At 68.8% G+C, this 53338-nt stretch carries 56 protein-coding genes (2 of these 56 running past the window's edge); 40 read left to right on the plus strand and 16 right to left on the minus strand.

All coding sequences use genetic code 11. The features are described from left to right. Positions 1 to 212 carry the end of a PilT/PilU family type 4a pilus ATPase gene (locus AC07PA_RS12255; RefSeq protein ID WP_007853153.1) on the plus strand. The gene continues 946 nt to the left of window position 1, outside the view, so the window shows 212 of its 1158 coding nt (coding positions 947-1158); its start codon lies off the left edge, out of view; its stop codon occupies positions 210 to 212. A gap of 30 nt (positions 213 to 242) precedes the next feature. Here AC07PA_RS12255 and AC07PA_RS12260 read toward each other — a convergent pair whose 3' ends face one another. Continuing rightward, positions 243 to 1706, minus strand: coding sequence for a cryptochrome/photolyase family protein (locus tag AC07PA_RS12260; protein ID WP_007853152.1), 1464 nt, complete (start codon positions 1704 to 1706; stop codon positions 243 to 245). Between the two features lie 23 nt (positions 1707 to 1729). Here AC07PA_RS12260 and AC07PA_RS12265 point away from each other — a divergent pair, with 23 nt between their 5' ends. The 12 genes from AC07PA_RS12265 to AC07PA_RS12320 all read left to right on the plus strand — a co-directional run bounded on the left by AC07PA_RS12265 (position 1730) and on the right by AC07PA_RS12320 (position 10795). After that, positions 1730 to 2329, plus strand: a complete 600-nt coding sequence (locus AC07PA_RS12265; RefSeq protein ID WP_007853150.1) for a YqgE/AlgH family protein — start codon at positions 1730 to 1732, stop codon at positions 2327 to 2329. Beyond that, positions 2326 to 2748 carry a Holliday junction resolvase RuvX gene (gene ruvX / locus AC07PA_RS12270; protein ID WP_494605668.1) on the plus strand — a complete coding sequence of 141 codons (423 nt, stop codon included), beginning with the start codon at positions 2326 to 2328 and terminating at the stop codon, positions 2746 to 2748. The genes AC07PA_RS12265 and ruvX overlap by 4 nt, the downstream gene beginning before the upstream one ends. Beyond that, on the plus strand, positions 2745 to 3284 hold the full coding sequence (pyrR, locus tag AC07PA_RS12275; protein ID WP_007853145.1) for a bifunctional pyr operon transcriptional regulator/uracil phosphoribosyltransferase PyrR: 540 nt from the start codon (positions 2745 to 2747) through the stop codon (positions 3282 to 3284). Before ruvX ends, pyrR begins: the two co-directional genes overlap by 4 nt. Positions 3285 to 3286: 2 nt before the next feature. Then, positions 3287 to 4249: an aspartate carbamoyltransferase catalytic subunit gene (locus AC07PA_RS12280; RefSeq protein ID WP_494605670.1), complete on the plus strand. Its 963-nt coding sequence runs from the start codon at positions 3287 to 3289 to the stop codon at positions 4247 to 4249. After that, positions 4246 to 5544, plus strand: a complete 1299-nt coding sequence (locus tag AC07PA_RS12285; protein ID WP_007853141.1) for a dihydroorotase — start codon at positions 4246 to 4248, stop codon at positions 5542 to 5544. The genes AC07PA_RS12280 and AC07PA_RS12285 overlap by 4 nt, the downstream gene beginning before the upstream one ends. A 7-nt stretch (positions 5545 to 5551) precedes the next feature. Then, the gene (locus AC07PA_RS12290) at positions 5552 to 6289 is read left to right on the plus strand and encodes a lysophospholipid acyltransferase family protein (protein WP_494605673.1); all 738 of its coding nucleotides are present in this window, start codon (positions 5552 to 5554) and stop codon (positions 6287 to 6289) included. A 71-nt stretch (positions 6290 to 6360) separates the two neighbouring features. Next, a complete protein-coding gene (locus AC07PA_RS12295) occupies positions 6361 to 6906 on the plus strand; it encodes a hypothetical protein (protein WP_494605675.1) in 546 nt (181 codons plus the stop codon). A 211-nt stretch (positions 6907 to 7117) separates the two neighbouring features. Beyond that, positions 7118 to 7405: a hypothetical protein gene (locus AC07PA_RS12300; RefSeq protein WP_007853128.1), complete on the plus strand. Its 288-nt coding sequence runs from the start codon at positions 7118 to 7120 to the stop codon at positions 7403 to 7405. A gap of 83 nt (positions 7406 to 7488) precedes the next feature. Further along, positions 7489 to 8175, plus strand: coding sequence for a hypothetical protein (locus AC07PA_RS12305; RefSeq protein WP_494605677.1), 687 nt, complete (start codon positions 7489 to 7491; stop codon positions 8173 to 8175). 255 nt (positions 8176 to 8430) lie between these two features. Further along, positions 8431 to 9663, plus strand: coding sequence for a Yip1 family protein (locus AC07PA_RS12310; RefSeq protein WP_494605679.1), 1233 nt, complete (start codon positions 8431 to 8433; stop codon positions 9661 to 9663). Between the two features lie 106 nt (positions 9664 to 9769). After that, positions 9770 to 10339, plus strand: coding sequence for a DUF4166 domain-containing protein (locus AC07PA_RS12315; RefSeq protein ID WP_494605681.1), 570 nt, complete (start codon positions 9770 to 9772; stop codon positions 10337 to 10339). Positions 10340 to 10393: 54 nt separating this feature from the next. Then, positions 10394 to 10795 (plus strand): thiol-disulfide oxidoreductase DCC family protein, encoded by a 402-nt coding sequence (locus AC07PA_RS12320; RefSeq protein ID WP_007853114.1) that lies wholly within the window; start codon positions 10394 to 10396, stop codon positions 10793 to 10795. A gap of 25 nt (positions 10796 to 10820) precedes the next feature. Here the strand turns inward: AC07PA_RS12320 and AC07PA_RS12325 are convergent, their stop codons facing one another. Then, a complete protein-coding gene (locus AC07PA_RS12325) occupies positions 10821 to 11435 on the minus strand; it encodes a DUF6272 family protein (protein WP_494605683.1) in 615 nt (204 codons plus the stop codon). Positions 11436 to 11598: 163 nt separating this feature from the next. Continuing rightward, a complete protein-coding gene (locus AC07PA_RS12330) occupies positions 11599 to 12681 on the minus strand; it encodes an ABC transporter ATP-binding protein (RefSeq protein ID WP_494605685.1) in 1083 nt (360 codons plus the stop codon). 116 nt (positions 12682 to 12797) lie between these two features. On the opposite strand from AC07PA_RS12330, the gene AC07PA_RS12335 reads away from it, so the two are divergent. The 4 genes from AC07PA_RS12335 (at position 12798) to AC07PA_RS12350 (ending at position 18401) form a co-directional block, all read left to right on the plus strand. Next, positions 12798 to 14426 carry an ABC transporter permease gene (locus tag AC07PA_RS12335; RefSeq protein WP_494605687.1) on the plus strand — a complete coding sequence of 543 codons (1629 nt, stop codon included), beginning with the start codon at positions 12798 to 12800 and terminating at the stop codon, positions 14424 to 14426. A gap of 49 nt (positions 14427 to 14475) precedes the next feature. Continuing rightward, complete coding sequence (locus AC07PA_RS12340; RefSeq protein WP_494605689.1) at positions 14476 to 15384, plus strand: LysR family transcriptional regulator; 909 nt, start codon at positions 14476 to 14478, stop codon at positions 15382 to 15384. Positions 15385 to 15502: 118 nt separating this feature from the next. Next, entirely contained in the window at positions 15503 to 16903 is a 1401-nt protein-coding gene (locus tag AC07PA_RS12345) for an 8-oxoguanine deaminase (protein ID WP_494605691.1), read from the plus strand. A gap of 187 nt (positions 16904 to 17090) precedes the next feature. Beyond that, positions 17091 to 18401 (plus strand): uracil-xanthine permease family protein, encoded by a 1311-nt coding sequence (locus AC07PA_RS12350; RefSeq protein ID WP_494605693.1) that lies wholly within the window; start codon positions 17091 to 17093, stop codon positions 18399 to 18401. A gap of 67 nt (positions 18402 to 18468) precedes the next feature. Here the strand turns inward: AC07PA_RS12350 and AC07PA_RS12355 are convergent, their stop codons facing one another. From AC07PA_RS12355 to AC07PA_RS12385, 7 genes are all read right to left on the minus strand, one after another. Beyond that, on the minus strand, positions 18469 to 18789 hold the full coding sequence (locus AC07PA_RS12355; protein ID WP_494605695.1) for a hypothetical protein: 321 nt from the start codon (positions 18787 to 18789) through the stop codon (positions 18469 to 18471). Between the two features lie 127 nt (positions 18790 to 18916). Then, positions 18917 to 20455 (minus strand): PepSY domain-containing protein, encoded by a 1539-nt coding sequence (locus tag AC07PA_RS12360; RefSeq protein ID WP_494605697.1) that lies wholly within the window; start codon positions 20453 to 20455, stop codon positions 18917 to 18919. A gap of 13 nt (positions 20456 to 20468) precedes the next feature. Beyond that, complete coding sequence (locus AC07PA_RS12365) at positions 20469 to 22679, minus strand: TonB-dependent receptor (RefSeq protein WP_494605699.1); 2211 nt, start codon at positions 22677 to 22679, stop codon at positions 20469 to 20471. A gap of 119 nt (positions 22680 to 22798) precedes the next feature. Further along, positions 22799 to 23155 (minus strand): DUF2946 family protein, encoded by a 357-nt coding sequence (locus AC07PA_RS12370; RefSeq protein WP_494605701.1) that lies wholly within the window; start codon positions 23153 to 23155, stop codon positions 22799 to 22801. Between the two features lie 81 nt (positions 23156 to 23236). Next, complete coding sequence (locus AC07PA_RS12375) at positions 23237 to 24676, minus strand: aldehyde dehydrogenase family protein (RefSeq protein WP_007853086.1); 1440 nt, start codon at positions 24674 to 24676, stop codon at positions 23237 to 23239. A gap of 157 nt (positions 24677 to 24833) precedes the next feature. Beyond that, positions 24834 to 25934, minus strand: coding sequence for a porin (locus AC07PA_RS12380; RefSeq protein ID WP_494605703.1), 1101 nt, complete (start codon positions 25932 to 25934; stop codon positions 24834 to 24836). A 497-nt stretch (positions 25935 to 26431) separates the two neighbouring features. Next, the gene (locus tag AC07PA_RS12385; protein ID WP_007853081.1) at positions 26432 to 27157 is read right to left on the minus strand and encodes a FadR/GntR family transcriptional regulator; all 726 of its coding nucleotides are present in this window, start codon (positions 27155 to 27157) and stop codon (positions 26432 to 26434) included. 122 nt (positions 27158 to 27279) lie between these two features. On the opposite strand from AC07PA_RS12385, the gene AC07PA_RS12390 reads away from it, so the two are divergent. The 6 genes from AC07PA_RS12390 (at position 27280) to AC07PA_RS12415 (ending at position 33009) form a co-directional block, all read left to right on the plus strand. Further along, positions 27280 to 28098 carry an NAD-dependent epimerase/dehydratase family protein gene (locus AC07PA_RS12390; RefSeq protein ID WP_494605706.1) on the plus strand — a complete coding sequence of 273 codons (819 nt, stop codon included), beginning with the start codon at positions 27280 to 27282 and terminating at the stop codon, positions 28096 to 28098. Positions 28099 to 28109: 11 nt separating this feature from the next. After that, a complete protein-coding gene (locus AC07PA_RS12395; RefSeq protein ID WP_494605708.1) occupies positions 28110 to 28991 on the plus strand; it encodes an SMP-30/gluconolactonase/LRE family protein in 882 nt (293 codons plus the stop codon). A gap of 46 nt (positions 28992 to 29037) precedes the next feature. Continuing rightward, entirely contained in the window at positions 29038 to 30015 is a 978-nt protein-coding gene (locus AC07PA_RS12400) for a TRAP transporter substrate-binding protein (RefSeq protein WP_494605710.1), read from the plus strand. Positions 30016 to 30102: 87 nt separating this feature from the next. Beyond that, on the plus strand, positions 30103 to 30591 hold the full coding sequence (locus AC07PA_RS12405) for a TRAP transporter small permease (protein WP_007853074.1): 489 nt from the start codon (positions 30103 to 30105) through the stop codon (positions 30589 to 30591). 58 nt (positions 30592 to 30649) lie between these two features. Beyond that, positions 30650 to 31942 (plus strand): TRAP transporter large permease, encoded by a 1293-nt coding sequence (locus AC07PA_RS12410; RefSeq protein ID WP_007853071.1) that lies wholly within the window; start codon positions 30650 to 30652, stop codon positions 31940 to 31942. A 128-nt stretch (positions 31943 to 32070) separates the two neighbouring features. Beyond that, positions 32071 to 33009 (plus strand): DMT family transporter, encoded by a 939-nt coding sequence (locus AC07PA_RS12415; RefSeq protein ID WP_494605712.1) that lies wholly within the window; start codon positions 32071 to 32073, stop codon positions 33007 to 33009. A gap of 76 nt (positions 33010 to 33085) precedes the next feature. On the opposite strand, the gene AC07PA_RS12420 is transcribed toward AC07PA_RS12415, so the two are convergent. Next, positions 33086 to 33937: a hypothetical protein gene (locus AC07PA_RS12420; protein ID WP_494605714.1), complete on the minus strand. Its 852-nt coding sequence runs from the start codon at positions 33935 to 33937 to the stop codon at positions 33086 to 33088. A 126-nt stretch (positions 33938 to 34063) separates the two neighbouring features. Beyond that, the gene (locus AC07PA_RS12425; protein ID WP_494605716.1) at positions 34064 to 34966 is read right to left on the minus strand and encodes a LysR family transcriptional regulator; all 903 of its coding nucleotides are present in this window, start codon (positions 34964 to 34966) and stop codon (positions 34064 to 34066) included. Between the two features lie 127 nt (positions 34967 to 35093). Here AC07PA_RS12425 and AC07PA_RS12430 point away from each other — a divergent pair, with 127 nt between their 5' ends. The 9 genes from AC07PA_RS12430 to AC07PA_RS12470 all read left to right on the plus strand — a co-directional run bounded on the left by AC07PA_RS12430 (position 35094) and on the right by AC07PA_RS12470 (position 44734). Next, a complete protein-coding gene (locus AC07PA_RS12430; RefSeq protein ID WP_494605718.1) occupies positions 35094 to 36080 on the plus strand; it encodes a Bug family tripartite tricarboxylate transporter substrate binding protein in 987 nt (328 codons plus the stop codon). A gap of 45 nt (positions 36081 to 36125) precedes the next feature. Beyond that, positions 36126 to 37322, plus strand: a complete 1197-nt coding sequence (locus tag AC07PA_RS12435) for a serine hydrolase domain-containing protein (RefSeq protein WP_494605720.1) — start codon at positions 36126 to 36128, stop codon at positions 37320 to 37322. A 55-nt stretch (positions 37323 to 37377) separates the two neighbouring features. Next, the gene (locus AC07PA_RS12440; protein ID WP_494605722.1) at positions 37378 to 38511 is read left to right on the plus strand and encodes an aldose epimerase family protein; all 1134 of its coding nucleotides are present in this window, start codon (positions 37378 to 37380) and stop codon (positions 38509 to 38511) included. A 121-nt stretch (positions 38512 to 38632) separates the two neighbouring features. Next, positions 38633 to 39190 (plus strand): hypothetical protein, encoded by a 558-nt coding sequence (locus tag AC07PA_RS12445; protein WP_494605724.1) that lies wholly within the window; start codon positions 38633 to 38635, stop codon positions 39188 to 39190. A gap of 139 nt (positions 39191 to 39329) precedes the next feature. Next, entirely contained in the window at positions 39330 to 39734 is a 405-nt protein-coding gene (locus AC07PA_RS12450; protein WP_494605726.1) for an SRPBCC family protein, read from the plus strand. 295 nt (positions 39735 to 40029) lie between these two features. Further along, a complete protein-coding gene (locus tag AC07PA_RS12455) occupies positions 40030 to 41562 on the plus strand; it encodes a DegQ family serine endoprotease (protein WP_494605728.1) in 1533 nt (510 codons plus the stop codon). A gap of 75 nt (positions 41563 to 41637) precedes the next feature. Next, a complete protein-coding gene (locus AC07PA_RS12460) occupies positions 41638 to 42297 on the plus strand; it encodes a response regulator transcription factor (protein ID WP_145695734.1) in 660 nt (219 codons plus the stop codon). Next, complete coding sequence (locus tag AC07PA_RS12465) at positions 42294 to 43676, plus strand: ATP-binding protein (RefSeq protein ID WP_494605730.1); 1383 nt, start codon at positions 42294 to 42296, stop codon at positions 43674 to 43676. The genes AC07PA_RS12460 and AC07PA_RS12465 overlap by 4 nt, the downstream gene beginning before the upstream one ends. A 62-nt stretch (positions 43677 to 43738) precedes the next feature. Further along, positions 43739 to 44734, plus strand: coding sequence for a 2-dehydropantoate 2-reductase (locus tag AC07PA_RS12470; RefSeq protein WP_494605732.1), 996 nt, complete (start codon positions 43739 to 43741; stop codon positions 44732 to 44734). A gap of 21 nt (positions 44735 to 44755) precedes the next feature. Here AC07PA_RS12470 and AC07PA_RS12475 read toward each other — a convergent pair whose 3' ends face one another. Both AC07PA_RS12475 and AC07PA_RS12480 read right to left on the minus strand, forming a co-directional pair. Then, entirely contained in the window at positions 44756 to 45121 is a 366-nt protein-coding gene (locus AC07PA_RS12475; RefSeq protein WP_494605734.1) for a hypothetical protein, read from the minus strand. A 63-nt stretch (positions 45122 to 45184) separates the two neighbouring features. Beyond that, complete coding sequence (locus AC07PA_RS12480) at positions 45185 to 45577, minus strand: hypothetical protein (protein ID WP_145695730.1); 393 nt, start codon at positions 45575 to 45577, stop codon at positions 45185 to 45187. A gap of 219 nt (positions 45578 to 45796) precedes the next feature. Between AC07PA_RS12480 and AC07PA_RS12485 the strand changes: the two genes are divergently transcribed. After that, a complete protein-coding gene (locus tag AC07PA_RS12485) occupies positions 45797 to 46594 on the plus strand; it encodes a hypothetical protein (RefSeq protein ID WP_494605736.1) in 798 nt (265 codons plus the stop codon). 12 nt (positions 46595 to 46606) lie between these two features. Here AC07PA_RS12485 and AC07PA_RS12490 read toward each other — a convergent pair whose 3' ends face one another. Further along, positions 46607 to 47716 carry a hypothetical protein gene (locus AC07PA_RS12490; protein ID WP_494605738.1) on the minus strand — a complete coding sequence of 370 codons (1110 nt, stop codon included), beginning with the start codon at positions 47714 to 47716 and terminating at the stop codon, positions 46607 to 46609. Between the two features lie 404 nt (positions 47717 to 48120). Between AC07PA_RS12490 and AC07PA_RS12495 the strand changes: the two genes are divergently transcribed. The 6 genes from AC07PA_RS12495 (at position 48121) to AC07PA_RS12520 (ending at position 52147) form a co-directional block, all read left to right on the plus strand. Continuing rightward, positions 48121 to 48354 (plus strand): DUF4287 domain-containing protein, encoded by a 234-nt coding sequence (locus AC07PA_RS12495; protein WP_007853031.1) that lies wholly within the window; start codon positions 48121 to 48123, stop codon positions 48352 to 48354. 385 nt (positions 48355 to 48739) lie between these two features. Continuing rightward, complete coding sequence (locus tag AC07PA_RS12500; RefSeq protein WP_007853028.1) at positions 48740 to 49174, plus strand: DUF1810 domain-containing protein; 435 nt, start codon at positions 48740 to 48742, stop codon at positions 49172 to 49174. A 141-nt stretch (positions 49175 to 49315) separates the two neighbouring features. Beyond that, positions 49316 to 50371: a hypothetical protein gene (locus AC07PA_RS12505; RefSeq protein WP_494605741.1), complete on the plus strand. Its 1056-nt coding sequence runs from the start codon at positions 49316 to 49318 to the stop codon at positions 50369 to 50371. A gap of 430 nt (positions 50372 to 50801) precedes the next feature. Next, complete coding sequence (locus tag AC07PA_RS12510; RefSeq protein WP_494605743.1) at positions 50802 to 51263, plus strand: DUF4262 domain-containing protein; 462 nt, start codon at positions 50802 to 50804, stop codon at positions 51261 to 51263. Positions 51264 to 51366: 103 nt separating this feature from the next. Beyond that, positions 51367 to 51738, plus strand: a complete 372-nt coding sequence (locus AC07PA_RS12515) for a ferredoxin (RefSeq protein ID WP_007853021.1) — start codon at positions 51367 to 51369, stop codon at positions 51736 to 51738. Between the two features lie 34 nt (positions 51739 to 51772). After that, on the plus strand, positions 51773 to 52147 hold the full coding sequence (locus AC07PA_RS12520; protein ID WP_494605745.1) for a nuclear transport factor 2 family protein: 375 nt from the start codon (positions 51773 to 51775) through the stop codon (positions 52145 to 52147). 57 nt (positions 52148 to 52204) lie between these two features. On the opposite strand, the gene AC07PA_RS12525 is transcribed toward AC07PA_RS12520, so the two are convergent. Beyond that, positions 52205 to 52693, minus strand: a complete 489-nt coding sequence (locus AC07PA_RS12525) for an Lrp/AsnC family transcriptional regulator (protein WP_494605747.1) — start codon at positions 52691 to 52693, stop codon at positions 52205 to 52207. A gap of 119 nt (positions 52694 to 52812) precedes the next feature. On the opposite strand from AC07PA_RS12525, the gene AC07PA_RS12530 reads away from it, so the two are divergent. After that, a protein-coding gene (locus tag AC07PA_RS12530) for an EamA family transporter (protein WP_494605749.1) crosses the window boundary here: on the plus strand, positions 52813 to 53338 show its 5' portion. The gene runs 368 nt beyond the window's last position; only the first 526 of its 894 coding nucleotides appear in the window; its start codon is at positions 52813 to 52815; its stop codon lies beyond the right edge, outside the window.

Below are 53338 nucleotides of genomic sequence, written 5' to 3' on the forward strand. Positions count from 1 at the left end.
GCGGCACCGAGCAGGGCATGGGCAGCTTCGACCAGTCGCTGCTGGCCCTGGTGGAGGCCGGCGCCATCACCCCCGCCGAGGCCGTGGCCAATGCCGACAACCGCACCGACGTCACCTTGCGCCTGCGCCTGGCGTCCGGCAACGGGCTGGCCATCGACGATGGCGGCATGCAGATGGCCGAGAAGCCGCGCGACCCCATTTCGCGGTTCTGACCCTGCCCAGCGGGGCCAGGCCCCGCACCCTCAGTCCGCCGCCGCCTTCACCACTGCATAGCGTTCCAGCGTGCGCTGGCGTGCCTCGTCGTGGTCCACGATGGGGTGCGGGTAGGTGCTGCCCAGCACCACGCCGGCTGCCTGCAACTCCAGCGGCTTGGCCTTCCAGGGCGCGTGCAGGGCGGCGTCGGGCAGGGTGGCCAGCTGCGGCAGGTACTTGCGGATGAACTGGCCCCGGGCGTCGAACTTCTCGCTCTGGCTCACCGGGTTGAAGATGCGAAAGTAGGGCTGCGCATCGCAGCCGCTGGAGCTGGCCCACTGCCAGCCGCCGTTGTTGGCCGCCAGGTCGAAGTCGTTGAGGTGGGTGGCGAAGTACGCCTCCCCCCAGCGCCAGTCGATGCCCAGGTCCTTCACCAGAAAGCTGGCCACCACCATGCGCAGCCGGTTGTGCATGTAGCCCGTCTGGTTGATTTGGGCCATGGCCGCATCCACCAGCGGGTAGCCCGTGCGGCCCTCGCACCAGGCCGCGAACAGTTCCTGGGCCTCGGGTCCGCTCTCCCACGCGATGGCGTCATAGGCCGGCTTGAAGCTGTGCTCCACCACATGCGGGTGGTGCGCCAGGATCTGGTGGTAGAAATCGCGCCAGACCAGCTCGCTGAGCCAGGTGGCGGCACCCTGGTTGCCCTTGATCGCTAGGCCGTGCGCCGTGCGTGCCAGCAGGCGCGGCGAGATGGTGCCAAAGCGCAGGTGCACGCTCAGGTAGCTCGGCCCCTTCACGGCCGGGAAATTGCGCGCATCCTCGTAGCGGCCGATGCGCTGCTGGAAGTCCTCGAACAGTGCCTGCGCCCCGCTTTCACCCGCCGGCAGGGCCATCCCCGCCGGCTCGAACCCCAGGGCCGCGAGCGGGGGCACCGCGTGCCCGTGCGCCTTGGGCCGGGGCGCCAGGCGGTGGGCGTGGCGCTCCACGGGGTAGCCCTTGAGGTAGAAGGCATCCACCTTCCTGAGCCAGGCGTTCTTGTACGGCGTGAACACGCTGTAGGGCTTGCCGGTCTGGGTCAGCACCTCGCCGCGCTCGAAGACCGTGTGGTCCTTGTAGGTGTGAAACGCCCGCCCGGCCGCTGCCAGCCGCGTGCGCACCCGGCTGTCGCGCGCCAGGGCCTGGGGCTCGTCGTCGTGGTTGGTGAACACGGCGTCCACCCCCAGTTCCACCGCCAGGGCGGGGATGGCATCGCTGGCCACCGCGTGCAGCACGATCAGACCCCCGGTGGCGTGGCCCGACAGGGTGCGCAGGCGCTCGTCGAGCTCGGCCAGCGATGCGCGGATGAACTCCACGCGCCGGTCCTTTTTGGGCAGCGGATCGAGGATTTCCGTGTCGAAAACGAAGGCGCAGTGCACTTTGCGGCACTCGGTCAGCGCGTGGTAGAGGGCCGCGTGGTCGCTGGCGCGCAGGTCGCGCCGGAACCAGACGAGACCGGTGGAATAAGAGGGCTCCATGTTCACCGTTAAAATTGCGAGATATGTCTATCGATTCTGCGCCCATCAACCTGACGCATCACTTCCTGATCGCGATGCCCGGTCTGGAGGATGCGTCTTTCGCGCGCAGTGTGGTCTACCTGTGCGAGCACAGCGAGCGTGGCGCGCTGGGGCTCATCATCAACAAGCCCACCGACATCACCCTGAAGGGCCTGTTCGACAAGGTCGATCTGTCCCTGCGCCGCGAGGACCTGCGCGCCGCCCCCGTCTTCTCGGGCGGCCCGGTGCAGACCGAGCGCGGCTTCGTGCTGCACGAACCCATGCTCATGGACAGTGCCGAGACCGAGGAATCGGCGTACGCCTCCACCATGACCATCCCCGGCGGCCTGGAGATGACCACCTCCAAAGACGTGCTCGAGGCCCTGTCCACCGGCGCCGGCCCGCGCCGCGTGCTCATCACCCTGGGCTACTCGTCCTGGGGCGAGGGCCAGCTCGAATCGGAACTGGCCGAGAACGCCTGGCTCACCGTGGCGGCCGACCTGTCGGTGATTTTCGACACCCCCGTGACCGAGCGTTACGACCGCGCACTGGCCCTCTTGGGCCTGCAGGCCTGGATGCTCTCGCCCGAGGCGGGGCACGCATGACCGGCTTGCCCGTTCAGCCTGCCGTTCCTGCGCATTTCCAGACCTTTCTTGCTTTTGATTTCGGCACCAAGCGCACGGGCGTGGCCACGGGCAACCGCATGCTGCGCAGCGCCAGCCCGCAGGAGACCATCAAGGCCGAGGGCGCAGACGCCCGCTTCGTGCAGGTGGCCCAGCGCATCAAGGAGTGGCAGCCCGACGCCCTGGTGATCGGCGTGCCCTTCCACCCCGATGGCGCGAGCCACGAGAACACCGAGCGCGCCCTGAAGTTCGGGCGCCAGCTGCGTGGCCGCTTCGGCCTGCCGGTGTTCGAGGTCGACGAGCGCTACAGCACCACCGAGGCCATCGCCGGTGGCGCCAAGGATGCCGACGCCGCCTCGGCCTGCATCATCCTGGAACAGTTTTTGAGGAATCTCCCATGACGACGCCTACCACCTCTTCACCGTCAGGCAGCCTGGTGCTCGATGCCGAGGCCCTGTACCGCGAGCTGCTGCGCGGCGTGCGCAGCATGATGAACAACCCGGGCGGCACCCACCTGGCGGGCATCGCCTCGGGCGGCGCCTGGTTGGCCGAGCGTCTGCAGAAGGACCTGGGGCTCGATGGCGCCCCCGGCGTGCTTTCGTCGGTGATGCACCGCGACGACTTCGCCCAGCGCGGCCTCGCGGCCGGCGCGCAGACCGCGCTGCCGTTCGACGTCAACGGTGCCGACATCATCGTGCTCGACGACGTGCTGTACACCGGTCGCACCATCCGCGCCGTGCTCAACGAGCTGTTCGACTACGGCCGCCCCGCCAGCGTGCGCCTGGCCGTGCTGGTGGACCGCGGCGGGCGCGAGCTGCCGGTGCACGCCGAGTTCGCGGCCGCGCGCGTGGCGCTGCCGGCCACGCAATCGCTGGCCCTGGCGCGCGACGAGCAAGGTGCTTTCCAATTCCAAGTCCACCAAGCCCGGGAGGCCTGACCGTGCTGCACAAGCGCAACCCCCAACTCAACAACCACGGCGAGCTGGTCCACCTGCTGTCCATCGAGGGCCTGCCGCGCGACATCGTCACGCACATCCTCGATACCGCCGCCAACTTCGTGAGCGTCAGCGACCGCGAGGTCAAGAAGGTGCCCCTCTTGCGCGGCAAGAGCGTGTTCAACCTCTTCTTCGAGAACAGCACCCGCACCCGCACCACCTTCGAGATCGCGGCCAAGCGCCTGTCGGCCGACGTCATCAACCTCGACATCGCGCGCAGCTCGGCCAGCAAGGGCGAGTCGCTGCTGGACACCATCGCCAACCTCTCGGCCATGGCGGCCGACCTGTTCGTGGTGCGGCACAGCGAATCGGGCGCGCCCTACCTCATTGCCCAGCACGTGGCGCCCCACGTGCACGTGATCAACGCGGGCGACGGCCGGCATGCCCACCCCACGCAGGGGCTGCTGGACATGTACACCATTCGCCACTACAAGAAGGACTTCAGCAACCTCACGGTGGCCATCGTCGGTGACGTGCTGCATTCGCGCGTGGCACGCTCCGACATCCACGGCCTGACCACCCTGGGCTGCGCCGAGGTGCGCGTGGTGGGCCCGCGCACCCTGGTGCCCTCCGACATGTCGCAGATGGGTGTGCGCGTGTGCCACACCCTCGAAGAAGGCATCAAGGACGCCGACGTGGTGATCACCCTGCGCCTGCAGAACGAGCGCATGAGCGGCGCGCTGCTGCCGTCGAGCCAGGAGTACTTCAAGAGCTTCGGCCTCACGCAGGAAAAGCTGCAGCTGGCCAAGCCCGACGCCATCGTCATGCACCCCGGCCCGATCAACCGCGGCGTGGAGATCGACTCCGCCGTGGTCGATGGCCAGCAAAGCGTGATCCTGCCCCAGGTGACCTTCGGTATTGCGGTGCGCATGGCCGTCATGTCCATCGTCGCAGGGAATGAAGCATGAAGATACTCATCCAGAACGGCCGGGTGATCGACCCCGCTTCCGGCCTTGACCAGACCTGCAGCATTGCGCTGGCCGCCGGCCGCATCGTCGGCATCAACCGCGTGCCGCCCGACTTTGCGCCCAACCGCGTGATCGACGCCGCCGGCTGCTACGTGCTGCCCGGCCTGGTGGACCTGGCCGCGCGCCTGCGCGAGCCCGGCCACGAGCACGAAGGCATGCTCGAATCCGAAATGGCCGCCGCCGTGGCCGGTGGCGTGACCAGCCTGGTCTGCCCGCCCGACACCGACCCCGTGCTCGACGAGCCCGGCCTGGTGGAGATGCTCAAGTTCCGCGCCGAGAAGTTGCACCAGAGCCGCCTGTTCCCGCTGGGCGCGCTCACGCGCAACCTGGCCGGCGAGGTGCTCACCGAAATGGCCGAACTCACCGAATCCGGTTGCGTCGGCTTCAGCCAGGCCGAGGTGCCGCTGGCCAGCACCCAGGTCACGCAGCGCGCGCTGCAATACGCAGCCACCTTCGGCTACACCGTATGGCTGCGCCCGCAGGAGCTGCACCTGGGCAAGGGCGTGGCCGCCAGTGGCCCCCTGGCCACGCGCCTGGGCCTCTCGGGTGTGCCCGTGGCGGCTGAGACCATTGCCCTGCACACCATCTTCGAGCTGCAGCGCAGCACCGGCGCGCACGTGCACCTGTGCCGCATCAGCAGCGCCGCCGGTGTGGAGCTGATCCGCCGTGCCAAGGCCGAGGGCCTGAAGGTCACGGCCGACGTGAGCATCAACTCGCTGCACCTGACCGACGTGGACATCGGCTTCTTCGACAGCCGTGCCCGCCTGTCGCCCCCGCTGCGCCAGCAGCGCGACCGCGACGCCTTGAACGCCGCCCTGGCCGATGGCACCATCGACGTGCTCGTCTCCGACCACACCCCCGTGGACGAAGATGCCAAGACCCTGCCGTTTGCCGAGGCCGAACCCGGCGCCACCGGCCTGGAGCTGCTGCTTTCCCTGGCCCTCAAGTGGTCTCAGGACAGCGGCGTGCCGCTGCAGCGCGCGCTGGCGGTCGTTACCAGCGAACCCGCGCGCGTGCTCGGCGGCGCCCTGGGCACCCTGCAGGCCAGCGTGGGCAAGATCGTCGAAGGCGGCGTGGGCGACCTGTGCATCTTCGACCCCGCGGCCGCCTGGACGGTGCAGGGCGGCGCCCTGCGCAGCCAGGGCAAGCACACGCCCTTCCTGGGCTACGAACTGCCCGGCCGCGTGCGCACGACCCTGGTCGGTGGGCAGGTCGCCTTCGACCGCGGCGGCTGACCACGCCATGAAGGCCCTGCGCGCCGCCTGGCGCCTGTGGCGCATGCTGGGCCATATCCTCAAGGGCATGGCCATCGTGGCGCTGCGCTTTCCCGCGCTCTCGCCCGACCAGCAGCACGCCCGTGTGCAGGCCTGGTCCATGGAGCTGCTGGCCAAGGCCGGCATCTCGCTGCGCCTCCAGGGCCAACCGCCGGTCACCGGCCCGGTCATGCTGGTGGCCAACCACATCTCCTGGCTCGACATCCCGGTGATGCATGCGGCCCGCCACTGCCGCTTCGTCTCCAAGTCCGACGTCAAGGCCTGGCCGCTCATCGGCGGCCTGGCGACTGCCGCCGGCACCCTGTACATCGAGCGCGCCTCGCGCCGCGATGCCCTGCGCATGGTGCACACCATGCAGGAGTCGCTGGAGCGCGGCGAGGTGCTCGGCGTGTTCCCCGAAGGCACTACCGGCGACGGCCGCGAGATCCTGCCCTTCCACGCCAACCTGATCCAGGCCGCCGTGGCCGCCAACGCCCCCGTGCAACCCGTGGGCCTGCGCTTCGTCGACCGCAGCACCGGCGACCTGAGCTTCGCCCCCAGCTACATCGGCGACGAAACCCTGGTCGGCTCCATCTGGCGCACCCTGAGCGCCCCGGCCATCGAGGCCGTGGTGCACTACGGCGAGCCGCAACTGCCGGCGGGGCGGGACCGGCGGGTGTTCACGCAGGATTTGCAGGGTGCGGTGGATCGGTTGCGGCGGGGGTGAGGGCAGGGCGCTGTGCCTTCGCTGGCAAGCCGATGTTGTGCCGCGCCGTTCCGCTGGCTAAACTTTTGCTCTTGAGCCGCTTCACCACCCGCTACCCCTCGTTCTTCCGGCAACTGGCGCTGCTCGCGTTCCTGATGCTGGGTCTTGCCGGAAGTGCTTGCGCATGCTCCTGCATCAGCTCCGTTTCAACGCAGGAACGTGTGGCGAATGCCAGCTTCATCTTTGTGGCCCAGGTCGTCGCGTCGGAGCCCACCGATAACACCAAGGAACCCCAGGGCTGGTCGGGCTTCGCTGCCCGCTACAGGTTGGTGGAGCTGCTCAAGTCCGATGTCCCGCCGCCAGCCCAGGTCTACTCCGGGGAGGGAGGCGGGGATTGCGGCGTGCCCCTGTTTCCTACCATCTCCTACGTCTTCTTTGCCGGCCCGGAGGGAAATGTCAACCGGTGCTCTGGCACCGTGATCTTTATCGCGGGCAGCCAATTTTCGGAAGGCTATCTAGCCTACGTGCGGGCCCTGGCGGGCCAGACCGTACCCTTGAAGCTCCCTCCACTTGTGGTTGTCGATGACTGGTTCGACTTGGAAATCAACTTGGCGTTCAAGGAGTTTCGTTGGGATTAGCATGGGCCTGGGACAGCCAGCCTCCAACGGCTCGCATCCGAATCGTGCCGGATGCTGTTTCGTCAATGCGGCAGCACCATTGGGCAGCTCGTGCAAAACCCCCCTTGGATCGCCATCCCCGCATCGATCAATTAGCGCAGTTGTCCGACTTGCAACCAGCCCCTCCCGCGCGACACTGGCCCCATCCTTGATGATGACGGAGGCACCCTCTATGCGATTCATTCAACAACTGGGCGTGTGGACGGTCCTGACCCTCAGCTCAGTGGCCGCCGTGGCCCAAGGCGTCAACACGCCCGCCATCGTGCCCGGGCTGCGGCCGGCGGTTCCCCCCGCATCCACCCCCTACCAGCCCCCGGTGCCATCGACCAGCACCACCCCGCAGCAGACCCCTGCGCCGCCACCCAGCCAGACCCCGGCCCAAACGCCCGAGCCGCCGCCCTCCCAGTCGCCTTCCGAGACACCGCGCGAGCCGGTGGCTGCGCCGCCTGTGCAGGGGTGAGGTAGTCGCACACCTGTGCATCCGGGGAGCCGTGTTTCAGCAGGCGGACTTGCCACCAGCTTCTGCGCCAGTACAGTGGCGCCATGCCCCACTTCTTTCCGCAGGCTTTCATGGAGCCTGCCGTGCCGTTGAGCGATCTCGTCCAGACCATGCACGCGCATGCGGCCCGGTTGCGTGCGTTGCATGCCCTCATCGGCGAAACCTACGCACAGCATTCGGCCTCGGCGGCGGCCTGCAAGCAGTGGCAGGACGCGTGCACCGATTTTCATGGTGCGTACGGCGACCTGTTCTTTCCGGGTGGGGAGTTGGCGTGGGAGCAGTTCATCGATGGCAGCAGCCCCGATGTGGGGTGCGCTCTGGCGTTCCTGCAGGCCGACCCGTGGTACCACCGGTCGGGTTACCACAAGCAGGTGGTGTGGCACCGTTTCAAGCGCACCGTGTTGACCCGGGACGAGCTGCGGCTGCTGGAGGGGGTGGCCCTGGACTACCTGGGGCGGCGTGTGCGCAGGGAGTTCTGGCACATGGTCCGGTTCGTGCGGCTGCGGGGCGGGGCCGATTTCTGGCAGCGTGTCGAGCAGATGGCGAGCGACTCGGTGCGGTCGGCGCCGGCCATCAAGGCCACCTGGCTCGTGCTGGCCCGTCAGAACAAGCCGGTGCACCGGGCCATTGCCAATGAGGTGCGGCGTGCTGGCTACCAGCCGGGCTGCCAGGCTGTGCTCGATTTTCCCCATATTGCCGTGCATTGGGAGGGCCCGGGACGGCGTTGTTGATCAGGCGCCAGCCGGGGCGCCGCATGCCCACGGCGCTCCCAGCCCGGCGCGAAGCGGGGGCCGGCACTTTGTGGCAGACAGCCGGAGTAGCCTGCCCGCCCGAAACCGTGCATATTCCACATTTGCGGCGCCACGGGTTTGTGCACCTGCGTGCAAGTGCTCCCAATTGCCTTATCGTCCGCACCAGTTGAAAGCCTGCCTGCATCCCATACCGAGGGCGCAAGGCTCCACTCACACTGCCGGGAGGGCACGACCATGAACCTGATCGAACGCGTCAAGAGCATTCTTCTCAAACCCAAGGAGGCCTGGGCCACCATCGATGCCGAGCCGGCCGATGTGGCGGGGCTGTACACCCAGTACCTGATGATCCTGGCGATCATCCCGGCCGTCTGCGGTTTCATCGGCATGTCGCTGGTGGGTTTTGGTGGCTTCGGCTTCACCGTGCGCGTGCCCATCCTGTCGGGTCTGGCCAACATGGTGATCTCGTACGTGCTGAGCCTGGTGGGCGTGTTCGTGCTGGGCCTCATCATCGATGCCCTGGCCCCCACCTTCGGCGGCCAGAAGAACTCCATCCAGGCGCTCAAGGTCGCGGTCTACGGCAGCACGGCGGCCTTGCTGGGCGGCATCTTCAGCCTGCTGCCGGCCCTGGCCATGCTGGGCTTTGTCGCGGCCCTGTACTCCATCTACCTGGTCTACCTGGGCCTGCCGGTGCTGATGCGCAGCAACCCTGACAAGTCGATCGCCTATACGGCGGTGGTGATCGTCGCGGGCATCGTGGTCGGCATCGTCATCGCGGCCGTCAGCTCGCTGTTCATGCCCCGCGGTGGCGCCATGTTCAGCGGTGCCGATGCGCCTGCGATCTCGGTGAACACCCCCGGCGGCAAGGTCACCATCGACACCGCCGGCCTCGAAGCCGCCAGCAAGAAGATGGAAGAGGCCGCACGCCAGATGGAAAAGGCCCAGAAGAGCCAGGACCCCGCCGCCATTGCCGCGGCCAACAGCGGTGCCGTGGCGGCTGCCGCCGGCATGATGGGTGGCGGCCAGGCCGTGGCGGCCCAGTCGCTCAAGGCCGCGCTGCCCGAACAACTGCCTGGCTTGCCACGCACGGGCTTCGACGTGCAGGACGGCGCGGCCCTGGGCCTGCCCACCAGCCAGGCCAGTGCCTCCTATGGCAGCGGTGACAAGCGCGTGCGCATCGAGATCATCGACATCGGCGGCCTGGGCCAGATGGCGGCCCTGGCCATGGGCATGGGCCAAGGCGAGAAGGAAGACCAGAGCAGCGCCGAGAAGACCTGGCAGGAAAACGGCCGCACCCTGCACCAGAGTTACCGCAAGGACGGCAGCCGCGCCGAGTTCAAGACCGTGCTCAAGAACGGCCTGGTGGTCGGCATCGAAGGCGACCGCGTGGGGGTGCAGGACCTGCGCGGCATGCTCTCGCAGGTGGACCTCAATGCCCTGGAAGCCTTGCAGCGCAAGCCCAAGGGCTAAGGCCATCACTGGGGCATGCGCGGGCTACGGCCCGCATTTTTTTTGCCTGCGCACCGGGGCGGGTAGACTGGACCAATCCAGGCCTTTGTCCTGGATGCAAGGTCCCATGAACGACACCATTGCCCCTGCTGCACCCGCCACGCTGTACCAGCGCGTGATGGGCGGCGACTTCGACCGGCTGTCCTCGCCGGTGGCGCGCTTTCACCGCCTGGCCGGCCCGCAGGTGCTGCATGGCCAGGTGCAGGTACAGGCCCCGGCATCGCTGCTGGGCCGTGTGCTGGCCTGGGGGCTCGGGGCGCCGCAGCAGGCGGGGCGGGGCGCGATCCGCTTCGAGCTCGACGCCACGCCTGGCGCCGAGATCTGGACGCGCATCTTCCCCACGCGCACCATGCGCTCCACCCTGCGCGAGGCGCCGGGCTTCGTCGAGGAGCACATGGGCGCGGCGCGGTTGCTGTTCGGCCTGTCGGCCGTGGAGGGCGGCCGGCTGGAGATGCGCCTGGTGCGCATGCGCTTTCTGGGCATACCCTGCCCGCGCTGGCTGCAGCCGGCCATCGTGGCGCGCGAGACGGGGCTGGGCGATGATGAGCTGCACTTCGACGTGCAGGCCACCGTGCCCTGGATCGGCCGCGTGGTGGCCTACCAGGGGCATCTGCAGGTACCGGTTTCGCCACCATGATTGTCGTCTTCGACGCTCCAATGCCGTGATCGTCGTCTTCGACGCCCCAATGCCGTGATCGTCGTCTTCGACGCCAAGTGCCTGCTGTGCAATGGCTGGGTGCAGTTCCTGCTGCGCCACGACCGCGCGGGCCGCATCCGCTTTGCGTCCATCCAGGGGCAAGAGGGCCTGCGCCTGCTGCAGGCGGCCGGCTTGCAGGTCGATGGCTTGCAGACCCTGCTGGTGGTCGAGGAAAAGGAAGAAGGCGCTCGCACCTGGCAGCACACCGCCGCCATCCTGCGCATCCTGCACCGCCTGGGCTGGCCCTGGCGGCTGGCGTGGGTGGGCTGGCTGGTGCCTGCGCCGCTGCGCGATGCGCTGTACCGCTGGGTGGCGCGCAACCGCTACCGCATCTGGGGACGGTCCGAGGTGTGCATGGTCCCCGCGCCCGAGCACGCGGGGCGCTTCCTGGACTAGGGTCTACCCAAGGTCAGGCCTGGGGTCAGATCCGTGCTTTGACGTGGAACTGCGCCGTGCGGCCTTCGGTCTCCGGGGAGGAGGCAAAGCTGTACTCCAGCGGCGCGCTGGCATCGCGGGCAATGGTCAGAAGGCCCAGGCCGGCGCCCTTGCTCAGGGTGTCATTCGCGTTGTGGTCGGGGTTGCGCAGCTGCTCGCGGTAGCTTTGCTTGATCTCTTCGAGGCTCATGGCGCGCAGGGCGTCGAGCTTGTCGGTCAACCGGGGCACATGCGCCACATCGACGGCATTGCTGCAGACGATCCAGTACTGGGGAGCGGCCTCGGCCTCCTGGCCGCCTTCGGGCAGGTCTTTGCCCACACCGATGGCACCCTTGGGCCCGGTGACCGCCTCAGTGGCCAGCGGCGCAACGCCACCCTCCTCGGGGGGGACGGCGTAGTGCAGGATATTGTGTGCCATCTCCACGAAGGTGGAGAACAGCTTGCGCTTGGCCGGGCCCGAGGCGTCCTCGGTGGCCAGGCGCTGCTTGAGCGAGTCGGCCGCCGCGGCCACCACGGCCGGGGTGAACTCACCGGCGTAGTAGAACAGTACGCCGCAGTCTTGCGCGTTGGCCTGGAAGCGTTCGAAATCGGGGCCGTTCATACGGCGGCTCCGCGCGTGGAAAAGAGGGCGGGGGAGGCGCGGACCCCTGTGGCCGGGCACCTGTCGAGGAAAGGCATGCGGGAAGAATCGGTGGTATTGCTACGAATTGCAACCTATTCTTGCCGCCTTGCATGACGGCGCCGTGACGCTTGCGTGAAGCGTTTCAGGCCACCCGGGCTTCGGCCTCGCGCGGGAAGGTCACCACATGGTTGGCCTCGGCGCGGATGCCGATCCATTCGCCCACCGCGTGGTCGTGGTGGCTGGGCACATGGGCCACAACGGTCTGTCCGCTCGCCAGGCGCAGGGTGTACAAAAACTCCGAGCCGCGGAACGACTTGCGCACGATCTGCGCCTGCACCGGGGCTGCATCGTCGTGCACGATGTCATCGGCGCGCAGCAGCACATCGCACTCGCCGCCGGGGTAGCTCGCGGGCAGGGGGCACTCGGCCAGGTCGGTGAGCTCGCCCACGGGCGTCTGCGCCACCACGTTGCTGCCGCGCTGCACCAGCGTGGCGGGGGCGAACACTCCATGGCCGATGAAGTCCGCCACAAAGCGCGTGGCCGGGCGGTGGTACAGGGTATAGGCGTCGTCCCACTGGTGCAGCTGGCCCTCGTGCATCACGCCGATCACATCGCCGATGGCAAAGGCCTCGAGCTGGTCGTGCGTGACGAACAGGGCCGTGGCACCGGCCGCGTTCAGGATGCCGCGCACCTCGTGCGCCAGGCGCTCGCGCAGGTCCACGTCGAGGTTGGAAAACGGCTCGTCCAGCAGCATCAGTTGCGGACGCGGTGCCAGCGCGCGGGCCAGCGCCACGCGCTGCTGCTGCCCGCCCGAGAGTTCGTGCGGAAAGCGCTGCTCACTGCCCGAAAGGCCCACCAGCGTGAGCACCTCGGCCACGCGCGCGGCCTGCTCGGCGCGCGGCAGGTGGTGGATGCCAAAGGCCACGTTGCGCCCCACCGAGAGGTGCGGGAACAGCGCATAGTCCTGGAACACCATGCCGATGCGCCGCTCTTCGGGCGGCACGCTCACGCTGGCGCTGCTGACCACCTGCTGGGTCAGGCTGATCTGCCCGCCCGACACGGGCTCGAGCCCGGCCACGGCGCGCAGCAAGGTCGTCTTGCCGCAGCCCGAGGGGCCGATCAGCACGCCGATATCGCCCGCGCGCAGGCCCAGGGACACGTTCTGCACGGCGGCGCGAGGGCGACCTGCATAGCGCACTTCAAGTTGGGAAACCTCTAGGAACATGGCCCCATTTTAGGTGGGTGGGGGCAAATGCTTAAAATTCGCATTTGCATCTCCGATCTTCCCTGGTGTCTTGCCCGGGCCGGCGTGCGTTGTTTCTTCTGCCGAGCCCCCCTGCCTTGCGCCGCACACCCTTTCGCCTCCATACCCTTCCCCTGGTCCTGCTCGCCGGCATCCTGGTCCTGCCCGTTCTGGCGGTGCTGGCCTCGTGGCTGCCGATCGGGCAGGCCGATGCGCTGGCCGGGCCCATCCTGCGCGAGATGGCCTCCACCGTGCTGCCCGGCTATGTGGCCACCACGCTGTGGCTGAGCGTGCTGGTGGCGCTGGGCGCGGCCACCGTGGGCACGGCCGCGGCCGCGGCGGTGACGCTGTTCGACTTCCCGGGCCGGCGCACCTTCGAGTGGCTGCTGCTGCTGCCGCTGGCCATGCCGGCCTACGTCACGGCCTATGCGTACACCGACTTCCTGCAGTTCAGCGGCCCGCTGCAGGTGGGGCTGCGCGCCACCTTCGGTCTCGAAGGCCGGCTGCTGCCCGAGGTGCGCAGCCTGGGCGGCGCGGTGTGGGTGTTCATCTTCTCGCTCTACCCCTATGTCTACCTGCTGGCGCGCACCGCGCTGGGCGAGCGCGCCGCGCACCTGATGGAGGCCGCGCGCCTGCTCGGTGCGCCGCTGCCGCGCCGCATCCGCGCCGTGGCGCTGCCGCTGGCGCGCCCGGCCGTGGCCGCCGGCGTGGCCCTGGTGCTGATGGAGACGCTGGCCGACTTCGGCGTGGCCAGCTACTTCGGCATCCAGACCTTCACCACCGGCATCTACAAGGCCTGGCTGTCCATGGACAACCGGCTCGCCGCCGCGCAGCTGGCCACCATGCTGCTGGTGGTGGTGATGGCCCTGCTGCACCTGGAGCAGCGGGCGCAAAAGCGCATGCGCTTTGCGGGCGGCCTGGGCCGCGCCGGTTCGGCCGAGGCGCAGCCCCTGGCGCTGCGCGGCGGGCGCCGGCTGCTGGCCTGGGCCGTGTGTGGCCTGCCGGTGCTCATGGGCTTCGTGGCGCCCGTGGTTTTCATGCTGCGGCCGCTGGCGGCCGACTGGTCGGTGCTGCCCTGGGGGCGCTTCATCGAGTGGGCCGGCAACAGCGTGCGCCTGGGCGCCATCACCGCCGTGCTGGCCGTCATCGTCGCGCTGGCCCTGGCCTTCGCGGTGCGCCGCAGCGCCGACCGCGTGACGCGCGGCGTGGTGCAGCTGGTGAGCCTGGGCTACGCCGTGCCCGGCGCCGTCATCGTGGTCGGGCTGCTGTTGCCCGTGGGCTGGCTGCAGGCGGCCATGCCGCAATGGGGCGTGGGCGCCCTGGTCACGGCCACGGCCGTGGGCATCGTCTGGGCCTATTTGGTGCGCTTTTGCGCCGTGGCGCTGCAGTCCATGCAAAGCGGCTATGCGCGCATCCCGCAAAGCCTGGACGACTCGGCGCGCATGCTGGGCACCGGCAGCGCCGGCCTGCTGGCGCGCGTGCACTGGCCCTTGCTCAAGCGCTCCACCGCCGCCGCCGCGCTGCTGGTCTTCGTGGACGTGATGAAGGAGCTGCCCGCCACCATGGTGCTGCGCCCCTTCAACAGCGACACCCTGGCCGTGGTGGCCTACCAGCTGGCGCGCGACGAGCGCCTGGGCGAGGCCGCGCTGCCCTCGCTGGCGCTGGTGGCCGTGGGGCTGGTGCCAGTGATCTTGCTCAGCCGCACGCTGAGGTCGAGCAAGCGCTAGTAGTCCGCTGGTCGCCGCACCTTGCGGCAAACCGGGTAACCTGCGCGCCATGCACGCCCGAGTTCTCCGCTACCTCGACGAAGTGGTCCGCCGCGGTTCCATCCGCAAGGCGGCCGAGCACCTGCACGTGGCGCCCACGGCGGTCAACCGGCAGATCCTGGACCTGGAGGCGGAGCTCGGTGCGCCGCTGTTCGATCGCATCCACAACCGGCTGCGCCTGACGCCACTGGGCGAGATGGTGCTGGCCCATGTGCGCAGCACGCTGCGCGAGCATGCCGCGCTGCGCGAGCGCATTGCCGAGTTCAAGGACGAGCGCCGCGGCGAGATCACCGTGGCCACCACGGCGGGCCTGGCGGGCTCGCTGCTGCCATCGCTGGTGCACGCCTTTCGCCAGCGCTACCCGGGCATCGCGGTGCGCATCATCGACCTGCCGATTGCCGAGATACCGGCCGCCGTGGAGCGCGGCGATGCCGAGCTGGGCCTGGGTTACGACCTGTCGCTCAAACCCGCCGTGTGCACGCTGTCGGCCAGCGAATGGCCCATCGGCGCCGTGGTGCCGCCCAGGCACGCGCTGGCGCGCCATTCCTCCGTGTTGCTCAGCGACTGCGTCGGCCATGCGCTGATCCTGCCGGCGCCGCAACTGACCATCCGCACGCTGCTCGACGCGGCCTTCGAACGCAATGCCATCAAGGTCACGCCCGTGGCCGAGTCGACCTCGATGGCGCTGATCCTGCGCCTGGTGGTGCTGGGCGAGGGCATCGCCCTGCTCAACCCACTCGATGTGATGGAGGAGCGCGCGCGCAACGCCCTGGTCTTCGTGCCGCTGCGCGACCCCCACCTGGCGCGCCAGACCCTGGTGCTGGCGGCGCGCGCCAAGGGCCAGCTCAGCCCCGCGGCCGAGCTCATGGCGGCCAACATCGGCGACGCCCTGGCGCGGCTCTTCGCCACGGCAAGGTAGCCCAAGCCTTTCGGGTGTCCACATTTTGTGGACACCATTGGCGCAAATCGGCGCTATCGCGGATGCACCGGCGTTCCTAGACTGGCGCCATCGAATTGCGACCCAGAGAAGCCGCCCCATGAGCACCCCGACCCCCCTGATCGCCCTGAACGCCGATGTCCTCGTCACCATGGACGCGCAGCGCCGCGAGATCCGTGATGGCGCCCTGGTGGCCGATGGCCCCGCCGTGCAATGGGTGGGCCCCACGGCCGAGCTGCCGCTGGAGTACCGCCGCATGGCCGACGAGGGCCGGGCCCGGGTGCTCGACATGCGCGGCCGGGTGCTGCTGCCCGGCCTGGTCAACACCCACCACCACATGTACCAGAGCCTCACGCGCGCCGTGCCCGCGGCGCAGGATGCCGAGCTGTTCTCCTGGCTCAACAACCTCTACATGCTGTGGTCGCACCTCACGCCCGAGATGGTGCACGTGTCCACCCAGACGGCGATGGCCGAGCTCATGCTCTCGGGCTGCACCACCACCAGCGACCACCTGTACCTGTACCCCAACGGCGCGCGCCTGGACGATGCCATTGCCGCCGCGCAGCAGATGGGCATGCGCTTTCACGCCGCGCGCGGCTCCATGAGCCTGGGCCGCAGCAAGGGCGGCCTGCCGCCCGACGTGGTGGTGGAGGAGGAAGAGGCCATCCTGCGCGACAGCCTGCGATTGATCGAGCAGTACCACGACGCCTCGCGCCACGCCATGCTGCGCGTGGTGCTGGCGCCGTGCTCGCCGTTCTCGGTGACGCGCGACCTGATGCGCGAGTCGGCCCTGCTGGCGCGTGCGCACGGCGTGTCGCTGCACACCCACCTGGCCGAGAACGACAACGACGTGGCCTTCTCGCGCGAGAAGTTCGACATGACCCCCGCGCAGTACGCCGAGAGCCTGGGCTGGGTGGGCCGCGACGTCTGGCATGCGCACTGCGTCAAGCTCGACCCCGAGGGCATCGCCCTGTTCGCGCGCACCGGCACGGGCGTGGCCCACTGCCCCTGCTCCAACATGCGCCTGGCCTCGGGCATTGCGCCCGTGCGCAGCATGCGCGATGCCGGCGTGCCCGTGGGCCTGGGGGTGGATGGCAGTGCTTCCAACGACGGCGCCCACATGCTCGGCGAGGCGCGCCAGGCCCTGCTGCTGCAGCGCGTGGGCCACGGCCCCGCCGCCATGGGCGCGCGCGAGGCGCTGGAGATCGCCACCCTGGGCGGCGCGCGCGTGCTCAACCGCGACGACATCGGCGCGCTGGCGCCCGGCATGTCGGCCGATTTCGTGGCCTTCGACATGTCTTCGGTGGGCTTTGCCGGCGCGGGTCATGACCCGGTGGCGGCCCTGGTGTTCTGCACGCCGGCCAACGTGGACACCAGCGTCATCAACGGCCGCGTGGTGGTCGAACGCGGCCGCCTGCTCACGGCCGACCTGCCCGTGGTGCTGGGGCGCCACAACGCACTGGCACACACGCTGTTCGAGCGGGCCTCGGCCGGCCACTGATTTCTTCAATTTTTCCATCCACCACCGGGCTGCCCCTTCGCGGGCGGGCCCGGTTCGACCTGGGCGCCTGCCGCCCACCACCGCACGCAAGGAGCCACGGCAACGCGCCCCACCAGAGACTGCATTCCTCACATGACGACAAGTGCCTTTGCATAAAAAAAGGCCAACGGACAAGGAGACAAAGACAATGGATCAACAACTGCTTTACCAGGTGGAAGACCGGCCCCCGATGCTGGCCACCGCGGTGCTGCTGTCGCTGCAGCACCTGCTGGCGGCGCTCGGCGGCATCATCGCCGTGCCGCTGGTGGTGGGCGGCGCGCTCAAGCTGCCGGCCGACCAGATCGTGGCCCTGGTGAATGCCGCGCTGCTGGGCTCGGGCATCGTCACCATCATCCAGTGCAAGGGCGTGGGCCCCGTGGGCATCCGCCTGCCCTGCGTCATGGGCACCAGCTTCGCCTTTGTCGGTGCGGGCATCAGCGTGGGCCTGGAGCATGGCGTGGCCGGCATCCTGGGCTCGTCGCTCGTGGGCTCGCTGGTGATGATCGTGGGCAGCTTCTTCATGCCGGTGATACGGCGCTTCTTTCCGCACACCGTGACCAGCGTGGTAGTGACTCTGATCGGCCTGTCGCTCACGCCTGTGGCGGTCGACTGGGCGGCCGGCGGCGTGGGCGCCAGCGACTATGGCGCCGTGGGCCACCTGGCGATTGCCGGATTCGTGCTGGCGCTGGTCATCGCCTTAGTGCAGTGGGGCAAGGGCATCGTCTCGGCCAGCGCTGTGGTGCTGGGCATCGCCAGCGGCTATGTGCTGTGCCTCGGGCTGGGGCTCATCGACTTCACCCAGGTGCGCGAGGCGCCGGTGTTCGCCATACCGCAGCCGCTGCACTTCGGCATGGCCTTCCCGGTCTCGGGCATCGTCGCCATGTCCATCGCCTTTTTGGTCACCATCGTCGAGACCACGGGCACCTTCATGGCCCTGGGCGCGGCCACGCGCACGCCCATCCCGGGCAAGCGCCTGGCCAGCGGCATCCTGTGCGACGGTGTGGGCTCGGCCTTCGCGGCGGTGATGTCCAGCCCGCCGCTGTCCACCTTCGCGCAGAACGTGGGCGTGGTCTCGCTCACCGGCGTGGCCAGCCGCCACGTGGTCACGCTCACGGGCGTCATGCTGCTGCTGGCCGGGCTGTTTCCGGTACTGGGTGCGCTGGTGGTGACCATTCCGCAGCCGGTGCTCGGCGGCGCGGGGCTCATGATGTTCGCGATGATCGTCTCGGCCGGCATCCGCATGCTGGCCAGCACTGCGCCCTCGCGCCGCAACACGCTGATCATCGCTGTCTCGCTGGGCTGCGGCCTGGCCGTCACGGTGCGGCCCGACCTGCTGGCGCGCATGCCGGCCTTCGTGCGCGAGGTCTTCGGCTCTGGCATCACCGTGGGCGCGCTGGTGGCCGTGGGCCTGAACCTGCTGCTCCCGGGGCGCGAGCACGAGGAAGACGAACCCGCCTGAGCCCGCCCATGAAAAAGCCGCCCGAAGGCGGCTTGCCGGGTGCTTGCCCAGTGAAGGGCAAAGCGGCTCACTCGTGCCAGTCGGCGTGCTTTTCGCAGAGCTTGTTGGTCTCCTTGCCCTTGCGCGTTTCGGCAAAGGTCACGAGGTTGCCCTTGAAGTCGTCGGGCGTCTCGTTCCACATGCAGGTGCACCAGGCCTGGGCCTTGGTCTGGCCGCGGACGGGGCTCTTTTCGTCACCGCCCTCGTAGAGCTTGGCGGCATGGCTCAGGCACTGGCGGTACTGGCCATCGCCTGCGGGTGGGCTGTTGTAGTCGGTTGCGGCCAGGGCGGACGTGCCTGCGGCCAGGACGAGGAGGGAGCCGGTGAGCGCGGTGCGGATCGATTGCATGAAAGACCTCTGCCAGGTGGTTTTTGGTGTTGAAGATGGCGGGGCCTGGGTGCGTGCGGCAAGGCTGCCCGCTGCGCGCCACTCAGGTGTTACGCAGTGTATCTTCATGAAACAAAAAGTTTCAATCTTATTTTGCAAGTGATCTGGCTATCTGCACCGAGCCACGCCACGGCCGCACCAGCCGCCGCCAGCCCACCACCACGCCCGTGGTGCTCAGCACCACCCCGCCCAGGCTCAGCACGATGAGCAGCGCATCCCACAGCGGCCGGTGCGCCAGCAGCGGGCCCCAGTCCCAGCTGTGCAACAGCGCAAACAGCCAGCGGCTGGCGCGGCGGTGGTTGTCGCTCTTGTCGAGCACGGCGCCGGTGTGCGGGTCGATGTGCACCCAGGTGGCATGGGCGTCGGCAAACACCACGCGCAGCACGGGCAGGGGCTTGTTGTCGCCGCCGCCGGTCATGGTGTGGGCGGCGCGGCTGTAGTAGTTCAGGTCGTAGCCGTGCAGCAACTCGGTGCGCGCCACCGGGTCGGGCAGCAAGCGTGCAGCGGCGGCGTGCAGCTCGGTGGGGTCCGGGATGTGGGGCTGCGCCGTGGCGGCGTCGCGCACGGCGGGCGCGCCCGTGGGGCTGGCCGCCAGCACCAGCGTGTGGCCGGCATGGCGCACCCAGCGCAGCTCGCGCGTGTTGGGCGATGCCGCCGCCAGCAGGGCCTGCACGCGCGCCGGTTGCGCAGGCAGCGCCAGGGGGCCGCCGTGCATGGCATGGCTGCGCAGGGCGGGGGCGCCGCTGTCGAAGACCTTCCAGGGGTTCATGGACATCAGGCCGCTGAAGATCCAGGTCAGCGTCACGGCGGCGAACAGCAGGCCGAAGACATGGTGCCAGCGCATCATCACACCCCGGTAGGGCGAGCGCGAGCCGCTCTTGTAGCGCCGCGTGAAGCGCCAGCGCAGCACGCCCACCACCGTGCCCGTGAGGGTGAGCACGATGCCCGCGATGGACAGCCAATTGACGATGTCGGCCCACCAGGCATTGAACACATTGCCGCGAAACGGGTAGAGCCAGTGGATCCAGGCGCCCACGTAGTTCCAGCCGCGCTCGCTGCGCGTGGCGTCGCGCACCACCTCGCCCGTGGTGCCCGACACGTAGACTTGCGTATCCGCCGCATCGCCCAGGGCCAGGCGGTGCAGTGGGCGGTGCGCATCGAGCGCGCGCGAGTGGGTGAAAGCGTCTTCGTCCAGCGTGCCCAGGTAGCGTGGGGCGCCCTCCGAGGTGCCCGCGAAGGCCTGCGCCGTGGCCATGGCCCGGGCCGCGTCCACACTGCGCAGCACCTCGCCGGTGCTGGCATCGACCACGGTGGCCGGCCGGCGCTTGGGGGCGCCCTCGGGCTGCACCAGGTAGACCGCGCGCCCGCCGCTGGCCACGGCCAGGCGCAGGTCGGCCAGCGGCTTGTCCTCCATGCCCGCGGCGCGCAGCGCATCGGCTGGCTCCAGCGCGATGGCGGCCGTGCGCAGCGGCGCCAGGTGCTCCAGGCGCTCGGCGGCCGTGAGCTTGGGGTAGCCCACGTACATCATCACCACGCCCGAGACGAACCACATCGCGAAGAAGGCGCACAGCACAACCCCCGCCCAGCGGTGCACGAGGTAGAGCCAGCGCTTGGCGTGCTGCTGCATGCTGCGGCCCCCGTTAGAACGCGGTGTGCAGCGTGAGGTCCGCCGTGCGCGGCGCACCCAGGTAGACCTGGTCGCGCACCTCGGCCGCGTAGGTGCGGTCGGTGGCGTTGCGGATGCGCGCGGTGAGCGTGGTGGCGGGGCCGAGCTTCCAGCCCAGGCCCAGGTCGAGCAGGGTGTACGACGGCCAGTATTTCGAGTTGGCCGCGTTGCCATACACCTTGCCCACATGGCGCAGCCCCGCGCTGGCCGTGACGGTGGGCGTGACAGCGTACGACACCCAAAGGTTGGCCACGGCCTGCGGCACCAGGGCCGGCACCTTGCCCGCCATGGACACGCCGCCCTGCACGAAGTTCTCGTAGCGCGCACGCGTGAGCGCCAGGTTACCCTGCAGCTGCCACTGCGCGCTGGGGCGCAGGCCGGCCGACAGCTCCACGCCGCTCGAGGACTGCTCGCCCACCAGCAGCGTGAGGTTGGGGTTGGCCGGGTCCTGCGAGGCGATGTTCTTTCGCCGGATCTCGTACACCGCCACGGTGGCACTGCCCTTGCCGTCCCAGAAGTCGAACTTGCTGCCCAGCTCGACCTGGCGGCCGGTGGTCAGCTCGCTGTTGTTGCGCACGTCGGCAAAGGAGGCCGAGGCCAGCGAGCCCGAAGGCGGGTCGGCCGCGTTCGAGGCCTGGGCGTACAGGCTGGCGCCGGGCGCGATGTCCCACACCACGCCCAGGCGGCCCGTGGTGGGGTGGTAGTCGCGGCTGAAGGTGGCGGGCGCGGTGGCCGTCACGGCGCGGCGGTTCACCAGGTCCAGGCCGATGCGTTCGTGGCGCAGCGCGGTGACCAGGTTCAGCCCGGGCACCAGCGCCGTGCGGTTCTCCAGGTACAGGGCGGTGGTCGTGGCCTTGTTGTCCTTGTCGGCGCTGTAGACCGGCGAGGTGCCCGGGATGTCGAAGAAGTTCTCGGTCGTGAACTGGGTGGGGTTCGCTGTGCTGACGGCGGTGGAGAGGCTTTGCGGAAAGCGCGTCTGCTTGTTCACGCTCACGTCCAGGCCGAAGGCCCAGTCGCTTTTGCGGCCCGCCAACTGGCCCTGGTACGTGCCTTCGATGCGGTTGCCCAGCAGCGTCTGGTCGTGGCGCTGCAGGAAGGGCGAGGTGCGCGTCACGGCGGTGTTGGCGGCGTTGAAGGTGTAGATCTCCACGTTGCGGTAGTCGCGCAGCGCGTCGTAGGCGTAGAAGGTGTTGCGCAGCTGCAGCGCATCGGACACGCGCCACTGGGCCACCGAGCGCAGCCACTGCGCGCGGTGCTCGTACAGGCCGTCGGCGCTGTTGTAGTTGGCAAAGCGCGTGGCCGGATCGATGCGCAGCGCGCCCACGGCCGGGTTGAGCACCGGCGTGCCCCAGTAAGGCCGGTCCACATGGTCCTTCTGGTACTCATAGGCCAGGGTGTGCGTGAAGCCACCGCCCAGGTCCGACAGCAGCGAGGTGGCCAGTTGCGTGGCCTGGGTCTTGGTGCCCGTGGTCCAGCTGCCCGCGTTGCGGTGGTTCAGGTCGATGCGCGCGAAGTGCGCGGGGCCGGCCCCTTCGCTGCTGTCGGCGCTGCCCGCGCTACCTGCGATCTGCCGGTTCAACCCCACGGAGACTTCCTTGAGCCCGTAGGAGCCTGCGCGCACCTGGCCCTCGGCGAAATTACCGCGCTCGGCCGTCTTGGTGATGTAGTTGATCGAGCCGCCCACGCCGCCCGAGCCGTAGAGAAAGCTCGACGCCCCGCCGATGGCCTCCACGCGGTCGTAGATCCAGCTGTCCACCGCGCGCGTGGCGCTGCCGTACTGCGGGTTGATGCCGTTGTACAGCTGGGCCACCGAGTTGGCGGTGAAGCCGCGGTAGCTGGCGGCCATGGAGCCGGGCGCGTTGTGCGCGCTGACGCCGGGCACGGCGCGCAGGATCTCCTGCGTGTCCTGCGCGCCGCGCGCGTCGATGGTGGCGCGGTCCACCAGGGTCACCGAGGCCGGCGTCTCGCGCGCCGTCAGGCCCAGGCGGCTGCCGGTGGCCACCGGCGCATCGAGCTGCAACCGGCCATTGGGCTGGGCAGCGGTATCGACCACGTCCACCGATTGCAGGGTGGGCGTCTGCGCCGTGGCGGCCAGGGGCACCAGGGCCAGGATGGCTGTGCACAAGGGCGACAGAGGAAAGAAGCGGGCGGGCGCGGCAGCACCGGCCAAAAGGGAACGGGACATGGCAAAACTCTCTGGCAGACGGCATGGCACCTGGCTGTAGGTGCGCGCCGTGCGCGGCACGGACGACGGGAAAGCCGCGCAGCCCCGGGAGGGCCGGGGCCACACGTGCGGCGGTCAGATCAGAGAGAAGCCGGGGGCCCGCGCGCGGGCAGGGGCGCTGCGGTGATGGCTGCAATGCGCGCCGCCTCCACGGGCTGCAGGGCATGTGCCAGGGGCTGGGGCAGGGAAAGGGCGGCCAGGGCCACCGGGGGCGGGGCGCTGGCGATGGAGCACAGCGGGCAGTCCATGCCCATGCTGCCCATCTCCACGGTGCCATCATCGGTCTGCACCAGCAGCTTGATGGTGCCCGCGCCCGAGCAGATCACCTCGATGGGCTGCGGGTTCACGAGCGGCGCGGCAATGGCCACGCCCATGGACGCCATGAACCAGGCCAGCACCAGGAGGCGCAGAGCGGCAAAGGTTCGGAGGGCGTGCATGGGGCGCAATTATGCAGGCAAGCCGCCAAAAGCAATCGGGCGCCCAAGGCGCCCGATTGCTGTGCGTCAAGCCAGGACGGATCAGGCCTGCGTGTACGCCGTCTTCACCGTGGTGTAGAACTCTGCGGCATAGCGGCCCTGCTCGCGTGGGCCGTAGCTGCTGCTCTTGCGGCCACCGAACGGTACGTGGTAGTCCACGCCGGCCGTGGGCAGGTTCACCATCACCATGCCGGCCTGGGCGTGGCGCTTGAAGTGCGTGGCGTGCTTGAGGCTGGTCGTGGCGATGCCGCTGGCCAGGCCGAACGGGGTGTCGTTGGCCAGGGCCAGCGCTTCCTCGTAGTTCTTCACGCGCTGCACGCTCACCACGGGGCCGAAGATCTCTTCGCGGTTGATGCGCATGCCGGGCGTGGTCTCGGTGAACAGGGCCGGGCGCAGGTAGAAGCCGGGTGCGCCGTCGGCGTTCTTCTCCAGGGCTTCGCCGCCAAAGGCAAGCTTGGCGCCTTCCTGCTGGCCGATGCCGATGTACTCCAGGTCCTGCGCCAGCTGGCGGTCGTCCACCACGGGGCCGATGTCGGTGCCGGCCTTGCGTGCGTCGTCCACCTTCAGGGTCTTCATCTTCTCGATCACGGCGGCCACGAAGCGGTCGTGGATGCCTTCGGTCACGATCACGCGGCTGCTGGCCGTGCAGCGCTGGCCGGTGGAGAAGAAGCCGCTGTTGACGGCAGCGCCCACGGCCACGGCCAGGTCGGCGTCGTCGAGCACCACGAAGGGGTTCTTGCCGCCCATTTCGAGCTGCACCTTGGCGCCGCGCGGCACGCAGGCCGCCGCCACGCGCTGGCCCGTGCCCACCGATCCGGTGAAGCTCACCCCGGCAATGCGCTCGTCTTCGAGCAGCACCTGGCCCACGTCCGAGCCACGGCCCATCACCAGGTTGAACACGCCGGCCGGCAGGCCCGCGCGGTGCAGGATGTCGGCCAGCGCCCAGGCGGAGCCGGGCACCACCTCGGCGGGCTTGAACACCACGCAGTTGCCGTAGGCCAGGGCCGGCGCGATCTTCCAGGCCGGGATGGCGATGGGGAAGTTCCACGGCGTGATGATGCCGATCACGCCCAGGGGCTCGCGCGTGATCTCGATGCCCACGCCGGGGCGCACCGAGGGCAGCACCTCGCCGCCGGGGCGCAGCGCCTCGCCGGCGAAGAACTTGAAGATGGCGGCCGCACGGCCCACTTCGCCAATCGCCTCGGGCAGGGTCTTGCCCTCTTCGCGGGCCAGCAGGTCACCGAGCTCGGCCTTGCGCGCGATGATCTCGTTGCCCACGGCATCGAGCACGTCGAAGCGCTGCTGCGGGGTTGACAGGCTCCACGCCGGGAAGGCCGCGTGCGCTGCCGACACGGCCTCCAGCGCCTGCTCGCGGCTGGCCACGGCGTAGTCGCCGATCACGTCGCGGGTGTCCGAGGGGTTGGTGTTGCGGTAGCCGCGGACGCCTTCGGTCCAGGTTCCGCCAATCAGGTTTGCATGCATGGTGTGGTGCAGGTAGTGGGAAAGTGGTGGCAACGGTGCCGAACAGGCCGCCGGCCCGCCGCACGGGCCTGGCCGCAGCAACAAGGCGCCTGCGCGGAGCAGTGCATTGTGCAGCGGTTGCCGGTGTGCGGTGGCAGGGGACCCATTCTGGCGTGCCTTAGAAAGCCGTGCGCACGCCGACCTGCGTGACGCTCTTCTGACTGATGAAATCCTTGAGTCCGCCGGTCGATTGCGAGGCCGACGCATACAGGAAGGTGTTCTTGGACAGCGCGTAGCGCGCACCCACGGCGACCTTGCCCAGGGTGTCGTTCTGGCCGGCCGCGTTGGCGTACTTCACACGCGTGTAGTTGGCGCCCAGCAGCACGAAGGAGCCCACGGGCACCTCCACGCCGATGGTGGTGCCGTCGCTGCGGTCCATGGCGAAGGTGCTGGTGCCGGTCACGGTCAGGTTGTTGCCCGTGAAGGCGCCGTTCACCGAGGTGGTGGCCAGGTCGCGGTTGCGCTGCACGCCGCCCAGCACCTTGACCACGCCGAAGTTGTAGTTGGCCGCCACCGTGAGCGACTTGTTCACGTTGTCGCCCGTGGTGCGCGAGCGGTTCCACTCGTACGACAGCGCGCTGTTGAACGGGCCCTGGCCGTAGCTGAGCTTGATGCCGTAGAAGCGGTCGGCCGTGCCCTCGCCGGGCGCCACCTGGGCCGCTGCCTGGAAGCCGCTGTAGTTGACGGTCTGCACCTGCAGCACATTGTCGGCGCGCGGCGCGTTGAGCCACAGCGGCAAGGCCTTGCCGGCGTTGGTCACGCCGGTGCCGGGATTCAGCGTCAGGGCGTTGGTGAAGGGGTTGCTCAGGCCCATGACCGAATCTTCCAGGATGTACTGGCGGCCCAGGCGCAACTCGCCCACCGTGGACGATGACAGCCACACGAAGCCCTGGCGACCGAAGGCGCGGCCGCCCTGGCCGAAGGTGCCGTTGTCGGCATTGAAGCCGTTTTCCAGCAGCACGCCGGCCTTCAGGCCGCCGCCTAGGTCCTCCACGGTGCGGATGCCCCAGCGCGAACCGTTCAGGCCGTTGGTCGTGCCGTCGTTCATCGAGGTCACGCTGCCGCCGCCCGAGCGCGAGCCCGCGCTGTAGTGGCTGACGTTGAGGTCGACCAGGGTGAACAGCGTCACGCTCGACTGGGCCTGGGCGGCCGGCGCAGCGGCCAGCAGCGCCGCGCAGGCGGCCAGGGACAGGTGGGAAATTTGCGTCTTCTTCGTCATGGTTTTGTCTCTCTCTCGTTCTCGTCTCTTGTTTTCTTCAGGGTTGATGAAAGCGGGGATGGAATGGATGGGGCGGGCGGGCTCCTCGGGTGAATGGGCAGGGCACTGCGCCGGTACGGCGCAGCGCGGTATCGGGTGTTGGCGGTGGTGCGGGGTCGACCCGCGGGCGGTGGGGCTCCGCGGCGCTCAGCCGGCCGCGGCTACCGGGGCCGCCGGGGAGTCCGGCAGATGTCTGACCTCACAAGGTCCCATGCCGGTCGGCGGCGCGCATTTCGGTGGGGTCATTGGACAAAAACTCCCAGGCAATAAGGCGTGCGCTGGGGCGCGCCAGGGCTTCGGGGCCGGGGCAGCGGACACAACGCGGTGATTTGTTGTATGTCATCGTACAACAAAATGCGAAGTCATGGCTTCGGGTTAGTACGGACACGGCCCGAGGGGCCGCGCTCCGAGGAAGCAGTGGAGCAGGGTGAGGGGGGCGGGGGCCAGGCCCCCGGGGGTCAGCCGGCCTCGGCCTGGGCGCGGCGACGCCGCTCGCGGCTGTTGGCCAGGTGGGTGCGCATGGCCGCGCGCGCGCCATCGGGGTCCTGGCCGACGATGGCGTCGTAGATGCTCTCGTGCTCGCCGTTCACGCGGCGCAAGTACTGGCGCAGGTCGCTCTGGCTGTCGCCGGCCTCGAGCCGCGCGCGCGGGATGATCATGCTGCCCAGCGTGCCCATCAGCTCGGCGAAATGGCTGTTCTGCGTGGCGCGCGCGATCTCCAGGTGGAACTGGAAGTCCGACGCCACGGCGTCGCGCCCTTCGTCCACGGCCTTGGTCACGGCATCCAGCGCCACGCGCATGGCGGCGATGTTGGCGTCGGTGCGGCGCTGCGCGGCCAGCGCGGCGGCCTCGGTCTCGACGCCTATGCGCAGCTCCAGCACGGCGATCACGTCGCGCAGCGTGCTGAACTGGTCGGGGGTGATCTTGAAGCCCGGCGCCTGCCCCAGGCCCAGCACGAAGGTGCCGATGCCGTGGCGCGTTTCCACCAGACCCGAGGCCTGCAGCTTGGAGATCGCCTCGCGCACCACGGTGCGGCTGACCTCGAACTCGGCCATGATCGCCGCCTCCGTGGGCAGCTTGTCGCCCAGCGCCAGGCGCCCGTCGCGGATGCGGTCGCCCAGGGATTCAACCAGCTCCAGGGCCAGGGTGCGGGGCTTGCGGCGAAGGGCGATGGCGGTGTTCATTTCTCGGTGTTATCCCTATGTGATCGGGGGGCGCTTGGGAGTACATTGCATTCGCGTTGTACGACAACTGATGACGTGCAACGAAGCATACCGCCACTGTACCAAGAACATTCCGAATTTCCATGCCTTGTCACCCGACACCGATCCGATTCAACCGCCTGCTGCTCACCGGTGCCGCCGGCGGTCTGGGCCGTGAGCTGCGCACCCGTCTGAAGGCCTACTGCACCACTTTGCGCCTGTCCGACATCGCCGAACTGGGTGCCGAGGCCGCCGGCGAGGAAGTGCGCCCCGCCAAGCTGGAAGACGCCGCCGCCATCCACGAACTGCTGGCCGGCGTGGACGCCGTGGTGCACCTGGGTGGCGTGTCCACCGAACAACCCTGGGACGCCATCCTGCCGGCCAACATCGTCGGCGCGTACAACCTGTACGAAGCCGCGCGCAAGCAGGGCGTCAAGCGCGTGATTTTTGCCAGCAGCAACCACGTCACCGGCTTCTACCGCCAGGACGAGGTCGTGGGCCTCAAGGACCCGGCCCGGCCGGACGGCCTGTACGGCCTGTCCAAGGCCTTCGGCGAAGACCTGTCGCGCTTTTACTTCGACCGCTACGGCATCGAGACCGTGTGCCTGCGCATCGGCTCCTCCTTCCCCGAGCCGCGCAACCGCCGCATGCTCGCCACCTGGATGAGCTACGACGACCTGGAACGCCTGGTCGTCGCCAGCCTCACCGCGCCCGTGGTGGGCCACAGCACCATCTACGGCATGGGCGACAACACCACCACCTGGTGGGACAACACCCTGGCGCGCCACATCGGCTACCGGCCACAGGACAGCTCCGAGCCCTTCCGCGCCAAGGTGGAGGCGGCCGACCCGTCGCCCGACCTCTCCGACCCGGCCGTCATCTACCAGGGTGGCCCCTTCGTGCGCACCGGTCCCTTCGAGTGAGCACCCCCGCCATGGAACTGCTGTTGCCCGACCACCGCGACCAGGTGGGCGAGAGCCCGCTGTGGTCTGTCACCGAACAGGCGCTGTACTGGGTGGACATCGAAGGCCGCGCGCTGCGCCGCCTGCGCTGGGCCGACCGCCAACTGACCAGCTGGGCCACGCCCGAGCGCCTGGCCTGCATCGCCCTGCATGCCGACGGCGGCCTCATCGCCGGCATGGACACCGGCCTCTTTCACCTGCGCCCGGCCGATGACGGCACGCTGGCCTGCACCCCCATCTCGGCCGTGCAGCACCCGCAGGACGGCATGCGCTTCAACGATGGCCGCTGCGACCGCCAGGGGCGCTTCTGGGCCGGCACCATGGTGCGCGACATGTCGCTCGCCCAGCCGGCTGGCGGCCTGTACCGCCAGGATGCGCGCGGCCTGTCCGTGCCCCAGGTCGAAGGCCTGGTCACGCAGAACGGCCTGGCCTTCAGCCCCGACGGCGCCACCATGTACCTGAGCGACAGCCACCCCAGTGTGCAGAAAGTCTGGACGCTGGACCTGCACGACGATGGCAGCCTGGGCCCCCGGCGCCTGTTCGTGGACATGCGCGAGCTGCCCGGCCGGCCCGATGGCGGCGCCATCGACACCGACGGCTGCTACTGGATCTGCGGCAACGATGCCGGCGTGGTGCACCGCTTCACGCCCGAGGGCGTGCTCGACCGCTCGCTCAGCGTGCCGGTCAGCAAGCCCTCGATGTGCAGCTTCGGCGGGCCCGACCTGGACCTGCTGTTCATCACCTCCATCCGCCCCGGCCAGCCGCAGGGCAACGACATTGCCCACGGCGGCGCGGTCTTCGTGGCCCGCCCCGGCGTGCGCGGGCTCGCAGAAGCCCCGTACAGCGCTGCCTGAGCAGCGCAGCACCGCATACCCCCTTTCAACCCAGGAGACAACCACCATGAACGTTCCCCACCTCTTTGGCCGCGTGGCGCTGGCCGCCGGCATGCTGCTGGGCAGCCTGGCCGCGCAGGCCACCGAATTCCGCTCGTCGGACATCCACCCCGAGGACTACCCCACCGTGCTGGCCGTGCGCCACATGGGCGAGACGCTGTCCAAGGCCACGGGCGGCAAGCACAGCATCAAGGTCTACGCCAAGGGGTCCCTGGGCATCGAGAAGGACACCATCGAGCAGACCAAGCTGGGCGCCATCGCCATGACGCGCGTGAACGTCGCGCCCATGAACAACATCTGCCCCGCCACCATGGTGCCCACCATGCCCTTCCTGTTCCGCGACAAGGAACACATGCGCAAGGTGCTCGACGGCGCCATCGGCGACGAGATCCTGAAGGACTGCGAATCGCAGGGCTTCGTGGGCCTGGCCTTCTACGACAGCGGCGCACGCTCGATCTACACCGTCAAGAAGCCCGTCAAGACCCTGGCCGACGTCAAGGGCCTGAAGGTGCGCGTGCAGCAGAGCGACCTGTGGGTCTCGCTGCTCGAAGCCATGGGCGCCAATGCCACCCCCATGCCCTTCGGCGAGGTCTACACCGCGCTCAAGACCGGCCTGGTGGACGCCGCCGAGAACAATTACCCCAGCTACGAGAGCTCGCGCCACTTCGAAGTCGCCAAGTACTTCAACAAGACCGAGCACTCGATGGCGCCCGAGATCCTGCTGTTCAGCAAGCGCGTGTGGGACACCCTGAGCGCCGATGAGCAAAAGGCCATCCGCGCCGCGGCCAAGGAGTCGGTGGGCTTCATGCGCAAGATCTGGGACGAGCGCGAAGAGAAATCCCTGGCCACCGTGAAGGCCGGCGGCGCGCAGATCGTGGAGATCGACAAGGTCGCCTTCAAGACCGCCATGAAACCGGTGTACGACAAGTTCCTCAAGGACCCCAAGCTGCAGGACATGGTCAAGCGCATCGACGCCGTGCAGTAAAAAAAGCAGAGCCCTGAGGGCAGGCGGTACCGGGACGCAAGCGCCCGCCGCCTGCCCCTTTCCAGTTGTTGTTATTGAATGTCCACTATGTACACGCGACTCTGCGCTTTCATCGCGCGCACCTGCCTGCAGCTCGGCGTGGGAGGTCTGGTCCTCCTGGTCTGCGCCGTGCTCTACCAGGTCATCGGCCGCTATGTGTTCAACGACACGCCCACCTGGGCCGAGAGCGGCGCCGTGCTGCTCGTGCTCTACGTGACCATGCTAGGCATGGCCGTGGGGGTGCGCGATGCGGGCCACATCGGCCTTGAATCCTTTCTGGTGCTGGCGCCCGACTGGCTGCGCACCAAGCTCGAATTGCTGATCCACGCGCTGGTGCTGCTGTTCGGCGTCGTCATGGCCTGGAACTGCGGCGTACTGGCCGAGTCGGTCGCGCCCTACAAGATCCCCACGCTCGGCATCTCCGAAGCCTTCAAGTACGTGCCTCCCGCCATGGCCGGCGTGCTGGTGGCCATGTTCTCGCTGGAGCACATCATCGCCATCCTGCGCGGCGTGGAAGTCGAGCCGGCCTGGCATTGATTCCCCGCCCCCGAGCCGTTCTTTCGCACCCTCACGTCCCTACAAAGATTCCACCACCATGGCGTTGACCATCCTCTGCGTGACCTTCACGCTTCTGCTGCTGCTGGGCGTGCCCGTGGCCTTCTCGATCGGCCTGTCCTCGCTGGCCACCATCCTCTACGAAGGCCTGCCGCTGGCCGTGGGCTTCCAGCAGATGATTTCGGGCATGAACCCGTTCTCGTTCCTGGCCATCCCGTTCTTCATCTTTGCCGGTGAGATCATGATGTACGGCGGCATCGCCGACCGCATCGTCAACTTCGCCAAGAGCGTGGCCGGCCACGTGCGCGGCGGCCTGGGCATGAGCAACGTGCTCGCCTGCACGCTGTTCGGCGGCGTCTCGGGCTCGCCCGTGGCCGACGTCTCGGCCATGGGGGCCGTGCTCATCCCGCAGATGAAGAAAGAGGGCTACCACACCGACTACGCGGTGAACGTGACCACGCACGCTTCGCTGGTGGGCGCGCTCATGCCCACCTCGCACAACCTCATCATCTTCACGCTGGCCGCCGGCGGCAAGGTGAGCATCGCTGCGCTGATCCTCGCCGGCATCGTGCCCGCGCTGCTGCTGACCATCTGCAACCTGGCAGCCGCCTACCTCGTGGCCGTCAAGCGCGGTTACCCCGCCGGCACCTTCCCCGGCTGGGAGATCGTGTGGATCTCGTTCCGCGCCTCCGTGCCCGGCCTGGCAGTGGTGGTCATCATCATCGCGGGCATCCTGTCGGGGGCGTTCACGGCCACCGAGTCGGCGTCGGTGGCGGTGCTGTGGGCGCTGGTGCTCTCGGTCTTCGTCTACAAGAAGCTCACGCGCGAGCAGTTCCTCAAGGCCGCGTCCAAGGCCGTCAAGACCACGGGCACCGTGCTGCTGCTGATCGGCATCTCGTCCATGTTCGGCTACCTCATCGGCCTGTACGGCGTGGCCGAGCTCACGGGCGATGCGCTCAAGTCCATGAGCACCTCGCCCTGGGTCATCTTCCTGTGCGTGAACATCATCCTGTTCATCCTGGGCACCTTCCTCGACATGGCGGCCACCATCCTGATCTGCACGCCGATCTTCCTGCCCATCTGCCAGCAGTTCGGCATGAGCACCGAGCAGTTCGGCATCGTGATCCTGATCAACTGCGCGCTGGGCCTGAACACGCCGCCCGTGGGCACCACGCAGTTCATCGGCTGCACCATCGGCGGCATCTCCGTGGGTGAGGTGATGAAGACCATCTGGCCGTTCTACAGCGCGCTCATCGTGGCGCTGATGCTCGTGACCTACGTGCCGCAGTTCTCCATGTGGCTGCCGGACCTGGTCCTCAAGGGTGGTGGGTGAAGCGCAGGGGGCCTGGCGGCGAGGCCGGGTCTCCTGCGTCTTTTTTTCGCACTGCTGACCGATTGATCGATAGCATCCATGAGGCGCCTTTGGGCGCCTCGTTTCCTTTTTGACTGAGAGATTTCCGCATGGGGGCTGTTTCCCGTTTTGCCGACCGCAAGGTCCTCGTCGCCGTGGCACTGCTGTGCTGCCTGCTCTGGGGCAGCTCCTACCCCGCCATCAAGACTGGCTACGCCTGGTTCGGCATCGCCAAGGGCGACGTGCCCACCCAGCTCGTCTTTGCCGGCTGGCGCTTCGTGGGCGCCGGCTTGATCCTGCTCGCGTGGGCCGTCGCCAGCGGCCGCAGCATCGTGGCCCTGGGCACTGGCGCACCGCGCCAGCTGGTGGTGCTGGGCCTGGCGCAGACCGCGCTGCAGTACGTGTTCTTCTATGTGGGCGTGGCGCATACCACGGGGGTCAAGGCCTCCATCATGAACGCCACCGGCACCTTCTTCAGCGTGCTGCTGGCGCACTGGGTGTACCACAACGACCGCCTGAGCCACGCCAAGCTCTGGGGCTGCGTGGTGGGCTTCGCCGGGGTCATGGTGGTCAACCTGGGCCGTGGCACGCTCGACCTCGATTTCACCCTGCTGGGCGAAGGCTTCGTGGTGCTGGCCGCCCTGGTGCTGGCCGCCGCCAGCATTTACGGCAAGCAGGTCTCGCAGCGCATGGATTCGGTCGTCATGACCGGCTGGCAACTGGCCATCGGCGGCGTGGCCCTGCTGGCCATGGGCTGGGGCGCGGGCGGCTCGCTCACCGGCTTCACCCCCGCATCCACCGCCTTGCTGGTGTACCTGGCCCTGCTGTCCTCGGCCGCCTTCTCGCTGTGGAGCCTGCTGCTCAAGCACAACCGCGTGAGCCAGGTCACGGTGTTCAACTTCACCGTGCCGGTGTTCGGCGCCGGCCTGTCGGCCATCTTCCTGGGCGAGGCCCTGCTGGAGTGGAAGAACCTGGTCGCGCTGGTGCTGGTGTGCGCAGGCATCTGGCTGGTGACGCGCGATGCGGGGCCGGGTGGGGCAGGGAAGTGAGGGCGGCCAAGGGCGTGGCCTTGGGTCCGCGAGCGCTCCCATGCGCAGTGCTGCGCCTCGCCGCCCCCGGTGGGCGCTATCGGGGCAGGTGGACTATCCCATAGGGGTTGAACTTGAAATCGTCCTCCTCATACGTGGAGGCGAGCGTGTGGGCAGCACGACGCTGCTGGAGCACCTGCGCCAGCCCGTGCTGTGCCATCTCATCCGCTACGGCATCCATCAGCGCCACCACCTGCAGCTCCGATCCAAGCGATTGCGGCGCATACACCTCCGGCAAGCCGACCAGGTGGAACCCCACGCTTTGCAGGTAGCCCTTGTCCGATATCGGGCGCCGGGCGAAGGCCAGGCGGCCCACCCGTTGCTGCGCCAGCAGGTCGCCCGACTGCTGGGCCTGGGCACCCTGGCGCACCAGTTCCCGCCAGCGGTCGAGCCCGTGCGCGACGCCTGCGCTTTCGCCCTTGGCGGCCACCGCCCCGGCATCGAGCACGCGACCCACCAGCTGCAGTGCGGCCATCGAGACCTTGACCGTGTCTTTGCGGTCCATGGGCGGTCCCAGCACGTAGAGGACGGAGCGGTGGCTGGCGACCGCCTTTTCGTCCGCCGCTGTCCACGCATTGGGTACCACCCGGTCGCGGTTCACCTCGAAAGACCGCTGCATGCGCCCGTCGGGCTCGGAGAGTGAGTAGTCCTCGTCCGCACTGAACTCGGTCGCGAAATCACGCACCGCGCCCGCCACTGCGGCCTTCAATGGCGCCAGGTTGCTGCTTTTTCCGAGGAAGCACAGCACGTGGCGGGGCTGTACTGACGATGGTGGTTCAGGCGTCGGGGCCGTGGCCTTGCCGCTGGGCGGGCGCTCTTCGGGCTTCTGGCCCCAAGCCCCTTTCCAGCCCACGGTGGCTGCAATGCCTGCTGCAATAAGGCGGCGCATGGTGTTCATTTGTCTGTACCTGCAGGTTGATGATGGCGGCGCTGTACGCGTTGCGCCCGGTTTCGCAGCGCATCTTACGGCGGCCACGCCGTGAACAACGTTGCGGCAAAAGGCGCACTAAGCGCCTCACCCGCCCCCCATCCGCTGCGCACAGAAATCCCGCACCACTTTCAGCGCTGGCGCCTGCGATATGCCCTCCAGCGTGACAAAGGCGAACTGCGAGGTCAGCCGCAGCGGGCGGGTCAGCCGCAGCTCGGCCAGTTCGCCCTGGTCGATGAGCGCGCGGGCGGCTTCGATGGTGCCCAGGAACACGGCGTCGGTGGTGCGCACCACGTCGAGCAGGCAGGCCACCTCGTCCGACTGGATCTGCAAAGCCTCGCTGAAGTGCGCGGTGCGCCCGAAGTGGGCGTTCAGGCTGTGCACGGCCTCGTCGCTCAGGCCCGTGCCGGCCAGCGGGTACTGGCGCAGCTGGGCAAACGACACCTGGGCCGCGCCGTGCAAGGGGTGGCCGCTGCGGCAGACAAAACCCAGGCGCATGTCGGGGAACAGCTCCACGCCCAGGTCGTCGGCCGGGGGCAGGGTGCGTCGGTGGATTACCAACGCATCCAGCGTGCGCGCGCGCAGGCTCTGCAGCTGCAGCTCGGCCGGCCCGCTGGAGAGCTGGATGTGGATGCGCGGGTGCTGCGCCAGCATGTGCTGCAGCAGCGGCACGGCCAGCATCGCCGTGGGCGCCGGGCCCAGGCCGAGCTTGGCGCTGCCGATCTCCAGCCCCGCCAGCAGGCTGGCGCTGCGCTTGAGCTCCGACACCTCCAGCCCGATGCGCCGGGCCCGCGCCGCCACCAGCACGCCCAGCGGCGTGAGCGCCTTGCGCTTGCCCGCGCGCTCGATGAGCGGGGCGCCCAGCTCGTCCTCCATCGCCAGGATGCTGCGGCTGAGCGCGGGTTGCGTCAGGTACAGCTGCTCGGCCGCGCGGCTGAAGGAGCCGGTCTCGGCCACGGCGAGCAAATGCTCGAACTGCTGCAGGTTCATGGCGGGGCTCCGATGGGCATTGGCATGAGTAGCGGTAATGCGTTTTCAAATAATTATGCATTGGACGTACTGCCGCCCGGTGCCTAGCATGGCCTGGCATCCACTCATTGCGAAGGCAGCACGCACCATGGCTTCATCCACACTTCGTCTTTTCTCCGGGCTGGCGCTCACTCTTGCGGGCCTCGCGGTCATTCCTGTGCAGGCGCAGCAGGCCTACCCCACGCGCGCCATCACCGTGGTGGTGCCGGTGGCCGCCGGCGGTGCTGCCGATGGCCTGGCGCGCGCCTGGGCTGACCACATGGGCCGCTCGCTCGGGCAGCCCGTGGTGGTGGACAACAAGCCCGGCGCCAACGGCGGCATTGCGGCCAGCTACGTGGCCAAGCAGCCGGCCAACGGCTACACGCTGCTGTTCGGCAGCACGTCGAACATGTCGCTCAACCGTTTTTCGTACAAGACGCTGGCCTACGACCCGGTGAAGGACTTCGACCCCGTGCTCATGCTCGCAGGCACCTCGCAGGTGCTGGTGGCCAGCCCGGCCTCGGGCATCAAGTCGCTGGACGACCTGGTCAAGCTGGCCCGCGCCAAACCCGACACGCTCAACTACGGCTCGGCCGGCAAGGGCAACTCCACGCACCTGAACGTCGAGTTCCTGCTGCAGCACTTCGGCCTGCAGATGACCCACGTGCCCTACAAGGGCGCTGCGCCCGCCATGGTGGGGCTGATCGGCGGCGAGACCCAGCTCACGGCCGACGCCATCACCAGCGTGGTGCCCCAGGCCAAGAGCGGCAAGGTGGTGCCGCTGCTGGTGTTCGGCAGCCAGCGCTCGCACGCGCTGCCCAATGTGCCCACCGTCTACGAAGCCGGGCTCAAGGACTTTCCCGCCGGCGGCTGGTATGGCGTGATGGTGCCCAAGGGCACGCCCAAGGAGGTGGTGGACCGGCTCAATACCGAGACGAAGAAGTTCTGGGCCGACCCCGTCGTCAAGGCCCGCATGGACACCCTGTTCATGGACCCGCCCACCGCTCTGGGCCCGCAGGCCGTGGCCAAAACCATGCAGGACGAGGCCGCCGTGTGGGGCCCCATCATCGCCCGCCTGGGCATCCAGAACGAATGAGTGAGTGGGCGAACGGCAGCAAGCACCACCATGAAGCGCGACACCATGACCTCCAATCCACCCCCTGACTCACTCCCCCTCGCACCCGCCCGCACCGCCGAGCCCCGCGTGCACCTGCCGCGCAGCGAAGACTTCCTGCTGTGGTCACCCCCCTTGCAGGCCTACGGCTACCGCATCGTCGACCAGCTCTTTGCCACGCGCACCATCCGCCGTGGCAGCGCGCCCCGGCCCGTGGTGCGCGGGCCCGAACTGCAGTTGCCGCACTACACCCATGGCGGCGAGCCGCGCACGGTCGAAGACTTCATGGACCGCAACGCCGTGGCCGGCCTGCTCGTGGTGCGCGATGGCCAGGTGGTGCTGGAGCGCTACGGCCTGGGCCTGCAACCCGGCGAGCGCTGGAGCACCATGTCCACCGTGAAGTCCATGACCGCACTGCTGGTGGGCGCGGCCGTGCGCGACGGCGCCATCGCCAGCGTGGACGACCCCGTGGTGCGCTACCTGCCGCAACTGCAGGGCAGCGGCTACGCCGGCGTCACCGTGCGGCAGCTCATGACCATGTGCTCCGGCGTCGCCTGGTCCGAGGTTTACACCGACAAGCAATCCGACGTGAACCGCTACAGCAAGTCGCTGGCCGACAAGGTGCCTGGCGGTGTGCTCGCCATGCTGCATGCGCTGCCCTCCGAGCACCGCCCCGGCAGCCACTGGCACTACAACACCGGCGACACCTATTTGCTCGGCTGCGTGCTGTGCGCCGCCACCGGCCAGACGTTGGCCGACTACATGGCCGCCAACCTATGGCAGCGCTGCGGCATGGAAGACGACGCCTACTACACCCTCGAATCCGACGGCGGCCAGGAGATCGCCGGCAGCCGCGCCGGCATGTCGCTTCGCGACATGGGCCGCCTGGCCGCCCTGGTGGCTGCGGATGGCGTGGTGGACGGCCAGCCCATCCTGCCCTCCGGCTGGGCGGACGCCATGGCGAAGCGCGCCTTCGACATCCCCGAGGATTTCCACCCCGCGCGCCGCTCGCTCGGCATCACCGGCTACGGCTACGGCTGGTGGCTCACCGACGACGGCGCCATGCTGGCCATGGGCCACTCCGGCCAGCGCATCTACATCCACCGCGCAGAGAAGCTGGTGGTGGTGAACCTGGCCGTATACCCCGAGCCGCGCTACGTGGGTCCGCATGAGCATGATCGGGATGCGGAGCTGAACAGCTTCATCCAGGCGTGCAGGGGCTGAAAGGTGCCACCGGGATCTGCCAGCGCCAAACCGGCGCCGCGCATAAACTCGGCGCATGCCCCACACCCTCCACCGCGAAGCATTCCAGCAGACCCTGCACGGCCAGCGCACCGACCTCTACACCCTGCGGGGCGAGGGCGGGCTGCAGGTGGCTATCAGCAACTACGGCGCGCGGCTGGTGCAGATTGCCGTGCCCGACGGGCAGGGCGGGCTGGTGGACGTGGCGCTGGGCTACGACAGCCTGCAGGGCTACCTCGATGGGCAGCTCTCCATGGGCGCGCTCATTGGCCGCTGGGCCGGGCGGGTGCGCAGTGGGCAGCTCACGGTGCCTGGCCGCGATGTGCCGCTGGAATTGCCCACCAACAGCGGCCCGCACCACCACCATGGCGGGCCGCGCGGCAGCCGGTTTCAGGTGTTTGCGGTGGACGAGGTACAGGGCGATGCCCTGGTGCTGAGCCATGTGTTCCGCACCGAGGACGATGGCGTGCCCGGCACGGTGCGGCTCACGGTGCGCATCGCCGTCACACCCGACAACGCGCTGCAGATGGTCTGGACGGCCGAGGCTGGGGGCGATGCGCCCACAATTGCCAACATCACGGGCCATGCCTTCTTCAATCTGGCGGGCCATGGCAGCACGCACCACCACCAGCTGCAGGTGCCGGCCAGCCGCTATGTGCCGTTGGCGCTGGACCTGTGCCCGCTGGGCCAGGTCGAGGCGGTGCAGGGCACGGTCTTCGATTTTCGCGAGCTGCGCACGGTGGGCGAGGCCATCGCCCAGCCTGCTAATCCCTCTAGCGACCAGCTGGCCCTGGCCGGTGGGCTGGACCATTACCTGGTGCTCGACAGCGGCGTCTCGGCCCGCGCGCCGTTTGCCCTTCCGGCCGGCACCCCGGGCCTGCGCCTGGCCGCGCGCCTGCGCGAGCCCGTGAGCGGCCGCAGTATGCAGGTGTGGAGCACGGCGCCTGGCGTGCAGGTCTACGCCGGCCACGGCCTCAAGGCCGACCCGGCGCGCGACCGGGGCCGGGGCGGCAACGCCGAGGGCATGGCCGGCTGGCTGTGGCAGCCCGGCGACGGCATCTGCCTGGAGCCCATGGAGTACCCCGACGCGCCCAATCACCCGGCCTTTCCCAAGCGCTGGCTGGCACCGGGCGAGGTGGAGCACGGGGCCATCGTGTACCGGTTCATGTAGTGATCCGGGCCTGGCGCTCGGCCACAGCGCCTGCGGTAGCATAGGCCCCTGCGCGGAGCCATCCGCCCCGCAGCCAGGCGCTGCCGTCTGCGACCGACGGAGCCTCCATCTGGCTGCTCCCATGACCACCACCTACCCACCCCTCTTTCCCGCCGCGCTGCAGCAGGCTGCCTTGACGCTGCTCGACGCACATCCCGCCGCAGGGTTTGCGTCGGCAATTCATCCCGGGTTCACCGTCTCCGTGCAGGGGGAGCTGCTGAGTGCTCCTGGCCGCATTTACTGCAAGCCGGGCGATCTGCACGCGGCGATCGCGCAATCCAGCGGTGACCCCCGGTTGCTGGCGCTCAGCCTGGGCACCCGGCACTGGAACGGGTATATCCGTGAGGAGTGCCTGCGGAAGATCGTTGCCGTGGAGCGGCCCTGGGTGGCCCCGTTTGTCGTCCAGCTCCTGGGCGAGTACGTGATCGAGATCGTGGAGGTGATTGCCGCAGCCATCCATGAGCGCGGCTCGGAGCGGCTTGCCGGATTTGCGCAGGAGAACCCACAGTTCATGGCCACCACCCGGCGGCGTGCCACGAGCTACTGGCACTGCTACCACCGCAGCCGCTTTCCGGCGCTTCAGGCCTATCCGGCCATCACGGCACTCGATGCAATCGAGCGCATGGCGCGTGGGGTGTAGCGGCGGTGCGCGCCGTGCCTGCACTGCGTATGTCCGCTCTCTTGGACAGCAAGGGAGTGGATGAAGATGTCCGAATTCGGCGTGTCAAACGGCCAGCTTTCGCGGACACTTCGCCTGTCCAATCAATGCGGAGGCAGTCGTGGCGTACTTCTCTCACACCATTTTGCTCAATGTCGGAGCTGACAAGGCCTGGGATGCACTTCGTGACGTAGGCAACCTGCACACTCGCCTGGTGCGAGGCTTTGTGGTCGAGTGCGAGTTCGACGGCAGTGCCCGCCTCCTGACGTTCGCCAATGGGGTCAGAACAACCGAGCGAATCGTCGCCATCAGCGAGTCGAACCGGCGCGTCTCCTGGTCGGCGATCAGTGAGCGCATTGCACACCATAATGCCTCTGCCCAAGTGGTGCCGGAAGGTCCGGGGTCTTGCCGGTTTATTTGGTCCGTGGACGTGCTGCCCGATTCAATAGCTCCAAGCCTCGAGGCAATGGTGCAGGCGGGCCTCCAGTCCATCAAGCTGACTCTTGAGCAAGAAGGTGCCGTCTGACCCCGTCGCTGTGGTGACTCCCATCCTGGCCGATTGCGAAAGTCTGGCTGGTCGTTCATGGCTCTGGATCACCCCCAAAAGCCGACCTACTGAGCTTGAGAAATGACCTGTCCGCAGCAGGCCTTGGCTTGGTTGCCTGCGCGCCTCGCGCACCCACCGTGCCAGCGTGCACAGGTCCAGCAGCTGGCCAGCACCGATGGGCCGGTTGGGGTCAACCGCCTAAGTTTCGCCTAAGTGTCCGCCGGGAAACTGCCTTCCATCACAGCAAATCCCTTGCTAGGAAAGGCAGACCACCATGAACACCTCCAGCTTTGTCGCATCCACCCCCCGCCGCCTGATCGCCGCGCTGGTGGCCGCAGGGGCCCTGGGCGCCGCGAGCGTCGGGCTCATCAGCGGGCACCAGGCGCGGGCCTCGGCTCCGGTGCCGGCACCCGTGGTGGCGCAACAGGCCGCCTTGCCTTCGGGCGTGGCGCTGCCCAGCTTTGCGCAGATCACCGCGCAGAACGGCCCGGCCGTGGTCAACATCAGCGTGACGGGGACCACCCGCACGTCCATGAACGGTGACGACGATGACGAGCAGCCCACCGCGCGCCAGCAGCAAAAGCGCCAGGCCCCTGGCCTGGACCCCGATGACCCCTTCTACGAGTTCTTCCGCCGCTTCGGCGTTCCCGGTGCCGGTGGTGGCGCGCAGCCCAATGTGCCCACGCACGGCCAGGGCTCGGGCTTCATCGTCAGCGCCGACGGGCTGGTGCTGACCAATGCCCACGTGGTCAAGGGCGCGAGCGAGGTGATGGTCAAGCTCACGGACCGGCGCGAGTTCCGCGCCAAGGTGCTGGGCGCCGACCCCAAGACCGATGTGGCCGTGCTCAAGATCGACGCCAAGAACCTGCCCACGGTGCGCCTGGGCAGCACGCGTGATCTGCAGGTGGGCGAATGGGTGCTGGCCATCGGCTCGCCGTTTGGGTTCGAGAACAGCGTGACCGCCGGCGTGGTCAGCGCCAAGGGCCGCTCGCTGCCCGACGACAGCCTGGTGCCCTTCATCCAGACCGACGTGGCGGTGAACCCCGGCAACTCCGGTGGCCCGCTGTTCAACGGGCGTGGCGAGGTGGTGGGCATCAACTCGCAGATCTACAGCCGCTCGGGTGGTTACCAGGGCGTGTCGTTCGCCATCCCGATCGAGCTGGCCGACAAGATCAAGTCGCAGATCGTGGCCACCGGCAAGGTGCGCCATGCGCAGCTCGGTGTGGCCGTGCAGGAGGTGAACCAGGCGTTTGCCGAGTCCTTCCAGCTCGACAAGCCCGAGGGCGCGCTGGTGGCCAGCGTCACCAAGGACAGCCCGGCCGACAAGGCTGGCCTGCAGGCGGGCGACGTGATCCGCCAGGTGGACGGCCAGCCCATCGTGGCCTCGGGCGACCTGCCGGCCTGGGTGGGCCAGGCCCAGCCCGGGCAGAAGGCGCGCCTGTCGGTGTGGCGCCATGGCAAGCCCGTGGAGCTGACCGCCACCCTGGGCGATGCCAGCGACAAGGGCAAGGCCGTGGCCAAGGCCGACGAGGCCGTGGGCAAGGGCCAGTTGGGCCTGTCGCTGCGCCCGCTGGACGCCGATGAGCGCCACGAGGTGGGCGTGGCCGCCGGCCTGGTGGTCGAGCAGGCACGCGGCCCGGCCGCCGCCGCCGGCGTGCAGCCCGGCGACGTGCTGCTGGCCATCAATGGCGCGCCGGCCAAGGACATCGAGCAGGTGCGTGTGGCCATGGCCAAGGCGGGCAAGTCGGTGGCCTTGCTCATCGAGCGCAACGGCGACAAGATCTTTGTCCCTGTGCGCCTGGGCTGATCGTTTCCGCATGAAAGGGGCTGCTTCTGCGGCCCCTTTTTCCATCCATCTTTCTTTCGCTATGCTTGCCGCACCATGCGCCTGCTCCTCGTAGAAGACGACCCCATGATCGGCGAAGCCGTGCAGGACCTGCTGCGCGCGGAGGACTACGCCGTGGACTGGGTGCGCGACGGCGATGCCGCCGACACGGCCCTGCGCGCCAACGCCTACGACCTGGTGATGCTGGACCTGGGCCTGCCCAAGCGCGACGGCATCGCCGTGCTGCGCGACCTGCGCACGCGCAAGGACCGCACCCCCGTGCTGGTGGCCACCGCGCGCGACGCCGTGGCCCAGCGCATCGAGGGGCTCGACGCCGGGGCAGACGACTACGTGCTCAAGCCCTACGACCTCGATGAGCTGCTGGCCCGCATCCGCGCGCTGCTGCGCCGCGCTGCCGGCCGGGCCGAGCCGGTGTACGAGCACAAGGGCGTGAGCATCAACCCCAGCACCCGCGAGGCCAGCGTCAACGGCGTGCCCGTGGTCCTCTCGGGCCGCGAATGGGCAGTTCTGGAGCCGCTGCTCGCGCGCCCGGGCCTGGTGCTGTCGCGCCAGCAGCTCGAAGACAAGCTCTACGGCTGGGGCGACGAGGTCAGCAGCAACGCGGTGGAGGTGTACATCCACGGCCTGCGCAAGAAGCTGGGGGCGGACATCCTGTTGAACGTGCGCGGGGTCGGCTACCTCGTCCCGAAAGCATGACGATGACCACAACGCAGCCCAGGTCCTGGCGCACGGCGCTGCTGCCACGCTCCCTGCGCGCGCAGCTGCTGGTCTTTCTGCTCGCCGCCATCCTGCTTGCAGGCGCGGTGCAGGGCGTGCTGGCCTACCGCAGCGCGCTGGACGAGGCCGACTCGCTGTTCGACTACCACATGCAGCAGACCGCACTGGCCCTGCGCGCCGGCCTGCCGCCCGATGCGCGTGAGCTGGGGCAGGGCCTCTCGGGCGAGGACGAGAACCACGAATTCATCGTGCAGGTGTGGACCAACGAGGGCCTGCGCATCTTTGAATCCGCCGTGGGCGCGGCGCTGCCGCAGATCGCGGTGCTGGGCTTTGCCAACGTGCAGGCGCGCGGCGGCACCTACCGCGTGTTCTCGCTGCAGACGCGCTCGCAGGTCATCCAGGTGGCGCAGAACATGGCCGTGCGCAGCGGCATGGCGCGCGCCCTGGCCCTGCGCACGCTGGCCCCGCTGGCGGTGATGGCGCCGCTCTTGGTGCTGGCCGTGTGGTGGGGCGTGAGCCGATCCCTCGCGCCGGTGGAGCGCGTGCGCCGCCAGCTCGCGCGCCGCCAGGCCGACGACCTCTCGCCCGTGAGCGACGAGGAACTGCCCGACGAGGTGCAGCCCCTGGTGACCGAGCTCAACCTGCTGTTCGAGCGCGTGCAGGGCGCCTTTGCCGCGCAGCAGCACTTTGTGGCCGACGCCGCGCACGAACTGCGCTCGCCCCTGGCCGCGCTGCGGCTGCAGTTGCAAGGCCTGCAGCGCGCGGGCAACGACGATGCGGCGCGCGCCGTGGCCGTGGAGCGCCTGTCCGCTGGCATCGATCGCGCCACGCGCCTGGTGGAGCAACTGCTCACTCTGGCCCGGCAAGAGGCCGCTGCCGCCAGCCCGACCGAAACAGTGGACCTGCGCGCCGTAGCCCAGCTCGCCCTGGCCGACGCCGCCCCCGCCGCCCAGGCGCGCGGCATGGACATGGGCCTGCTCGACTCCGATGCAGCCCACATCCCTGGGCGCCCCGAGGCCCTGCGCATGCTGGTGCGCAACCTGCTCGACAACGCCGTGAAGTACACGCCCGAAGGCGGACAGGTGGACCTGCAGATCCAGCGCACGGCCGATGGCGCGGTGGAACTGGTGGTGGAAGACAGCGGCCCTGGCATCGCCCCCGAGCACCGCGAACGGGTGATGCAGCGCTTCGTGCGCGAAACCGCCGACAGCGCCCCCGGCAGCGGCCTGGGCCTGGCCATCGTGCAGGCCATCGCCCAGGCGCATGGCGCCACCGTGGCGCTCGATGCATCGCCCCGGCTCGGCGGGTTGCGGGTGGTGGTGCGGTTTCCTGTCACCGCCACGACTCCGGTCGCATAGGCAGCACACGCGGCGGCTGCATGGCCGCACAATGCGCCTCAACATCAAGGGGGCTGCATCGTATGAACTTCATCGTGTTGGGCGCAGGCGCCATTGGCTGCTACGTCGGAGGGCGCCTCGCGGCGCAGGGCCAAAGCGTCTGCCTGGTGGGCCGCCCCCACGCCATGGAACCCCTGGCGCGTGCAGGCCTTACCGTCACCGACCTCGACGGCTACCGCGCCCATGTGCCTGCCGCGCAGCTGCGCCTGGCCGGCACCCTGGCCGAGGCCGCGCCGGGCCCCGACTCCGTGATTTTGCTCTGCGTGAAAAGCGGCGCCACCGAGAGCGCCGCGCGCGAGCTGGCTGCGGCGTGCGCGCCCGGCACACCCGTCATCTCGCTGCAGAACGGCGTGGACAACGTGGCCCGCATCGCAGCGCAGGCCCCCGCCTTGAAAGCCCTGGCCGGCATGGTGCCCTACAACGTGGTGCTGCGCGGCGCCCAGGTGCACCGCGCCACGGCCGGCGCCATCCAGCTGCAGCGCGATGGCGCCACCGAGCCCGTGGCCGCAGTCTTCAACGCCGCCGGCCTGGCCACTGTGTTGCCCGATGACATCCGCGCCGTGCAATGGGGCAAGCTGCTGCTCAACCTGAACAACCCGGTCAATGCCCTGTCCAACCTGCCCCTGCGCGAGGAACTGCTCGACCGCGACTGCCGATACGTCTTCGCCGCCCTGCAGACCGAGGCCCTGGGCGTGATGGCGCGCGCCGGCATCACCCCCGCGCAGGTGACGGCCGTCTCACCGCGCATGCTGCCCCGGGTGATGCGCCTGCCCAACTGGCTGTTCACCCGCCTTGCCAAGCGCATGCTGCAGATCGACGCGAGCGCCCGATCCTCCATGTGGGACGACCTGGAGGCCGGGCGCGTGACCGAGATCGATGCGATCTGCGGCGCCGTGGTGCGGCTGGCTGCGCAGCATGGGGCGCAGGCGCCGCTCAGTGCGCGGATGTGTGAACTGCTCAGCGGGCCGAGGCTGCGGCTGACGGGGGTGGAGATGAAGCGGGCGGTGGGGCTGGGGTGATGCGCCCCCAGTGAGGCGGCGCTATGGCGGCGTGCCACCATCTGCCGCTGCAATCTCTTCAGCCTGCTTGCGCAGCGTATCCAGCATGCTGAAACCCATCAGCCCGCAGAACAGGGTGAAGGCCCAGAAGCCGTATACCCCCGCCTGCCACAAGCGCTCGCGTGCGAGCTTGTAGGCGCTGGAGTTGCCTCGAATCCAACGAAGCCTCCTGTCGAGGTCTTCCAATTGCTGCGCATCGAACCTTCCTCGGTCGATGTACTCGCGTTCAATGCCCTCCAATGCCACTTCCGTGCTGAGCTTGTCGAAGGGCACCTGCACAAAGCAGTAGGCGCTGAGGCACAGCGCCACGACAGCGAGAAACAGGTATCCAAAGGCGAATCTGCGCATTGAGTAATGGTGTGAAAAGGTTTGGAAAATGCGCTCTTGCAGGCATGGCGCCCACGGCAGGCATCAGTACGCGGGCTGGAGCACCGCAAAAGTCACGGTGCCGAGCAGCAGGATCATCCATGCAAAGAAAAGCAGGAGCATGCCGCGCACGTGCTGGATCGCTTTCTCCAGGGTCGTGCCCGTGACTGCGTGACGCAGGCTGGCAAGTGCGGCCCCGGCTTGCCATGTGCGCACGGCGGCTAGCGCGAAAACAAGCATGAAGCACCCATACATCACGATGGCGTACGGAACCCGGTTGCGCTGCTGGTCCATGGCTTGATGCAGGTCGAAATAGGCCGCTGTGAGCAGCGCAAGACACACCAGCCCATACACAACGGCGAGACCTCGCGCGGGAAGCGCGAGTTGGGCAAGCCGCGTGGCGGTGGCTTGAGAAAGAGGGATGTCGTCCGATGCCATGTCTTGGTGTGGGTGGGGTTGGCCTCTGCTTTCGGCCGCAATTCGCAGTCCAACGAGCCGCCTGCCGTCGATGCCCGCCGTGGTGGCTGGCAGGCCTGATCGGCCGAGCATACGCTGTACAGGCGCCGAAGGGGCTGCCGGGCGACTACGCTGGCACGTGCTCACTCCCGTCCCGCGTTGTGCTGAAATCCATGGTGCCAGCCCACCCAGCTTTTGACCATGCGCCCACTCCTGCTCCTTGTTGCCGCCACGCTGCAGGCGCCATCGCTGCCCGCCCTCGCCGCGCCACCGCGCATGGAGACGCTGGCGGTCGTCAGCCAACCCGACAACGGCTTGGCGCGCGCTTGCACGCCCGACCAGCTGTGCGTCGACATCGTCCCCTCCCAGCCCGGCTGCGAAGGCCAGGCCTGCACCACCGACGTCAGCCTGCAGTTGCCTGGCGGCCCGCGTGATGCGGCCCAGGCGGCCTACCGGATGGCGGGCGTGCCAATTGCGGGCGACAGCGTGTCGATGGAGCCATGGCCCAAGCTTATCCGCTTCGAGGGCGGCATCCTGGCAGGTGTGCTGGTGCAAGAGCGCAGCATGTACTCCGGCGGTGGGGCCAGTGCCACCACGCTGCACCTCATCGCCTTTGTGCCGGGCCAGCCACCGGTGGAGGTGCTGAGCGTGCCCCAAAACGGCAGCGCGACGATCCGGGCGTGCTTCAGCGAGCGCCACATGAAGCAGCGCGCCGGCGCCTGCCACGACGAATACACCTTCGAGGCCACCGTGGCCCTGGCGGGCGCATCCGCCGCGGGCATGCCGGTGCTGCGCTACCGCAGCAAGGCCACCTCGTTTCCGGGGCGCGTGTCACGGTCCAGGGACTCGCTGGCGGCGCGGCCCCTTCGCCAACGCGACCTCGTGACCGTGACCGACCCCCAGTGCAGCTACCAGCGGCTGTACCGCTTCACCCCGCAGGCCGGCACCTATGTGCCCGATGCGCCGGTGCCCGACTGCTCGAACTACACCGTGCCCTGAGCGTCGGGAGGCTCATCGGGGGGTGTAGCACTTGCCCCCCGCAATCGCCGCGGTGACGGCCAGCCCCAGGCTGGTCACATCGGGGTAGGACGATGCGGCCGCAGTGTCCTCCAGCAGGCACAGGTGGTTGGCCTTGCGCACCAGCACCACCGGGCGCGGCATGCTGACGGCCCTGGAGCTGTAGGTTCCCCAGTAGCCCACCAGCTCGCGGCTGGCGCTGGCTGCGCTGCGCAGGTCGGTGATCGAGAAGGCGCCGGCCAGGGGGCCCGTCATGGGGGTGCCCGGGCCGCTGCACTGTGCATTGCGGTAGCTGACCCCGCCAGCGCCTATCGACAGCGATGTCGGGGTGGCGTGGGAGACGCGCCACATGTCCGTGAGGGCGGTCCCGTCCGGCGTCACGCCGCATTGGTCGCGCTCCCATCCCCCGTCGGCCAGGGCGCCCTCGGGCACGCAGCGCACGGCCACGGTGTCCACCACGGCTCCGGTGACCGTGCCCGCGCCATTGCGCACCACACAGCCCAGCCCATCGGGCCGGGTCTTCACCGTGATGGCATAGGCCGCGCCGGCTGCCAGCGGTGTGGCAAAGGTGAAGCTGCCATCGGCCTGGACGGCCAAGTCCTCGCTGCCGTTGCGCAGCACCACCGCCTGGCCTGCGGGCACACCGCTGATGGTGCCGCCCAGCGTGTTGCGCTCGCCCGGCAGCACCACACAATCGACCAGCACCGAGGCGTTGGCCGTGGCCAGCGTGCCCGTGTTGCGCGCCGCCGTGCAGCGCTGGCCCGTGGGCTGGGTCTTGACCGTGACCGCGTAGGTGCTGCCCAGCGGCCAGCTCGCCGCCGTCTGCACGAAACCGTTGGTGCTGACGATGAAGTCGTCCGACCCATTGTTTTGCAGCACCAGGCTCTGGCCCGTGGCCAGCCCGGTCACCGAGACGCCCAGGGTCCGATAGTTCTCGCCGGGCACTGGCGGCATGGTGGTGTCGGGTCCGTCACTGCCGCCGCAGCCAGCCAGGGCCAGGGCCGCCGCCAACCCCAGCGGCGCAAGGCGCCAGGTCGTGGGGGCGGCGGGGATGGGTAAACGGCGGGCAGCGCGGGGCATGCGGCAAGCAGCAACAACGGGCATGGAAGGCTCCTCTCGAAGTGGTGGACATGTCGAATAGCGCATGGCACCTGGTTGGTATGCTTTCAGTGTGTCGCTGAATGGCCGTGCAGGCTTGTGATGGGTGTCACCGGGTCTGCCCCGGGGCGCCACCTTCAAGGTATCGAGATGTGTGCGGCGCGGCAGCGGGGGGTGGCCGCCCGAACGCGTGCATGCACCACCTCACGGCTTGTGCACCCGCGCCACCCGCAGTCGCCTGGTCCTGGCCCAATGCGATGGCGGCGAGCAGCCACGGACATCCCGCCCGCTCAGAAAATATTTGCCGGCAGCATGTCGAAGTCCGGCCCTTTCGCTCGTCGTAGAAAGGGCAGGCAGCCGCAGGGGCGCCCCACCTGCCCCCAAAATGCCATCCACCAAGGAGTCCATCCATGCCAGAGTCCAGCGCCAGCAAGAACGCCGCCCCCGCCGTCAAGGGCCCCGCCTCGTACTTCCCGTCCATCGAGGCCAAGTACGGCCAGCCCATCAGCCACTGGATGGAGGTGCTGCGCGCGGCAGGCGCGCGCAAGCACATGGAGTACGTCGCCTTGCTCAAGACCGACCACGGCATGGGCCACGGGCATGCCAATGCGCTGGTGGCGGTGTTCCTGGCGCAGGGCAGGTAGCGGGTCGGTAGGGGGCGGGCTGCCGTCGTACTCCACGATGGCATGGGTGCCCCTGCCGCTCACGTTGCGCCTGCCGCCCAGTTAGGGCCTGATGCCGTCCATCTGTGCCAGGCTTCGCTCGGCAGGACAGGCACCCATTTGGGTGAGGCATGCGCATACCCGGTGGGCTGTGGCACAGTGGAAAGGCCCCTCACCACCTTTTTTGCCTGCCCATGTCGCTGGTATCCGCCCTCGCTGTGCGCACCGTTGCCTGCAGCGACAGCCGACGTCACCATCTTCCGCACCAGCCGCGCGTCGGTCGACTGTCCCGTTGCCGTGGAGTCGGGGTGGGTGCGGGCGCCAGCGTGCCCCGGCCTGCCGGCCATCACCTGGGATGAAGACCTGAATGCCACTGCCCCCTGTCCTCGACCGATTCCTCGCGGCCCAGGAGCCTGTGTACGAGCGACGCGTGCTCGCCGAACTCACGGCCGGCAAGAAGCGCTCGCACTGGATGTGGTTCGTGTTCCCCCAGTACAAGGGCCTGGGGCACAGCGAGATGGCCGCTCGCTACGCCATCCAGTCGCGCGCGGAGGCCACGTCCTACCTCGCGCACCCCGTGCTGGGCAGCCGGCTGCGCGAGTGCTGCCAACTGCTGCTGGGGCTCAGCACCAGCGCGGCCACCGAGGTTCTGGGCAGCCCCGACGACCTCAAGCTGCGCTCCAGCATGACCCTGTTCAGCGCGGTGGCGCAGGCCGGGGCGGACCCGGTGTTCGATGCCGTCCTGGCCAAGTACTTCGCCGGCGAGAAGGATGCGCGCACGCTCGAACTGCTGGACGCCTAGGCTTTTTCAGTCCCGTGCGCATGCGCGCCGTGGCGCGGCCGCCGCTGGTGGGCTGAACGGGGCCGTTGGTCAGGCGCGTGCGCGCAGCCCCCGGCCCTGCGCAGACAATGCCGACCCATCGCTACTGCATGGAGACTTTCGATGAGCTACGTGGTCCATATCTGGGAGCACCCCCAGCCCACCAGCCTCACGGCAGCGGAGCGCGTGCACCAGTACCTCAGCGACCGGGCTTCGCCGCCGTACGCGAAGTGGCAGCAACTGCGCGACCAGATCGAGGCGCGCATGGCGGCGCAGGGCACGCCCAGGGAATGGATCGAGTACCCCATCGACCCCGGGCACTGCGAGCGCAGCTACGGCCTGGATTTCCACGGGCCCGAAAACTACCAGGAGGTGGTGGTGCAAAGCGCCACCGAACTCGGCTTCAGCGTCTACGACGACCAGGCGGCGCGGCTGTACCTGCCCTTCGGCTATGTGCTCACCTTCGACGGCCTCACGCGCTTTGACCGGGGCGACCGGGGCCTTGCGCCGCCCCGCATCGGCGCCGCAGACCGCGACGCCGTGATGGCGCGGTGCGAGGCGGCGTGGCGGCCGCGCTTCGAGGCCCTGGGGTTCAGTTTTCACCGCGGCGAGCCCGTTCACTCTGAAATCCCGCTGCTGGCCGAGCGCGTGGAGCCGATTGGCAAGCAGACCATCGCCATCAGCTTCCTGGACTTCAAGGAAGGCCTGTCTTTCGAGGTGATCGCGGCCATCGTGCCCGACCTGCCCCCGGCCGTGTTCGAGACCTGCGGCGGCGCCCGGCGCATGCAGGTGCGCGGCCGCGAGTACCGCGGCATCGCCGCCTTCATGCTCGACCATGGGCGCGGTCCGGAGTGGACGAGCATGGGCGGCTCCCTGCGCAGTGCCGAGTACGTGGACCGGCTGATCCCGGGGCTGTTCGAATACCTGGACAACGAGATCCTGCCCACGCTGCAGGCCTGCACCACGGTCGAAAGCATCCTGCACGCCGCCACCCACCCCGACGAAGGGCCCGGCGAACTGCTGCCCAGCCGGCTGCCCCTGGCCCTGGCCTGGCAGCAGGGCGACAGCGCGCTTGAAAATTTCTACGCGCAGTACGAGCAGGTGCTTTCGCACTGGGACAAGGACTGGGCGCGCGAGGCCTGCGATGCCCTGCGCGCCTTGCCGCGCCGCGCGGGGTAGATGGCCGGCGAACTGCGCCCAATCGAACTTGTGCGGGCCAGGAATCCCATCGTTCGCCTTGGCGGACTTGGCGTCCACCCATGCCTCCAATTCCTTGTGCGCCCGCTCTGCGCTCCGGTAGTTGGACTTGCAGGCACGGAGCCATTGCGGCGTCACGTCAACGCCCGAGCCCCAGGCAGCGCTGATGAATCTGAAGAATCCCTGCAGCGAGGCTTCACTGGCCTTGCCGCGAAGAAGGGTGCTCGCCTCGATGTTCGCGGAGAAGGCCGACCTGCGAGAGGTCCGCCCGTGGAACCTCTTCAGGCTTCACCAGGTGCCGCCATTGCATGAAGCAGGGAGTGCGCAGCGAGGCAGCCAGGGTGAGGGCCGATAGCGCTCACCGAGCGGCTAGACTGTCGCGGCCGGCCAGCACGGGCCCCGGGATAGCACCATGGAAAAGTTCATCAAAAGGGTTCGCAAGGACATCGCCGCCTTTGGCTGCTCCGTTATCGCCGTTGGGGACGAAGACCCGCCTTTCGCCTATACCGTGGGGCTGTGGTCGCGCTTCAAGCACCCTGAACTCATTTTTTTCGGTTTGCCCACAGACCTCACTGCGGACATTCTGAACGCCATCGCCGCGAAAATTGAGGCGGGAGCCGAGTTCAAGGTGTTCAGCCAGCTTCACGACGTGGGCGGAAAGTTCGGGCTGCACGTCAAACCCCTGCATGGCGTGCACCTGGACCGCTACTTCGGCTTTGGGCTGAGGTTCCACGGGCAGGAGTTCCCCATTGCCCAGGTGGTCTGGCCCGATCGGGCGGGGCGGTTTCCCGAAGAGCCTGGCCATGACCGGTCCTACGCGGCCCTGCAGCCCGTGCTGTCGGGCGCGCCCCATGTCCCTGACCAGGACGGATGATTCAGCAGGGCATGGCTTGCGGCTGGAGCAGCGCGATGTCCGGTATCGGGTTCTGCGCGATGCGATGCCATGCGATGCCGCGCCATCGCCGTAACATTCCCCCATGTACACGCGGCACACCAGAAACGCACCCGGCGACTTCTACGTGGAGGATGGCTGTTGCACCAGTTGCGAGATACCATTCGCCGAGGCGCCTGGGCACTTCGAGTACGCTGCAGATGGGCACTGCTTTGTCTGCAAGCAGCCCTCCACACCCGAAGAAGCAGACCTCATGGTCAGCGCGGCCTGGGCGTCTGAGGTGAGCTGTATTCGCTATGCAGGCAATGACCCGGAAATTCTGAAGAAATTCATCGCCGTGAAGGAGCAAGGTCTGTGCGACGTACTGCAACAAAAGACGGAGCCCGAAGCGCCACAGGACATGCCGGAGCGCAAGGCGGGCCCCCGCAAGGTGTGGTGGGCGGTGTGGCGCCGCTGATGCGGCAGGCCGCATGCAGCGGTCCGCGCCGATGATGAACGCACTCCTTGCCACCCTCCAGGCGCTCGAGGTGGAACTGCACCACCCCGGCGTGCGCTGCGATGCCCAGCGCCTGGCGCAACTGCTGCACACCGATTTCCATGAAGTGGGTCGCTCGGGCCGGCAGTATGACCGGGCCACCGTCGTGCGCTTTCTGGGCGAGCAGGTGGCGCCTCCCCCGGTCCTCTCGGACCACTTCGCGGTGCAAGCACTGGGGCCGGGCATCGCCTTGCTGACCTACCGCTCGGCGCTTCGTCGGCCAGATACCACGCTCGAAAACCATACCCTGCGCTCTTCGGTCTGGGTGCAGCAGGATGGCCTGTGGCAGCTCCTCTACCACCAGGGCACGCCCGCTGCCGAGCTCTGGTAGGCCACCAGCCGGCCCGCAGTGGCGGCCCGCTGCTGCCCTGAGCGCCGAGCGCGCCGCCTACGCCGGCCCACCCCCACCCAACGGCACCTGCAAGCCCGCCTTCAAGCACCCCAGCGACACCGACGTGCGAAACCGCCGCACGTTGTCATCGCCCTCGAACAGGCGGCGCGTGAGGGCCTCGTAGTCGGCCATCGACGCCACCGTCACCACCAGCAGGTAATCGGCCTCGCCGGTCACGCAGTAGCACTGCTGCACGGCAGCCTCGGTGGCGATGCGCGCGCGCAGCGGGGCGGTGCGGTCGGGGCGCTCGTTCTCCAGGTGCACCTCGACCATGATGGTCAGGGGCAGGCCCACCTTCTCGGGGTCGATCACGGCCACGTTGGCGCGGATCACGCCGGTCTGCTCCAGCCGCTGGATGCGCCGCTGCACCGCCGGCGCCGACAGGTGCACAGCCTGAGCGATGGCGCGTTGGGGCGTGGTGTTGTCGCGCTGCAGGATGTCGAGGATGGCCAGGTCGAAGGCGTCGAGGGCAGGGGCTGCGGGCATGGCGGTCTGATCCTCGGTAAGGGCAGGCGGGGGTTTTTGGTATGCGGGCGAGCGAAAATTGCGTGGCGTGGACGAATTTCGAGCCAAAAGCACGCCACACCCGCACTATATTTTCAGCCATGTTCTCCTCCCTGTTGCACCGCTACCAGCGCTTCGTTCCCTTCCTGGCCGTGCTCGGCGCCGTCACGGCCCTTGGCATCGGCACCTCGTGGGCCAAGCACTACCTGTTTCCGCTGGTGGGCGCGCAGGGCACCACGGCCGTGCGCGTGGGCTTTTCGGCGCTGCTGCTCTTGCTGCTGTGGCGGCCCTGGCGCTGGGAGCTGTCGCGCAAGGACCTGCGCGCCACCATGCTCTACGGCGCCATGCTGGGCGCCACCAACCTCACGTTCTACATGTCGCTGCGCACGCTGCCCTTCGGGCTGGCCGTGGCCATCGAGTTCTCGGGCCCGCTGCTCATGGCCGTGCTGTCCTCGCGCCGCGCCATCGATTTTGTCTGGGTGGCCCTGGCCGTGGTGGGCCTGGGCATGCTGCTGCCCCTGGGCGGAATGAACGGCAGCACGCTGGACCCCACGGGGGTGGCCTACGCGCTGGCGGCCGCCACCTTCTGGGCGCTTTACATCGTGTTCGGCAAGCGCGTGGGGCACC

The organism is Acidovorax sp. GW821-FHT09B03 (assembly GCF_059418305.1).

What these genes read in the sequence shown, in the direction of transcription:
- AC07PA_RS12260 (WP_007853152.1), bottom strand. Translation starts at nt 1,706, where the DNA reads ATGGAGCCCTCTTATTCCACCGGTCTCGTCTGGTTCCGGCGCGACCTG.
- AC07PA_RS12265 (WP_007853150.1), top strand. Translation starts at nt 1,730, where the DNA reads ATGTCTATCGATTCTGCGCCCATCAACCTGACGCATCACTTCCTGATC.
- ruvX (WP_494605668.1), top strand. Translation starts at nt 2,326, where the DNA reads ATGACCGGCTTGCCCGTTCAGCCTGCCGTTCCTGCGCATTTCCAGACC.
- pyrR (WP_007853145.1), top strand. Translation starts at nt 2,745, where the DNA reads ATGACGACGCCTACCACCTCTTCACCGTCAGGCAGCCTGGTGCTCGAT.
- AC07PA_RS12285 (WP_007853141.1), top strand. Translation starts at nt 4,246, where the DNA reads ATGAAGATACTCATCCAGAACGGCCGGGTGATCGACCCCGCTTCCGGC.
- AC07PA_RS12290 (WP_494605673.1), top strand. Translation starts at nt 5,552, where the DNA reads ATGAAGGCCCTGCGCGCCGCCTGGCGCCTGTGGCGCATGCTGGGCCAT.
- AC07PA_RS12300 (WP_007853128.1), top strand. Translation starts at nt 7,118, where the DNA reads ATGCGATTCATTCAACAACTGGGCGTGTGGACGGTCCTGACCCTCAGC.
- AC07PA_RS12305 (WP_494605677.1), top strand. Translation starts at nt 7,489, where the DNA reads ATGCCCCACTTCTTTCCGCAGGCTTTCATGGAGCCTGCCGTGCCGTTG.
- AC07PA_RS12310 (WP_494605679.1), top strand. Translation starts at nt 8,431, where the DNA reads ATGAACCTGATCGAACGCGTCAAGAGCATTCTTCTCAAACCCAAGGAG.
- AC07PA_RS12315 (WP_494605681.1), top strand. Translation starts at nt 9,770, where the DNA reads ATGAACGACACCATTGCCCCTGCTGCACCCGCCACGCTGTACCAGCGC.
- AC07PA_RS12325 (WP_494605683.1), bottom strand. Translation starts at nt 11,435, where the DNA reads ATGAACGGCCCCGATTTCGAACGCTTCCAGGCCAACGCGCAAGACTGC.
- AC07PA_RS12330 (WP_494605685.1), bottom strand. Translation starts at nt 12,681, where the DNA reads ATGTTCCTAGAGGTTTCCCAACTTGAAGTGCGCTATGCAGGTCGCCCT.
- AC07PA_RS12340 (WP_494605689.1), top strand. Translation starts at nt 14,476, where the DNA reads ATGCACGCCCGAGTTCTCCGCTACCTCGACGAAGTGGTCCGCCGCGGT.
- AC07PA_RS12345 (WP_494605691.1), top strand. Translation starts at nt 15,503, where the DNA reads ATGAGCACCCCGACCCCCCTGATCGCCCTGAACGCCGATGTCCTCGTC.
- AC07PA_RS12350 (WP_494605693.1), top strand. Translation starts at nt 17,091, where the DNA reads ATGGATCAACAACTGCTTTACCAGGTGGAAGACCGGCCCCCGATGCTG.
- AC07PA_RS12355 (WP_494605695.1), bottom strand. Translation starts at nt 18,789, where the DNA reads ATGCAATCGATCCGCACCGCGCTCACCGGCTCCCTCCTCGTCCTGGCC.
- AC07PA_RS12360 (WP_494605697.1), bottom strand. Translation starts at nt 20,455, where the DNA reads ATGCAGCAGCACGCCAAGCGCTGGCTCTACCTCGTGCACCGCTGGGCG.
- AC07PA_RS12365 (WP_494605699.1), bottom strand. Translation starts at nt 22,679, where the DNA reads ATGTCCCGTTCCCTTTTGGCCGGTGCTGCCGCGCCCGCCCGCTTCTTT.
- AC07PA_RS12370 (WP_494605701.1), bottom strand. Translation starts at nt 23,155, where the DNA reads ATGCACGCCCTCCGAACCTTTGCCGCTCTGCGCCTCCTGGTGCTGGCC.
- AC07PA_RS12375 (WP_007853086.1), bottom strand. Translation starts at nt 24,676, where the DNA reads ATGCATGCAAACCTGATTGGCGGAACCTGGACCGAAGGCGTCCGCGGC.
- AC07PA_RS12380 (WP_494605703.1), bottom strand. Translation starts at nt 25,934, where the DNA reads ATGACGAAGAAGACGCAAATTTCCCACCTGTCCCTGGCCGCCTGCGCG.
- AC07PA_RS12385 (WP_007853081.1), bottom strand. Translation starts at nt 27,157, where the DNA reads ATGAACACCGCCATCGCCCTTCGCCGCAAGCCCCGCACCCTGGCCCTG.
- AC07PA_RS12390 (WP_494605706.1), top strand. Translation starts at nt 27,280, where the DNA reads ATGCCTTGTCACCCGACACCGATCCGATTCAACCGCCTGCTGCTCACC.
- AC07PA_RS12395 (WP_494605708.1), top strand. Translation starts at nt 28,110, where the DNA reads ATGGAACTGCTGTTGCCCGACCACCGCGACCAGGTGGGCGAGAGCCCG.
- AC07PA_RS12400 (WP_494605710.1), top strand. Translation starts at nt 29,038, where the DNA reads ATGAACGTTCCCCACCTCTTTGGCCGCGTGGCGCTGGCCGCCGGCATG.
- AC07PA_RS12405 (WP_007853074.1), top strand. Translation starts at nt 30,103, where the DNA reads ATGTACACGCGACTCTGCGCTTTCATCGCGCGCACCTGCCTGCAGCTC.
- AC07PA_RS12410 (WP_007853071.1), top strand. Translation starts at nt 30,650, where the DNA reads ATGGCGTTGACCATCCTCTGCGTGACCTTCACGCTTCTGCTGCTGCTG.
- AC07PA_RS12415 (WP_494605712.1), top strand. Translation starts at nt 32,071, where the DNA reads ATGGGGGCTGTTTCCCGTTTTGCCGACCGCAAGGTCCTCGTCGCCGTG.
- AC07PA_RS12420 (WP_494605714.1), bottom strand. Translation starts at nt 33,937, where the DNA reads ATGCGCCGCCTTATTGCAGCAGGCATTGCAGCCACCGTGGGCTGGAAA.
- AC07PA_RS12425 (WP_494605716.1), bottom strand. Translation starts at nt 34,966, where the DNA reads ATGAACCTGCAGCAGTTCGAGCATTTGCTCGCCGTGGCCGAGACCGGC.
- AC07PA_RS12430 (WP_494605718.1), top strand. Translation starts at nt 35,094, where the DNA reads ATGGCTTCATCCACACTTCGTCTTTTCTCCGGGCTGGCGCTCACTCTT.
- AC07PA_RS12435 (WP_494605720.1), top strand. Translation starts at nt 36,126, where the DNA reads ATGACCTCCAATCCACCCCCTGACTCACTCCCCCTCGCACCCGCCCGC.
- AC07PA_RS12440 (WP_494605722.1), top strand. Translation starts at nt 37,378, where the DNA reads ATGCCCCACACCCTCCACCGCGAAGCATTCCAGCAGACCCTGCACGGC.
- AC07PA_RS12445 (WP_494605724.1), top strand. Translation starts at nt 38,633, where the DNA reads ATGACCACCACCTACCCACCCCTCTTTCCCGCCGCGCTGCAGCAGGCT.
- AC07PA_RS12455 (WP_494605728.1), top strand. Translation starts at nt 40,030, where the DNA reads ATGAACACCTCCAGCTTTGTCGCATCCACCCCCCGCCGCCTGATCGCC.
- AC07PA_RS12460 (WP_145695734.1), top strand. Translation starts at nt 41,638, where the DNA reads ATGCGCCTGCTCCTCGTAGAAGACGACCCCATGATCGGCGAAGCCGTG.
- AC07PA_RS12465 (WP_494605730.1), top strand. Translation starts at nt 42,294, where the DNA reads ATGACGATGACCACAACGCAGCCCAGGTCCTGGCGCACGGCGCTGCTG.
- AC07PA_RS12470 (WP_494605732.1), top strand. Translation starts at nt 43,739, where the DNA reads ATGAACTTCATCGTGTTGGGCGCAGGCGCCATTGGCTGCTACGTCGGA.
- AC07PA_RS12475 (WP_494605734.1), bottom strand. Translation starts at nt 45,121, where the DNA reads ATGCGCAGATTCGCCTTTGGATACCTGTTTCTCGCTGTCGTGGCGCTG.
- AC07PA_RS12480 (WP_145695730.1), bottom strand. Translation starts at nt 45,577, where the DNA reads ATGGCATCGGACGACATCCCTCTTTCTCAAGCCACCGCCACGCGGCTT.
- AC07PA_RS12485 (WP_494605736.1), top strand. Translation starts at nt 45,797, where the DNA reads ATGCGCCCACTCCTGCTCCTTGTTGCCGCCACGCTGCAGGCGCCATCG.
- AC07PA_RS12490 (WP_494605738.1), bottom strand. Translation starts at nt 47,716, where the DNA reads ATGCCCGTTGTTGCTGCTTGCCGCATGCCCCGCGCTGCCCGCCGTTTA.
- AC07PA_RS12495 (WP_007853031.1), top strand. Translation starts at nt 48,121, where the DNA reads ATGCCAGAGTCCAGCGCCAGCAAGAACGCCGCCCCCGCCGTCAAGGGC.
- AC07PA_RS12500 (WP_007853028.1), top strand. Translation starts at nt 48,740, where the DNA reads ATGCCACTGCCCCCTGTCCTCGACCGATTCCTCGCGGCCCAGGAGCCT.
- AC07PA_RS12505 (WP_494605741.1), top strand. Translation starts at nt 49,316, where the DNA reads ATGAGCTACGTGGTCCATATCTGGGAGCACCCCCAGCCCACCAGCCTC.
- AC07PA_RS12510 (WP_494605743.1), top strand. Translation starts at nt 50,802, where the DNA reads ATGGAAAAGTTCATCAAAAGGGTTCGCAAGGACATCGCCGCCTTTGGC.
- AC07PA_RS12515 (WP_007853021.1), top strand. Translation starts at nt 51,367, where the DNA reads ATGTACACGCGGCACACCAGAAACGCACCCGGCGACTTCTACGTGGAG.
- AC07PA_RS12520 (WP_494605745.1), top strand. Translation starts at nt 51,773, where the DNA reads ATGAACGCACTCCTTGCCACCCTCCAGGCGCTCGAGGTGGAACTGCAC.
- AC07PA_RS12525 (WP_494605747.1), bottom strand. Translation starts at nt 52,693, where the DNA reads ATGCCCGCAGCCCCTGCCCTCGACGCCTTCGACCTGGCCATCCTCGAC.